Origin of the sequence: Vibrio sp. Vb1980 (assembly GCF_033338615.1) — a bacterium.
GTDB classification, from domain to species: Bacteria; Pseudomonadota; Gammaproteobacteria; order Enterobacterales; family Vibrionaceae; genus Vibrio; species Vibrio alginolyticus.
The window spans coordinates 115,344-163,581 of record NZ_JAWOSZ010000012.1 but is presented as its reverse complement, the minus strand read 5'-3'; the positions used below and the strand labels follow the sequence as shown (position 1 = coordinate 163,581).

The 48,238-nt window shown below is 45.0% G+C and carries 52 protein-coding genes (1 of these 52 running past the window's edge); 21 read left to right on the top strand and 31 right to left on the bottom strand.

The genetic code is table 11. From position 1 onward, the window contains the following. From R7F64_RS17575 to R7F64_RS17560, 4 genes are all read right to left on the bottom strand, one after another. The coding region (locus R7F64_RS17575) for a hypothetical protein (RefSeq protein WP_318071930.1) at positions 1–272 on the bottom strand (272 nt) is incomplete at its 3' end. Continuing rightward, complete coding sequence (locus R7F64_RS17570) at positions 265–1,404, bottom strand: flagellin (protein ID WP_005380443.1); 1,140 nt, start codon at positions 1,402–1,404, stop codon at positions 265–267. The genes R7F64_RS17570 and R7F64_RS17575, both read right to left, overlap by 8 nt. Positions 1,405–1,549: 145 nt before the next feature. Beyond that, entirely contained in the window at positions 1,550–2,452 is a 903-nt protein-coding gene (locus tag R7F64_RS17565) for a Dyp-type peroxidase (protein ID WP_005387715.1), read from the bottom strand. Between the two features lie 46 nt (positions 2,453–2,498). Next, a complete protein-coding gene (locus tag R7F64_RS17560; RefSeq protein ID WP_025768263.1) occupies positions 2,499–2,984 on the bottom strand; it encodes a DUF2919 domain-containing protein in 486 nt (161 codons plus the stop codon). A 144-nt stretch (positions 2,985–3,128) separates the two neighbouring features. On the opposite strand from R7F64_RS17560, the gene R7F64_RS17555 reads away from it, so the two are divergent. Beyond that, positions 3,129–3,482, top strand: coding sequence for a DUF2956 domain-containing protein (locus tag R7F64_RS17555; RefSeq protein WP_318071929.1), 354 nt, complete (start codon positions 3,129–3,131; stop codon positions 3,480–3,482). 3 nt (positions 3,483–3,485) lie between these two features. Continuing rightward, positions 3,486–3,818 (top strand): DUF4156 domain-containing protein, encoded by a 333-nt coding sequence (locus R7F64_RS17550; RefSeq protein ID WP_005380435.1) that lies wholly within the window; start codon positions 3,486–3,488, stop codon positions 3,816–3,818. Positions 3,819–3,852: 34 nt separating this feature from the next. Here R7F64_RS17550 and R7F64_RS17545 read toward each other — a convergent pair whose 3' ends face one another. Continuing rightward, positions 3,853–4,140, bottom strand: coding sequence for a winged helix-turn-helix domain-containing protein (locus R7F64_RS17545; RefSeq protein ID WP_005380433.1), 288 nt, complete (start codon positions 4,138–4,140; stop codon positions 3,853–3,855). A 291-nt stretch (positions 4,141–4,431) separates the two neighbouring features. Here R7F64_RS17545 and R7F64_RS17540 point away from each other — a divergent pair, with 291 nt between their 5' ends. The 4 genes from R7F64_RS17540 to R7F64_RS17525 are packed head-to-tail and all read left to right on the top strand — an operon-like array spanning position 4,432 to position 6,850. Further along, positions 4,432–4,782: an ArsC family reductase gene (locus R7F64_RS17540; protein WP_005380431.1), complete on the top strand. Its 351-nt coding sequence runs from the start codon at positions 4,432–4,434 to the stop codon at positions 4,780–4,782. Positions 4,783–4,800: 18 nt separating this feature from the next. Then, positions 4,801–5,937, top strand: a complete 1,137-nt coding sequence (gene dapE / locus R7F64_RS17535; protein WP_213899292.1) for a succinyl-diaminopimelate desuccinylase — start codon at positions 4,801–4,803, stop codon at positions 5,935–5,937. 14 nt (positions 5,938–5,951) lie between these two features. After that, positions 5,952–6,650 (top strand): M15 family metallopeptidase, encoded by a 699-nt coding sequence (locus R7F64_RS17530; protein WP_213899291.1) that lies wholly within the window; start codon positions 5,952–5,954, stop codon positions 6,648–6,650. Further along, positions 6,647–6,850 carry a DUF2897 family protein gene (locus R7F64_RS17525; protein WP_005380425.1) on the top strand — a complete coding sequence of 68 codons (204 nt, stop codon included), beginning with the start codon at positions 6,647–6,649 and terminating at the stop codon, positions 6,848–6,850. The genes R7F64_RS17530 and R7F64_RS17525 overlap by 4 nt, the downstream gene beginning before the upstream one ends. Before the next feature lie 106 nt (positions 6,851–6,956). Here R7F64_RS17525 and bamC read toward each other — a convergent pair whose 3' ends face one another. Both bamC and dapA read right to left on the bottom strand, forming a co-directional pair. Then, entirely contained in the window at positions 6,957–7,976 is a 1,020-nt protein-coding gene (bamC, locus tag R7F64_RS17520) for an outer membrane protein assembly factor BamC (protein ID WP_017820821.1), read from the bottom strand. Between the two features lie 80 nt (positions 7,977–8,056). Next, a complete protein-coding gene (gene dapA / locus R7F64_RS17515; RefSeq protein WP_005380422.1) occupies positions 8,057–8,935 on the bottom strand; it encodes a 4-hydroxy-tetrahydrodipicolinate synthase in 879 nt (292 codons plus the stop codon). A gap of 476 nt (positions 8,936–9,411) precedes the next feature. Between dapA and R7F64_RS17510 the strand changes: the two genes are divergently transcribed. Further along, positions 9,412–9,954: a glycine cleavage system protein R gene (locus R7F64_RS17510; protein WP_005380420.1), complete on the top strand. Its 543-nt coding sequence runs from the start codon at positions 9,412–9,414 to the stop codon at positions 9,952–9,954. Positions 9,955–9,970: 16 nt separating this feature from the next. Beyond that, on the top strand, positions 9,971–10,441 hold the full coding sequence (gene bcp, locus R7F64_RS17505; protein WP_005380418.1) for a thioredoxin-dependent thiol peroxidase: 471 nt from the start codon (positions 9,971–9,973) through the stop codon (positions 10,439–10,441). 77 nt (positions 10,442–10,518) lie between these two features. Here bcp and R7F64_RS17500 read toward each other — a convergent pair whose 3' ends face one another. Together R7F64_RS17500 and R7F64_RS17495 are read right to left on the bottom strand one after the other, a co-directional pair. After that, on the bottom strand, positions 10,519–11,592 hold the full coding sequence (locus R7F64_RS17500; protein WP_005389843.1) for an AI-2E family transporter: 1,074 nt from the start codon (positions 11,590–11,592) through the stop codon (positions 10,519–10,521). A gap of 1 nt (position 11,593) precedes the next feature. Further along, positions 11,594–11,830, bottom strand: coding sequence for a sulfurtransferase TusA family protein (locus tag R7F64_RS17495; RefSeq protein WP_005380414.1), 237 nt, complete (start codon positions 11,828–11,830; stop codon positions 11,594–11,596). Positions 11,831–12,087: 257 nt separating this feature from the next. Between R7F64_RS17495 and R7F64_RS17490 the strand changes: the two genes are divergently transcribed. The 4 genes from R7F64_RS17490 to R7F64_RS17475 are packed head-to-tail and all read left to right on the top strand — an operon-like array spanning position 12,088 to position 14,939. Next, positions 12,088–13,539: a tetratricopeptide repeat protein gene (locus tag R7F64_RS17490; RefSeq protein WP_005394337.1), complete on the top strand. Its 1,452-nt coding sequence runs from the start codon at positions 12,088–12,090 to the stop codon at positions 13,537–13,539. A gap of 16 nt (positions 13,540–13,555) precedes the next feature. After that, a complete protein-coding gene (gene arsC / locus R7F64_RS17485; RefSeq protein WP_005380410.1) occupies positions 13,556–13,906 on the top strand; it encodes an arsenate reductase (glutaredoxin) in 351 nt (116 codons plus the stop codon). Next, on the top strand, positions 13,907–14,476 hold the full coding sequence (gene wrbA / locus R7F64_RS17480; RefSeq protein WP_005380409.1) for an NAD(P)H:quinone oxidoreductase: 570 nt from the start codon (positions 13,907–13,909) through the stop codon (positions 14,474–14,476). A gap of 22 nt (positions 14,477–14,498) precedes the next feature. Beyond that, on the top strand, positions 14,499–14,939 hold the full coding sequence (locus R7F64_RS17475; RefSeq protein ID WP_005380407.1) for a DUF2069 domain-containing protein: 441 nt from the start codon (positions 14,499–14,501) through the stop codon (positions 14,937–14,939). 140 nt (positions 14,940–15,079) lie between these two features. On the opposite strand, the gene R7F64_RS17470 is transcribed toward R7F64_RS17475, so the two are convergent. Further along, positions 15,080–16,288: a DUF2066 domain-containing protein gene (locus R7F64_RS17470; RefSeq protein WP_054577598.1), complete on the bottom strand. Its 1,209-nt coding sequence runs from the start codon at positions 16,286–16,288 to the stop codon at positions 15,080–15,082. 365 nt (positions 16,289–16,653) lie between these two features. On the opposite strand from R7F64_RS17470, the gene R7F64_RS17465 reads away from it, so the two are divergent. Further along, entirely contained in the window at positions 16,654–17,907 is a 1,254-nt protein-coding gene (locus tag R7F64_RS17465; protein WP_005389855.1) for a uracil-xanthine permease family protein, read from the top strand. A 116-nt stretch (positions 17,908–18,023) separates the two neighbouring features. Here R7F64_RS17465 and upp read toward each other — a convergent pair whose 3' ends face one another. Continuing rightward, positions 18,024–18,650 (bottom strand): uracil phosphoribosyltransferase, encoded by a 627-nt coding sequence (gene upp / locus R7F64_RS17460; protein ID WP_005380401.1) that lies wholly within the window; start codon positions 18,648–18,650, stop codon positions 18,024–18,026. A gap of 179 nt (positions 18,651–18,829) precedes the next feature. Between upp and purM the strand changes: the two genes are divergently transcribed. Together purM and purN are read left to right on the top strand one after the other, a co-directional pair. After that, positions 18,830–19,870 (top strand): phosphoribosylformylglycinamidine cyclo-ligase, encoded by a 1,041-nt coding sequence (purM, locus tag R7F64_RS17455; protein WP_005389861.1) that lies wholly within the window; start codon positions 18,830–18,832, stop codon positions 19,868–19,870. A gap of 151 nt (positions 19,871–20,021) precedes the next feature. Beyond that, a complete protein-coding gene (gene purN / locus R7F64_RS17450) occupies positions 20,022–20,678 on the top strand; it encodes a phosphoribosylglycinamide formyltransferase (protein ID WP_005394347.1) in 657 nt (218 codons plus the stop codon). 389 nt (positions 20,679–21,067) lie between these two features. On the opposite strand, the gene R7F64_RS17445 is transcribed toward purN, so the two are convergent. Both R7F64_RS17445 and lpcA read right to left on the bottom strand, forming a co-directional pair. Then, on the bottom strand, positions 21,068–21,913 hold the full coding sequence (locus R7F64_RS17445) for a class II glutamine amidotransferase (protein ID WP_005385395.1): 846 nt from the start codon (positions 21,911–21,913) through the stop codon (positions 21,068–21,070). Positions 21,914–21,964: 51 nt separating this feature from the next. Further along, complete coding sequence (gene lpcA, locus R7F64_RS17440; protein ID WP_005380392.1) at positions 21,965–22,540, bottom strand: D-sedoheptulose 7-phosphate isomerase; 576 nt, start codon at positions 22,538–22,540, stop codon at positions 21,965–21,967. Positions 22,541–22,916: 376 nt separating this feature from the next. On the opposite strand from lpcA, the gene fadE reads away from it, so the two are divergent. Together fadE and R7F64_RS17430 are read left to right on the top strand one after the other, a co-directional pair. Then, positions 22,917–25,361: an acyl-CoA dehydrogenase FadE gene (gene fadE, locus R7F64_RS17435; RefSeq protein ID WP_053306714.1), complete on the top strand. Its 2,445-nt coding sequence runs from the start codon at positions 22,917–22,919 to the stop codon at positions 25,359–25,361. A gap of 202 nt (positions 25,362–25,563) precedes the next feature. Continuing rightward, positions 25,564–27,339: a SulP family inorganic anion transporter gene (locus tag R7F64_RS17430; protein WP_005380390.1), complete on the top strand. Its 1,776-nt coding sequence runs from the start codon at positions 25,564–25,566 to the stop codon at positions 27,337–27,339. 73 nt (positions 27,340–27,412) lie between these two features. Here R7F64_RS17430 and R7F64_RS17425 read toward each other — a convergent pair whose 3' ends face one another. From R7F64_RS17425 to dnaQ, 5 genes are all read right to left on the bottom strand, one after another. Continuing rightward, positions 27,413–27,823, bottom strand: a complete 411-nt coding sequence (locus R7F64_RS17425; RefSeq protein WP_213874841.1) for a GNAT family N-acetyltransferase — start codon at positions 27,821–27,823, stop codon at positions 27,413–27,415. Positions 27,824–27,907: 84 nt separating this feature from the next. After that, the gene (locus tag R7F64_RS17420) at positions 27,908–28,300 is read right to left on the bottom strand and encodes a DUF1353 domain-containing protein (RefSeq protein WP_137282304.1); all 393 of its coding nucleotides are present in this window, start codon (positions 28,298–28,300) and stop codon (positions 27,908–27,910) included. 191 nt (positions 28,301–28,491) lie between these two features. Further along, positions 28,492–29,022, bottom strand: a complete 531-nt coding sequence (locus R7F64_RS17415) for a hypothetical protein (RefSeq protein WP_031780222.1) — start codon at positions 29,020–29,022, stop codon at positions 28,492–28,494. Positions 29,023–29,246: 224 nt separating this feature from the next. Further along, positions 29,247–30,497, bottom strand: a complete 1,251-nt coding sequence (locus tag R7F64_RS17410) for a TIGR03503 family protein (RefSeq protein ID WP_005385382.1) — start codon at positions 30,495–30,497, stop codon at positions 29,247–29,249. Positions 30,498–30,505: 8 nt separating this feature from the next. After that, positions 30,506–31,228 (bottom strand): DNA polymerase III subunit epsilon, encoded by a 723-nt coding sequence (gene dnaQ, locus R7F64_RS17405; RefSeq protein ID WP_005380385.1) that lies wholly within the window; start codon positions 31,226–31,228, stop codon positions 30,506–30,508. A 59-nt stretch (positions 31,229–31,287) separates the two neighbouring features. Here dnaQ and rnhA point away from each other — a divergent pair, with 59 nt between their 5' ends. Further along, entirely contained in the window at positions 31,288–31,752 is a 465-nt protein-coding gene (rnhA, locus tag R7F64_RS17400) for a ribonuclease HI (RefSeq protein WP_005380384.1), read from the top strand. On the opposite strand, the gene R7F64_RS17395 is transcribed toward rnhA, so the two are convergent. Next, positions 31,749–32,495 carry a class I SAM-dependent methyltransferase gene (locus R7F64_RS17395; protein ID WP_017636046.1) on the bottom strand — a complete coding sequence of 249 codons (747 nt, stop codon included), beginning with the start codon at positions 32,493–32,495 and terminating at the stop codon, positions 31,749–31,751. The two genes, rnhA and R7F64_RS17395, sit on opposite strands and share 4 nt — an antisense overlap. 37 nt (positions 32,496–32,532) lie before the next feature. Between R7F64_RS17395 and gloB the strand changes: the two genes are divergently transcribed. The 3 genes from gloB to R7F64_RS17380 all read left to right on the top strand — a co-directional run bounded on the left by gloB (position 32,533) and on the right by R7F64_RS17380 (position 35,812). Beyond that, positions 32,533–33,291 (top strand): hydroxyacylglutathione hydrolase, encoded by a 759-nt coding sequence (gene gloB, locus R7F64_RS17390; RefSeq protein ID WP_017636045.1) that lies wholly within the window; start codon positions 32,533–32,535, stop codon positions 33,289–33,291. Positions 33,292–33,545: 254 nt separating this feature from the next. Further along, positions 33,546–35,129, top strand: a complete 1,584-nt coding sequence (locus tag R7F64_RS17385) for a LysM peptidoglycan-binding domain-containing protein (protein ID WP_017820746.1) — start codon at positions 33,546–33,548, stop codon at positions 35,127–35,129. Next, positions 35,126–35,812 (top strand): YIP1 family protein, encoded by a 687-nt coding sequence (locus tag R7F64_RS17380; protein ID WP_005380375.1) that lies wholly within the window; start codon positions 35,126–35,128, stop codon positions 35,810–35,812. Before R7F64_RS17385 ends, R7F64_RS17380 begins: the two co-directional genes overlap by 4 nt. A 1-nt stretch (position 35,813) precedes the next feature. On the opposite strand, the gene R7F64_RS17375 is transcribed toward R7F64_RS17380, so the two are convergent. The 12 genes from R7F64_RS17375 to R7F64_RS17320 form a co-directional block, all read right to left on the bottom strand. Beyond that, positions 35,814–36,659 (bottom strand): endonuclease/exonuclease/phosphatase family protein, encoded by an 846-nt coding sequence (locus R7F64_RS17375; protein ID WP_017636044.1) that lies wholly within the window; start codon positions 36,657–36,659, stop codon positions 35,814–35,816. Positions 36,660–36,799: 140 nt separating this feature from the next. Continuing rightward, a complete protein-coding gene (gene glnB / locus R7F64_RS17370; RefSeq protein WP_005380372.1) occupies positions 36,800–37,138 on the bottom strand; it encodes a nitrogen regulatory protein P-II in 339 nt (112 codons plus the stop codon). Between the two features lie 188 nt (positions 37,139–37,326). Next, the gene (locus R7F64_RS17365; RefSeq protein ID WP_033905507.1) at positions 37,327–37,641 is read right to left on the bottom strand and encodes a c-type cytochrome; all 315 of its coding nucleotides are present in this window, start codon (positions 37,639–37,641) and stop codon (positions 37,327–37,329) included. 70 nt (positions 37,642–37,711) lie between these two features. Further along, positions 37,712–39,022 (bottom strand): tRNA lysidine(34) synthetase TilS, encoded by a 1,311-nt coding sequence (gene tilS / locus R7F64_RS17360; protein WP_053349817.1) that lies wholly within the window; start codon positions 39,020–39,022, stop codon positions 37,712–37,714. A 107-nt stretch (positions 39,023–39,129) separates the two neighbouring features. Then, a complete protein-coding gene (accA, locus tag R7F64_RS17355) occupies positions 39,130–40,089 on the bottom strand; it encodes an acetyl-CoA carboxylase carboxyl transferase subunit alpha (protein WP_005380365.1) in 960 nt (319 codons plus the stop codon). A gap of 46 nt (positions 40,090–40,135) precedes the next feature. Then, the gene (dnaE, locus tag R7F64_RS17350; RefSeq protein ID WP_006741668.1) at positions 40,136–43,615 is read right to left on the bottom strand and encodes a DNA polymerase III subunit alpha; all 3,480 of its coding nucleotides are present in this window, start codon (positions 43,613–43,615) and stop codon (positions 40,136–40,138) included. A gap of 81 nt (positions 43,616–43,696) precedes the next feature. Beyond that, positions 43,697–44,332 (bottom strand): ribonuclease HII, encoded by a 636-nt coding sequence (gene rnhB, locus R7F64_RS17345; RefSeq protein WP_318071928.1) that lies wholly within the window; start codon positions 44,330–44,332, stop codon positions 43,697–43,699. 9 nt (positions 44,333–44,341) lie between these two features. Next, positions 44,342–45,481, bottom strand: a complete 1,140-nt coding sequence (gene lpxB, locus R7F64_RS17340; RefSeq protein ID WP_017636041.1) for a lipid-A-disaccharide synthase — start codon at positions 45,479–45,481, stop codon at positions 44,342–44,344. Between the two features lie 119 nt (positions 45,482–45,600). Beyond that, positions 45,601–46,389 (bottom strand): acyl-ACP--UDP-N-acetylglucosamine O-acyltransferase, encoded by a 789-nt coding sequence (gene lpxA / locus R7F64_RS17335; protein WP_005380357.1) that lies wholly within the window; start codon positions 46,387–46,389, stop codon positions 45,601–45,603. A 1-nt stretch (position 46,390) separates the two neighbouring features. Beyond that, a complete protein-coding gene (gene fabZ, locus R7F64_RS17330; RefSeq protein ID WP_005380349.1) occupies positions 46,391–46,843 on the bottom strand; it encodes a 3-hydroxyacyl-ACP dehydratase FabZ in 453 nt (150 codons plus the stop codon). Between the two features lie 232 nt (positions 46,844–47,075). Next, positions 47,076–48,107, bottom strand: a complete 1,032-nt coding sequence (gene lpxD, locus R7F64_RS17325) for a UDP-3-O-(3-hydroxymyristoyl)glucosamine N-acyltransferase (RefSeq protein WP_262607097.1) — start codon at positions 48,105–48,107, stop codon at positions 47,076–47,078. A 6-nt stretch (positions 48,108–48,113) separates the two neighbouring features. Further along, positions 48,114–48,238, bottom strand: the 3' end of a protein-coding gene (locus R7F64_RS17320) for an OmpH family outer membrane protein (protein ID WP_005391804.1). 385 nt of this gene lie beyond the right edge of the window; the window shows 125 of its 510 coding nt (coding positions 386–510); the start codon falls outside the window, past its right edge — the gene reads right to left on this strand; the stop codon is at positions 48,114–48,116.

The following is a 48,238-nucleotide window of genomic DNA, read 5'->3' as shown; positions in this document are numbered from 1 at the left end:
TGGTGATTTCTCCAATTGATTTTCCGGTGTAGCGGTTTCCGACGTCTCGGAAAACCAAGTAGTTCTCTCAAAGTTACTTTTATTAACGGCGCATGCCCTGTTTTCTTTAGAGAAAATTTTAGATTTTTTTGAAAATAATTCGTTTGGATGGGTAATCGTGACAAAGCGGATAAAAAAGCAAAAAAACTTTCATTTTTCGCTAAAGCTTCTTTTCGAATTGTCGATAAAGGCAGGTTTTGCGTTAAATTCGGGCAAGGCCGTTCATCAGCCAAGCAAGGTCAATGCTAGGTTTGGCGCTTGTTTTGCTTGCGCCAGAATAGAAGTACTGACCTGTTGTAAAATCTGCTGCTTCACCATTTGCGTAGTTTCTTTGGCATAGTCAGTGTCTTGGATACGACTGTTGGAAGCGGCTAAGTTTTCGTGGATATTATCTAGATTATTGATCGCATGATTGAAGCGATTTTGATATGCACCTAACTCCGCACGACTGCCATCTACCGTTTTCAAAGCATCATCTAAAATGCCGACCGCCATCTGAGCGCCACCGACCGTGCTAATATCAATACTATCTACCGTTCTATTTACGGTGACATACTTGCCAAGTTCTAACTCATCAGCCAGGCCACCACTGAAGGTTGGTCCAGGGTATTTTATGGCGTCCTTGTGGGACATGAGTAACTGCAGTTGCCCCTCTTCATTAACAGACGCTTTCACTTTATCGGTTTGCCCATTAATGTAAGTCGCGAGTTCTTCTATATCGTCGCCAGCTTTAGCTTCAATACGGATCTCCTGTTCTTCAAAATTGTTATCACGGTAGCTGATAACAATTTCATTATTTCCGTTTTGAACCGTCCAATCTGAACTGACTCTTTGATATGAGCTCATTGAAAAGCTACCTAAAGATTCCGGCTGCATGGTCCGCAGGCCAATTTGTACCGCTTCACCAGCCGTTGCACCGATTTGAAAAGACGATGTACCGAATGTGCCATTCAGCAATTTACGTCCGCCAAAGGAGGTCGTTTCTGCAATACGACTTAACTCATCATTTAAAGCAGAAACTTCTTCTTGCAGTGCAGTGCGCTCCGCTTTGCTGTTTGAACCATTGGCTGACTGTAGCGACAAATCACGCATACGTTGCATGATATTGGTCACCTCATTCATCGCGCCTTCCGCAGTTTGCATGATGGAAATGCCGTCATTCGCGTTACGTACCGCGACATCCAAACCACGCATTTGTGATTGCAAGCGGTTGGATATTTGCAGACCCGCAGCGTCATCCTTTGCGCTATTAATACGCTTCCCTGAAGACAAACGCTCCATGGATTGATTCAGCATATCCGTTGCACTGGTCAAATGACGCTGTGCGACGAGTGCTGCCACATTGGTATTAACGGTGATCGCCACGAGACACAGACTCCAAATAAATTAAGGCTTTGAGTACTTATCGACCAAGTAACAGAAAAGTTTAGTGTTTTTTGAAAAGAGATTGGAATAGAAATAGAAAACAAAAGCCCTCCATTGGAGGGCTTAAGAAATGAAGTCTGAGAACTTACTTGATGGCTAGCTCCGCGAGCATTTCTTGCGAAGGAGCGAAGAAGTACGCACCAGTTACCGCTGTTGTGAAACGAAGCATTTGGTCTGTTTTACCATCTGTCACGCCGTACATACTTTCTAGCATCACTTTAATGTTATGAAGTGTATTGCAGTAAGAAATAAACAGCAGGCCATGAGGCCCTGTCACCGTCCCGTATGGTAAGCTGTGGCGAACAATCTTCAAACCTTTACCTTCTTCTTTGATATCAACGCGACCAACGTGTGATGCAGCAGGAACGTCTTCTAGCTCGATAGAGTCTGGCTTGGTACGACCAATCACTTTTTCTTGCGCTTTGACATTCAATCGATTCCAAGCGGCAAGGTTATGTTCAAAGCGCTGAGCCATAACATAACTGCCTCCAGCAAATGGGCCCTCTTTTACTAGAGCCACATCAGCGCGAGCCTCCCCTTTCGGGTTTTCTGTGCCATCAATGAAGTCTGTCATATCACGAGCATCAAGGTAACGGTACCCATATGTTTCGTCCACAATGGTGACATCTTGTGCCGTCTCTTCTAGGAACTTACGCAACACGTAAAAATGCAAGTCGTGACGAGTCGAGTGACAGTGAATCAGTACATCTACGTCTGTTGCTGGAGCAACGATGTCACCTTCGCCAAGTTGAGTAAAATCAATAAGCTCTTCTGGCGCGTCTACATTAAGGTGTTCCCAAAACGATTTTGTGAATGCGATAGAAAGCGTCAGCGCTGCACCCGGCTGGGTAATGTTTAACTCTTCCACCAACTTTGGCAGTGCTTTCAGTTTTTCTAATACGTTTTCACGGTTTTGGTTCACTTTGAGTTGAGTGTACAGTGCAAATGGCCCGGCTTCTGGCACGATCGCCGTTTGAGCTTGTGACATTGAGGTTTCCTCTATTACTTTGCCCCAGAGTGGGAAGTTATTGTTTTTAATTCTTTGAATGCTGCTGTTCATCGTGCGCTAATTGTGGCACATGAAAACAGTCTTTTACCCATCTTCCATTTAGAAGATAGATCATAAACCAAGCTAATAAGGTAATGGTAAGGGCGTTTGCCCAATTAAACACTCCATGTTCTAGGTACACATGATACATGGTCTGAGCAAGTTGAATACCGCACAAGATCAAAGTGATCTCGCGACCATAGCGAGTAATTCTGTTTACCCATCCTCTGTCGGGATGACGAAGCCCCATTAACCACATAAGAAGCAAACTTGGAATGCCCATCGCCAAACCTAAATACAACGTACTTGAATCTGGGTAAACAATAGCGAGTAGCTTACTGCCACTATCACGACTTACACCAGCCATGGCAAACACCACCCATGAACGCACAAGAAACATCCATCCCACCCATAAAATGATCGGCGCCTTTAAAAATCCATGGGCGTCATATTGGTCAAACGAATAGCGCACAACATCTTCTTCTTTATGTGATAAAAACGTCACTTTAACCTATCGTTTCAGAGTTGCAAGCCAACAAAGATGAGAACTGAAGTTCATTTCAGCACCTTACACAGGTAAACTAAACAAAGATTTACAGCGACGTTGATGAGAAACATGAAAAAAAGAACTCCTGCCACCCCTGTGCCTTCTCAAGAAACTCAAGCCGAAGCGATGAGAATTGCCAAATCCACGCAGAAACCGGGGCAAACCAAAGAGCAAACCAAACTCATCGCTCAAGGTATCGAAAAAGGCATCGCGCAATATAAGAAACAACAAAAAGAGCGCAACCGCCAAGCCGATAAAGCGAAGAAAAAACAGCAACGTGAAAAACAACGTCAGCATGAAGAGATTATCGAACAAGACAATATCACCGACGATGCGCCAAACCATTCATCAAGCAAACGGCCTTGGACACTACTTGTTCTGAGCTGGATTGGCTTTGCTGCTTACATAGTATTGGGGAAATAGCTAATGAAACGCCTGTTACTTGGACTTTTTGTCGTGCTTCTAACGGGTTGCACGATGCCTTCTCACCTTACTCATGCTCAAAGTCAAGATGTTCATATTCGCATTGACGCGCAATTCGACCCTGAGCGATGCGAATACAAAGGCGAAGTCACCGGAAGTGAAGGCCATTGGTATAACTACATTTTCATGACTAATGACGCGATGATGCAAGGCGCGATGAACGATTTAAAAAACAATGCAGCGGCTATCGATGCGGACACCGTTTTTATGGTCTCCCCACAAGATTTTATCACTTCATTTAGCGTGCTGGGTTCCGCCTACCGCTGCAATGGATGAGGCCTGAATATGAAAAAAGCCAGCAATTGCTGGCTTATGCACGAAATCCAAGACTGCTAGCGATATCTCTCTCCCGCTCTAGAACCCATTGGCTATCAAAAGGCCCCCAATCTGAAAGTTGATAATAGCCGTCATTATGACGTCGGCCATCTTGAACGAATATGAGTTCAATGCCGATCCCAGGTAACGCCTTGAGTACATCTTGAATAGTACGACGAGGCCACCCCGTTTTTTCGATCAACTTTGGCACATTCGGCCTTTCTAGGTTTTCCACCAACAAGGCCAAATATAGCCGCCTTGCAAAAACAGGACTCAATTCCATTGACACCTCCTAAAATTGTGCTGATTCATTATTTCGTTTTTGCTCAGCGAGGTGTTGCGTTTGATCAATAACTCGACTTTTCCATTTGATTTAGACGAATTTTTATTCGATTTATAGCGCATTCATCGTAAATAAGTTATGTGACATTAGTTATCTCAATCTATCTGAAAATATTTTCCACCGCATTTTGTCAGTTTGATTGCTTCTTGATAGGATGCTTTAACAGCCCAAATCACTTAAGTGCGTCTTAACCGCGCCAGTGAAAAATAGAACAAAGAAAAAGGAAAGACTATGTCGATTACCATGTTTGGTATTCCCAACTGCGATACGATCAAAAAAGCCAAGAAATGGTTAGAAGCCGAGGATATTGCTTACGACTTCCATGACTACCGTAAGCAAGGCATTGATGCAGAAATGGTAAGTGAATTTTGTCGCGCTTTAGGTTGGGAACAGGTGCTCAATAAACGTGGCACAACCTACCGCCAATTAGCGCAAGAGCAGAAAGACACACTTAACGAGGAAAACGCCATCGCTCTTTTGGTAGAAAACCCTGCGATGATTAAACGCCCAATTTTAAAAGTGAATGATCAACTTCATATCGGTTTTAAAGCTGATCAATACGCTAGCATTTTCAACTCTTAAATAAAGGAATACTCAAGGATGACAGACAGTCCAGTATTGGCACTTGCTAAAGATCTGATCAGTAGACAGTCCGTAACGCCGGAAGACGCAGGTTGTCAGGATTTGATGATCGAGCGCTTAAAAGCACTCGGGTTTGAAATTGAAGTGATGGTATTTGAAGACACCACGAACTTCTGGGCTCGACGTGGTTCAGAAGTGCCGCTATTTGCGTTTGCTGGCCACACCGATGTGGTACCAGCTGGCAAATTGGAACACTGGAATACACATCCGTTTGAACCGACCATTATTGATGGTTACTTGCATGGCCGCGGCGCAGCTGACATGAAAGGGTCGCTAGCTGCTATGGTCGTTGCTGTCGAACGCTTCATTGAAGAAAACCCAGACCACAAAGGCTCAATTGGCTTTTTGATTACGTCAGATGAAGAAGGGCCATTTATCAACGGTACCGTTCGCGTTGTAGAAACGTTGATGGAACGTGGTGAGAACATCGATATGTGTATTGTTGGTGAACCATCCAGCACCGAAGTGGTTGGTGATGTAGTGAAAAATGGACGCCGTGGATCCATCACTGGTGATTTAACGGTAAAAGGAACACAAGGCCACGTGGCCTACCCTCACCTAGCCAGCAATCCAGTGCACGAGTCTCTACTCGCGATTCATGAACTCGCGACGACAGAATGGGACAAAGGGAATGATTACTTCCCACCGACTAGTTTCCAGATCCCGAATGTATCGGCTGGCACTGGTGCGTCTAACGTTATTCCTGGCGAGTTCCATGTTCAGTTCAACCTACGTTTTAGTACTGAGCTTAACAATGACGCAATTGTTCAGCGTGTTACCGAAACATTGGACAAGCATGGGCTGGACTACGACCTAAAATGGACATTCAACGGTGACCCATTCCTGACCGATACGGGCGCACTGCTAGACGCAGTTGTAGCTGCTGTGGCCGAAGTCAATGATACGAAGCCAGCGCTACTTACAACTGGCGGTACTTCTGATGGTCGTTTTATTGCTCGAATGGGAGGTCAAGTCGTAGAGTTAGGCCCTGTTAACGCTACGATTCATAAAGTGAACGAGTGTGTGAAAGTCGACGATCTTGAAAAGTTGACGGACATGTACGAAAACACGTTGAAACACCTATTGGCGAAGTAATCAGCGAGAACACAATGACACCAGAGCAACTCACCGGAATCACTGATTCTCATCTTCAATCCACACTAGTGGGGCAAAAAGCGTTTCTACTCCACCCTGAAGTGGCTGACGATCTGCTAAAGATGATTGAAGCGGCAACAGAAGCAGGTTTCAAAATGGAAATCGCCAGTGGTTTTCGTGACTTTAATCGCCAAAAAGCCATCTGGAACGGGAAGTTTTCTGGTGAGTTGCCAATTCTCGATATCAACTCCCGCCCTTTGAATAAAGCAGAGTTAAATGACGAAGAGAAATTGATGGCCATTTTGCGCTGGTCGGCATTGCCCGGAGGAAGTCGTCATCATTGGGGTTGTGATTTTGATGTCTATGCGCGCAATTTATTGCCTGCTGACACAAAACTCAAGTTGGAACCTTGGGAGTATATTGAAGGCCACCAGCAGGCGTTCTACCAATGGTTAAAAGCCAACCTTGGTCGGTTCGGTTTCTTCTTTCCTTATCAGCATGATTTAGGTGGCGTTTCGATTGAGCCTTGGCACATTAGTCACCGCGCTGTCGGGCAGCAATGCCTCGAGCAGTTGACGCTTGATGTACTCAGAAGCCAGTTGATTAAACAAAATCAGACCGACAACATTGCAGGGATTGACGTGATACTGAATAATTTGGATAACGTCGTTGCCAAATTTATTCACAATATCACGCCGCCGGAGGCTCTATGATAGAAATACTAACCAATCCTTGGGTCATTATTATTGTAGTGTTGAGCGTGGTCATTGGTAATATTGCCGCACTCAAATATACCGCAAAAATGAAGTTTGGTCAGATGGATAAAAGCCGTAAGAACGATTTAGATAAGCTGAACACATTGGATAAACAGCGCTACGCTGAAGAAGATAAAAACAAAAACGAGCCTCGTTAGTTACTCACCAGCTTCATCTCGACACATTTAATCTAAACATCAAAAAAGGGACCACTAGGTCCCTTTTCTATCATTAAGTAAACACGCCGCGTTAAGCTCGCTTTGTTTACTGCTTCACTGTTGCAGCCAATACAGGCGCTAGTGATTTCAAAAACTCTTCTTCTACTGGCTTGCCAGAGGAGTCGGTGATATTGATAGACGTACGGTTGCCTAAATCACCAAGTAAGAATGTGTACTTACCAGCGGCTAACTCCACTGGTTTAACGCCGATATCGTTCCAGAATTCATCATCCGGAGACGCATATTTCGCAGTGATTGTGCCCTGAGACTGGCTACGCTCTTCAATCTTAAAGCCCATCTTAGGTAGAATATTAGGCAGACGTTGCCAAAGCATGTTGTATTGCGCACGCGCGATAATCACAGGAAGTCCGCTGCGGTCTTTACCCATTGTGATTGGGATCTGTTTAACCAATTCTTGCGCTTTACGCTGTGCTTCTTCACGCACTTCTTGATCGTAGCGAGCGGTGACCAAGTTCGTCATGAACACATTGTAGCGCTCACGGTTGGTCGCCGTTACTTCTTTCACTTGATTGCCTTCACGCCAGTCAATAAGGCTCACCTTAAAGCCGTGTCGACCATTTGCTTCAGCGCGTACGATTTCATATCGGCTGCCAATTTCTAGCTCTTCATCTGGCGAATCCCAAGTCACCCATCCTGTCTCGATGCGAGAGTCTGTTTGACTTTCAACTGGAATCTCGTTGGCCGCGACCATGTTTTGCACCGTTTGCCAAACTTTATCTAGTTCATCTTTACGAAGCAGCCAAAGTGTCACTTCACCATCACTACTGCGGTCCAAACGTGCACCGGGAATAAGCTCTAGGACTTGTTGAGGTGGACGAATGTCGACATCTTTACCGACACCACCAGCGTAGTTACCCTGAGGGATCTCGTAGTTAGGGTAAAACTGAGGCTGTGCACCCTTTGGGACATTCCACTCACCCAAATTTGGGGAGTTCAAATACTCGAAGTCATCTTTTGCTTGACGACGTTGATTGGCACCACCTGAACAGGCAGTCAATACGAATACAGCTAATGAACTTAACACTAACTGGCTTGAAAGCTTCATCTATACTCCTAAAACACCGAGGGCGCTTTGGCCCCCAGTATGAACTTCAATCCTAGTAACTCAATCTTAATAGCTCAATCTTAATAAATATGGGCGTCTGTTAGCGCCTGCTCGACGATCGGCTGCGATTTTTCAGAAAGCGTAGTTAAAGGAAGACGCAAACCACCTTCTTCAATCAAACCAAGCTTTTGCGCTGCCCATTTTACTGGGATAGGGCTTGCTTCGATGAAAAGGTTTTTGTGTAGAGTCATCAAGCGTTGGTTAATCGCTTCTGCTTCTTCGTACTTACCTTCACTTGCCAAATGGAACATGTCTGCCATGTCTTTAGCTGCAATATTGTTCGTTACCGAGATAACACCATTGCCGCCAAGTTTCACAAAATCCAGCCCTGTCGCATCATCGCCACTTAGTAAGATAAAATCTTCGCCACAAAGTTCACGATGAATTGCAATTCGTTCCAAATCGCCCGTTGCATCTTTTAGAGCCACGATATTATCAAGCTTTGACAAGCGTGCCACTGTTTCTGGCTGCATATCAACAGCAGTACGGCCTGGTACGTTGTACAAAATTAGAGGCACGTCACTCGCTTCGGCAATTGCCTTGTAATGTAAAAACAAACCCTCTTGAGTTGGTTTGTTGTAATACGGTGTCACACTCAGGAAGCCAGCAATACCAGAATCAGCCAGTAATTTGCTAAATGTTACTGCCTCATGGGTTGCATTTGCACCCGTGCCAGCAATCACAGGGATGCGACCGTCGGCAAACTCAACAGTTTTATTAACGACCTTCACATGCTCTTCAATGGTCAGTGTCGCTGACTCACCTGTTGTGCCTACTGCCACAATACCGTCTGTACCCGCTTCAACGTGGTACTCTACTAGCTTTTGCAGACCGTCAAAGTCTACTTCGCCATCTGCTTTGAATGGCGTAATCAGCGCTACGATACTTCCTGAAAACATGTTTATCTCCCTCATTTAACTCTTTCTGCATGGTACTGTAATGCGATTGAAAAACACAAGAGCGTAAACTCGCTTACAAAGTACAAATGAATGAATAATTATCAGTTGTTAGAGGTCTAGCAACTTAATTGCTCTATTTGGTTTGATTAACGGCAATATTGATAATCGTGTTGGGCTTTCGAGTGACTTTAGAATCTATCAGTGATTTGGAAAATACTGAAGAGCACAAGCAAGGAAAATATACTCTTTGGTCTTGTTAGCCAAGTCAGATCTAAGTGAATAAAACGGCCAGACAATAGGCAAGCACATCATGCAAACGTTTTGTTTATCCTATAGCCTGCATTTACTGTTTATTTCCCACCACTCCCCTCAAGCTCCGACTGCTTTTTTATGGACTAAAAAAGAACTGGCTCGATATTTCTTCGCAATATCTGTGCTAACATCTCTCTATTGAAGAAAGGACAAGAAGCTCATTTATGAAGCAACATCTGGTACTTACAGCAGTTGGAACGGACCGTCCAGGCATTTGTAACCAAGTCGTACAGCTCGTTACTCAAGCTGGTTGTAACATAGTCGATAGCCGTATCGCTATCTTTGGCAGCGAATTTACGCTGATCATGCTCCTGACTGGGAACGCCAGCAGCGTGACTCGAGTTGAAACACAATTGCCCCTGCTTGGCCAAGAACATGACCTTATTACGATCATGAAACGCACAGCGGCGCACGAACTGCTCGATAACAGCTACACCATGGAAGTGTTTATTGAGTCTGAAGACCGCCCTGGGTTAACTGAAAAATTTACTAAGTTCTTCGCTGATCAGCAGATTGGTTTAGACTCTCTTAGCGCGCAAACCATCAGCAAGTCGAAAATTCAACTCGATTCTGACCAGTTTCACATTGCGATTACTGCATCTGTAAGCGCGGATTTTAATTTGATGCAGTTACAAGAAGACTTCGATGAACTTTGTAAGTCGCTCAACGTACAAGGTTCTCTGAATTTCATTAAAAACACACTATAAAGTAAAGGAAATCAAAATGAATACGCTGACAGCAGGCTCGCCAGCGCCAGCCTTCTCTTTGCTCGACCAAGACGGAAATACCGTTTCTCTTGAAGACTTTAAAGGCAAGAAAGTACTTTTCTACTTTTACCCTAAGGCGATGACGCCGGGTTGTACTACACAAGCAAAAGGCCTTCGTGACATCAAAGCTGAACTCGATGCACATAACGTGGTGGTACTCGGCGTAAGCATCGACCCTGTAAAGCGTCTAGGCAAGTTCATCGAGCGCGATGATTTAAACTTCACTCTGCTTTCTGATGAAGACCATGCCGTTGCTGACCAGTTCGGCGTTTGGGGCGAAAAGAAATTCATGGGCAAAGTATACGACGGTCTTCACCGCATTAGCTTTCTGATCAATGAAGAAGGCGTGATCGAACATGTGTTCAACAAGTTCAAAACCAAAGATCACCACGAAGTCGTATTAAACTACTTAAACGAAAACGCTTAAACGCTATTGTTTTTCTACAAACAAAAAGCCCAGCAAACTGCTGGGCTTTCTTGTAACCATCGTACCTTTGGTAACAACTACTCTTGTTCGACAGGTTCGTTTTCTTCCGTGCTTGGTAATGCATGCCATACGGCTTTGACTAATGTCGCTAAAGGAATGGCGAAGAACACCCCCCAAAAACCCCACAGCCCACCAAAGACTAATACAGCCACAATGATAGCAACTGGGTGTAAGTTTACTGCCTCGGAAAACAGAACAGGAACCAACACATTACCATCCAGCGCCTGGATAATACCGTAAGCAAGCAACAACCAATAAAACGGAGGCGTTAAACCCCATTGGAACAAACCAACGATAGCAACAGGTACAGTAACAGCCGCCGCACCGATATAAGGAATCAAAACCGACAGACCAACAGCTACGGCAAGCAACGCCGAGTAACGAAGATCTAAAAGGGCAAAAGTCACGTAGCTCACACCGCCCACGATTAAAATCTCTAACACTTTACCGCGAATGTAATTTGATATCTGCTCGTTCATTTCATGCCAAACTTTATTCGCCAATTTACGGTTTTTCGGCAGAATACCACTTGCGATTCGCAGCATTTCTTCTTTGTCTTTAAGCAAAAAGAAGATAAGGAGTGGCACTAAGATCAAATATACCGCTAGCGTTGCAATGCTAACTAATGAAGCAAGCGACCCTTTGACGACACTTTCACCCAGCCCCAGTGCTTGGTTTTTGGCGTTCGTCACCACGGTTTCTACTATTTCTAAATTGGCTAGTTCAGGATGGCGCTCTGGCAATGTGACAATAAACTTTTGTAGCCCGTTGTACATGTTCGGAATATCGTTAATTAGATTACCGACCTGAGTCCAAATCGTCGGAACCAAGCCAAACAACGCAATTAACATTAACCCGACAAAGACCAAGATCACGATAATAACCGACAAAGTGCGCGGCACGCCCATACGACACATTTTGACAACTGGCCATTCAAGTAGATAAGCCAAAACGATCGCGACAAGTAATGGCGCAATCAAGTGTCCAAAGAAGTAAATGGTGATAAAGCCAAACAGCAAGATCGCGACGAGACTTACTGCGTGAGGGTCAGAGAAACGTCGTTTATACCAACGACTAACCATTTCAAACATCTTATGCGGATTCCTTATTGAAGACAGTCAATGTGTAGTGCTCTGATGTAGATTGGCAATCAACCGAGTACCCTTGGGCACTAAGATAGTTCACAATGTCTCGTTTAGAGCTGTTGTCCACCACTTGAATGACAAGTTGATGATACTGCTTTGCTTCTCCTTGAAAGACCTCAGCAGCATGACGCTTTGCAAGTAACAGTGCCATAGGACAACGTTGCTCACGCAAATCAAGTAACATGGATTCCATTGTATTGCTCTGCACTTATGATAGGGTTGTATTGTAACGGCTTTTTGAGCTGGTGCTAGCACTTCTGACATGATTTAACCACATGCTGAAATAGCTCGGATATAAAATAATTTACGAAACCAATTCATTTATTTCCGGTCTTACTGTTAGCTTATATCCTCACGGATAACCAAAACGTATGTGGCGCTGTTAATAGGCTCTCGACCTGTAACCACATGCTTATGTATTTTGGAGAACCTTGTAAACGTATGTTAAAACGCACTCGCTCGCTAGTTTGCTTATGTCTTGCTGCTGCCATCAGTTCGCCGACAACTTATGCCAATAGCATTGACTTGCCAGACATTGGCACAGCTGCTGGTGGCACGCTTTCAATAGACCAAGAGTTGATTTATGGCGACGCCTATATGCGTATGCTCAGAGCCAGTAAACCTATCGTTAATGACCCTGTCATCAATGAATATATTGACTCTCTTGGGCACAAATTAGTGGCCAATGCGAATGATGTAAAAACGCCGTTCCACTTCTTTATGATTCGCGACCGTAATATCAACGCATTCGCGTTTTTTGGTGGCTATGTAGCGCTGCATTCTGGGTTGTTTCTTCATGCTCGTTCAGAAAGTGAGCTGGCCTCTGTTGTCGCTCACGAGATAGCGCACGTCACACAACGTCACCTTGCTCGGAGTATGGAAGAACAAGCGCGTCGCTCTCCGGCCACATTAGCCGCACTTGCGGGGGCACTACTACTTTCAATTGCCTCACCCGAAGCGGGGATGGCTGCAATTACAGCAGCAACCGCGGGCAACATGCAAAGTCAAATCAACTACACTCGTGCAAACGAAAAAGAAGCGGATCGCTTTGGTATTTCGACACTAGCAAAAGCCGGCTTTGATGTTCAAGCAATGCCAAGGTTTTTTGGCCGTCTTGCTGATGAGTATCGTTATGCGAGTAAACCGCCACCAATGCTCCTGACTCACCCTTTGCCTGAAGATCGAATTACCGATAGCCGTGCGCGAGCAAGAACCTATCCTCCAATGCGTGTTGTGCCTTCAATAGACTATCATCTAGCTCGCGCGCGCATTGTGGCTCGTTACGCTGGCATTGATGGACAAGCCGCCCTGAGCTGGTTTGAGAGAACCCAAAAGAAAGCCTCTGCGGACATTACACCTGCTTTTGATTATGGTCGAGCACTCGTGCATTTAGACAATAAACGCTTATCTCAAGCGGAACCAATTTTGAAAAAGTTACTGGAACAAGACCCAAGTAACCCGTTTTACTTGGACGCTATGACGGATTTATACATCGAGAAGAAGCAGCCAGAAAAAGCAACCGAGATGCTCCGCAAAGCGTTATCTCGTAACCCTCAAAATAAAGTATTGACCATTAACTACGCCAATGCGCTACTTGAGGACAATAAAAACGATCAAGCCACGCGAGTTCTTCAAAGATACACTCATGACTATCCTGAAGATACAAATGGCTGGCACCTAATATCGAAGAGCTACCACGCGCTGGGGCGTAGCGATGAAGAGTTGGCTGCTCGAGCAGAAATTTTGGCATTGCGAGCAAATTGGAATAAAGCGATTCAATATTATAGTGAAGCAAGTAAAATGGCCAAGTTGGGCAGCTTAGAGCAAGCGCGATACGATGCCCGTATCGACCAACTCATGATCCAAAGAGATCGATTCATGGCATTACAATAACGAAATGGAGAAAACCATGTCAGTCGTGATTTATCACAACCCTCGTTGCTCAAAGAGCCGTCAAACACTTGAACTGCTTGAGCAAAATGGTGTTACACCGGAAGTCGTCAAATACCTAGACACACCACTTAACGTGGATGAACTAAAAGCGCTGTACGCCCAGCTTGGCTTTTCATCTGTACGTGAAATGATGCGCACTAAAGAAAGTGAATATAAAGAGCTTGGCTTAGGCGAAGACTCCGTCAGCGATGAGCAATTATTCGAAGCAATGGCGAAAAATCCAAAGTTGTTTGAGCGTCCGGTTGTCGTTGCTAACGGCAAAGCAAAAATTGGTCGCCCACCAGAGCAAGTGTTGGATATTTTATAAATGGATTGCCAGATCCTTATTTTGTATTTCAGCCGTCATGGCTCGACAAAACAACTGGCAAGACAAATAGCAAGAGGAGTCGAATCGACTCCTCAATGCCAAGCAATTTTGCGTACAGTTGAAGAATTGTCACCTCACTCACACTCCCCTTCTGATCCAATTGTTACTCTAGAGGAACTAAAAACGTGCGACGGTCTAGCGTTTGGCAGTCCCGTCTGGTTTGGCAACATGGCTGCGCCTTTAAAGCACTTCTGGGATCAGACTACATCTTTATGGGTCAGTGGTGACTTAATCGATAAGCCTGCTTGTGTCTTTACCTCTTCGTCCTCGATGCATGGTGGTCAAGAAACAACGTTACAAAGCATGATGACCCCTTTATTGCATCACGGGATGATGGTTTTGGGCATTCCTTATTCCGAGCCAGAGTTACACACTACGCAGTCCGGAGGCACTCCGTATGGCGCCAGCAGTGTAGGCCATGAGGCAACCCTAAGCAGTGAAGAGATTCGCCTGGCACAACAATTAGGCAAAAGGCTGGCAACTGCAGCGTTAAAACTAAAAGTCTGTTAGTAAAATCAAGGATAGTTAATCGATGTCTGACTCTTTAGACCAAACACCACTCGGTACACAGGCTAAAACCTATCGTTACCTGGCTTTATTTGGCAACTTAGCCTTATTAGCCTGGGTCGCTATTTGGCAGCTTGCGTTATCCCCTCACCCTCACCTCAGCAGCACAACACTTGCTATTGCTTGGTGTATTCCGCTACTACTTCCGTTGCCTGGTATTTTAGCTGGTAAGCCTTACACTCATGCTTGGGCTAACTTTGTTCTTATGCTGTATTTCTTGCATGCGCTGACCATCCTCTATGTGGATGGGGGTGAACGCTGGCTTGCGGCAGTGGAACTGATACTGACTTCACTCGGTTTCGCTGGCAATATTTTGTTTGCTAGAGCGAGAGGCAAAGAGCTAGGCCTTAAGTTGAAACGCCTCTCTCAAGTAGAAAAAGAAGAAAAAGCGAAATTCAATAAATAACGCCAATCGCAGTCAATCACTGATCATTGGTTCGAATACGAATTTAGAAAACAAAAAGAGTCGCTATTGCGACTCTTTTTTATGCTTACCACATTGGTGTTTGATCCTTGCGTTTCACGCCTGGAACGCTACCAAGGAGATTACGATGCTGAGCGCCACTCGTAGATCAAGTCATACTGTTCTCGGACAGGCTCCACAATCATCGGCTGAGTTGGTTGTGTTTCGTCACTTGCTTCTGCCACAACATTTACTGGTACTTCAGGCTGCGCTTCTTTTGGCGTCGCGGCGTCTTTTGCTTCATTACTCTGAACCAATGGCTCTTCTTCTTGAGTTGAAGCTGGGGCATCAACTTCACCTAAAGGATCTTCAAAAACCATTAATTGAGAAATAGAAGAAGCTTCTTTCTCAAAAGCTTGTTGTGATGCCAAAAGGTGGATGTTGAGCGTTAACTCGTCCCCTTGAACACGCTTAATCTCTGTACCCGCAACCGAATTAAGTTGTTTTAGCGCATTCTCTAAACGGAAGAAGTCCGTGGCAGAGGTTACATTAAGGACTTTCACTGCTAGCGCTTTTGAAGACTTTCCTGAAACCACAACTGCACTCTTACTTGCATAGTAGTCTGCGATGCCATCCACCATTTCTGCAATAGCATTAGCACCTGATGCAGACTCGCTACGCGGAGAACGTTGCGCTTCTACAATTCTCGTTGGCGACTGGTCGTAGAGTGTCCAACGAATTTGTTCACCTTGAGCCCGTACAACCAAAACGGCGTCAGCTGGGTAGCGCTGGCTGGCTTGACCAATTGGCTCAATAAAGCCGCCCCAAAGATCAGAGACATTAACACCGGTTACATCATCAAAATCCCCAACCGGGATAGTGATTGGTAGGCCTCTTAATTTCGCTGCGCTACGAAGTGCTGCAACATTTGAAGATTCAGAATGTTCCCACGCAATGTTACGATCGTAACCCTGTTCTTCAACCATCCAAACTAAAATATTGGCACGATTTGGCGACCAAGATGGCAATTGTGCTTGTGTTAAAAGAGAGCTGATTTGGTCGTTGTTAAACAACATTTTTAAGCTCGCTTTTCCATCAACCTGCCCATAGCTTAGTTGAGAAATGTAACGCGCACTTGAGCTAAGTGCCTTTTTAATCACTGGATTGCTTAAAGAGGATTGAGAACCGGTCGCTCGAACAATCACATCCTGCATACCTTGTTGACGAGCCAAAGACTCACCGTCGTTCTGCTCACTGTCGATAACCACTTCGGCACGATAGATATCCACCTGAGTTAATGCATATACTGGTAGGGACAACCAACCTATCAGTAAGAGAGCTAAATAGCGCATAGTTTTTATAATCCTCTGAACAAGAACCCGAATAATAAGCAACTATCAAATCTTGAGCAAGGTAAGTACTGAGTAAATTGTCTGTATTATGACCAGCTTTGTTAACTCGGGCCTCAACCAGCACTTCAGTGCTATTTTTTATAATAAACTCATTGCTTATTAAACTATCTCAACAAGTTAGGCTGTCCATTTTTCATCTTCACGCAAGACACGTAAAAGAGGACAATTTGCAAGCAAGCAACTCTCAAAAGTGCTATTTATGGGAAAAATTCAATCGAAAGTTTGATCTATGCAACATTGCAAACGATTGCAGGATGATAGTATTCGCCGGATTTGTCTGCGTATCTTGAAAATAGGGAATTATTATGAAAAACGCGTTACAAGGCGCTCAAATGCTCTTTGTCGCTTTTGGTGCTTTGGTGCTTGTGCCGCTCCTAACTGGCCTTGATCCAAACGTAGCCCTCTTTGGTGCCGGTGTCGGTACCCTCCTCTTCCAATTAATGACTAAACGTTCTGTTCCCATCTTCCTTGCCTCTTCTTTTGCGTTTATTGCTCCTATTATGTTCGGTATCCAAACTTGGGGTATCGGTGCAACGATGGGCGGCTTGATGGCAGCTGGCTTAGTTTATGTGGCTCTAGGGGCGATGATCAAAGTGCGTGGTGTGGGATTTATCCATAAAATTCTCCCGCCCGTTGTCGTTGGCCCTGTGATCATGGTTATCGGCCTTGGCCTTGCCCCAACAGCAGTGAACATGGCGGTAGGTAAAACTGGTGATGGAGCTGCACAGCTAGTTAATGGTGATGCTGCGATCATTATCTCGGCGGTCTCACTGCTCACAACCATTGTACTCAGCGTTTTTGCAAAAGGCTTTTTGAAGCTCGTTCCTATTGTTGGTGGTATTCTTGCTGGTTACTCTGTTTCTCTATTCTACGGGGTGGTTGATTTCACTCCCGTAGAACAAGCGGCTTGGCTAGCCATGCCAAACTTCACCGCGCCAGAGTTCAATATCAACGCAATTTTGTTCATGATTCCTGTCGCTATCGCACCTGCGGTTGAGCACGTAGGTGACATGCTTGCCATCTCAAACGTTACAGGTAAAAACTACCTGAAAAAACCAGGCCTTCATCGCACAATCGCAGGTGACGGGGTGGCAACTATCGCAGCTTCGATGGTGGGTGCTCCACCAAACACCACTTACAGTGAAGTAACAGGAGCGGTAATGCTAACCAAAGCATTTAACCCTGTGATCATGACTTGGGCAGCAATCACCGCAATCGTACTTGCATTGGTAGGTAAGCTAGGTGCGGTTCTTCAAACGATTCCAGTACCTGTCATGGGCGGTATCATGATTCTGCTGTTCGGCTCTATCGCAACGGTAGGCCTCAACACACTGATCAAGAATAACGTTGATTTACATAAGTCTCGTAATCTAGTGATTGTTGCCGTAACCCTTGTGTTTGGCATTGGTGGTATGGCCTTCGGTATTGGTGAGTTCAGTCTACAAGGTGTGAGTCTATGCGGTATCGTGGCAATTATTCTTAACCTTGTGCTACCAAACGATTTAGGTGAAAACCACGTTGTAGATAACGCACAAATGGAAGAAGAAAGCGCGAAATAGTTCGTTTGCGCCGCTTTATTAGTTGGCGTGTCTTACTCTTCTCCTCTTGTAGATACAAAAAAGGCTTGGTTTTCACCAAGCCTTTTTCTGTTCAGTCATAGTAATACATCAAAGAATTACTTAGTACCGAAGATCTTATCACCTGCATCGCCTAGACCCGGAACGATGTAGCCTTTGTCATTAAGCTTCTCATCGATTGCCGCAGTGTATAGCTCAACATCTGGGTGTGCTTTTTCTAGCGCTTCAATACCTTCTGGTGCAGCAACAAGTACCAGCACTTTGATTTGGTTACAACCTTTCTCTTTTAGGAGATCGATCGTAGCAATCATAGAACCACCTGTTGCAAGCATTGGGTCAACAACAAGCGCAATACGCTCCTCGATGTTTGAAGCAAGCTTGTTGAAGTAAGGAACTGGCTCAAGCGTTTCTTCATCACGGTAAATACCCACAACACTGATACGTGCGCTTGGCATGTGCTCAAGAACTCCATCCATCATGCCTAGACCTGCACGTAGGATTGGCACTACGGTTACTTTTTTACCTTTAATCTGGTCTACTTCTACCGGACCGTTCCAACCATCAATGGTCACTTTTTCTGTTTCAAAGTCTGACGTTGCTTCGTAAGTAAGTAGGCTACCGACCTCAGTCGCTAACTCACGAAAACGTTTTGTGCTGATGTCACCTTCTCTCATTAGACCAATTTTATGTTTTACTAGAGGGTGCTTTACTTCAACAACTTTCATGTCCATCTCCGGCTATAGTTGGCAATATTTAAACAAACCTTCAGATTATACATGATTTTCACAGGGATATCAGGATAAATCACTAAAGAAAAAAACAGACGCAAACGTTTGCTATCTATGTTTAAGCACTGTTAGAATAGCGCCGTTTTCATATCCAACTTAATACCGAGGACTTCCCTGTGAGTGGTAACAACTCTTCTCTTAGCTATAAAGACGCTGGTGTAGATATTGATGCAGGCAACGCGCTTGTGGATCGTATTAAGGGTGCGGTAAAACGTACTCGTCGCCCTGAAGTTATGGGTGGTATCGGTGGTTTTGGCGCGCTATGCGAATTGCCAACTAAATACAAACAACCTGTACTGGTTTCTGGTACTGATGGCGTTGGCACAAAACTTCGCCTAGCACTGGATATGAACAAGCACGACACGATTGGCATCGACCTAGTGGCAATGTGTGTAAATGATCTTATCGTGCAAGGCGCAGAGCCACTGTTTTTCCTAGATTACTACGCAACAGGCAAACTAGACGTTGATACCGCAGCGGATGTTGTTTCAGGTATCGCAGAAGGGTGTGTTCAAGCAGGTTGTGCCCTAATTGGTGGCGAAACTGCGGAGATGCCTGGCATGTATGAAGGCGAAGACTACGACGTAGCTGGTTTCTGTGTTGGCGTAGTAGAAAAAGAAGACGTGATTGACGGCACGAAAGTCGCTGCTGGTGATGCACTTATCGCTGTTGGTTCAAGCGGCCCACACTCAAACGGTTACTCCCTTATCCGTAAGATCCTAGAAGTATCTGGTGCAGATAAGAGCGAAGAGCTAGCAGGCCGCACTATTGGTGAGCACCTACTAGAACCAACAAAAATTTACATCAAGTCAGCACTTAAGATGATTGAGAAACACGACATCCATGCGATTTCTCATATCACTGGTGGTGGTTTCTGGGAAAACATCCCACGCGTACTGCCTGAAGGCACGAAAGCAGTTATCGATGGTAACAGTTGGGAATGGCCAGTTATCTTCAAGTGGCTACAAGAGAAAGGCAACGTCGACACACACGAAATGTACCGCACATTCAACTGTGGTGTAGGTCTAATCGTCGCACTACCGAAAGACCAGGCAGATGCAGCAGTTGCTCTTCTTAAAGAAGAAGGCGAAAACGCGTGGGTGATTGGTCAAATCGCACAAGCAGACGCGAACGAAGAGCAAGTTGAAATCCAATAATTTGCAAATCGAGCTCAAAAGATAAGAAGAATGAGGACACTAGATGACTAGGTCCTCATTTTGCTATCTAGAACACTAAAAACCATTCTATTAGTAGGTAGTTTAGAAGCTACATAACTCCAACCTACAATACCAAGGCGCTCTCGACATCATGAAAAACCATACCCTAAAAAACATTGTGGTCCTCATCTCGGGTAACGGAAGTAACCTGCAAGCTATCTTGGAAGCTTGCGAAGACAGCATGCCAAACGCACGAGTGGCAGCCGTGTTCTCTAACAAAGCAGATGCTTTTGGTTTAGAACGTGCAAAAAAGTTTGATGTGGACGGTCACTTTGTCGACCCTAAAGCATTCAGCTCGCGTGAAAGCTTTGATGCAGAGCTAATGAGTCAAATAGATGAATACCAACCAGACGTGATTATTCTTGCTGGTTACATGCGCATTCTGAGCAGCGCATTTGTTTCTCATTACATGGGTAAGATGATCAATATCCACCCTTCTCTTCTACCAAAATATCCTGGGCTACACACACACCAGAGAGCAATTGATGCTGGCGATAAAGAACATGGTACGAGTGTGCACTTTGTAACGGAAGAGCTTGATGGTGGCCCTGTCATACTGCAAGCAAAAGTTCCTGTGTTCGAAGACGATGATGCTAGTGTACTTGCGGCACGTGTTCAGGCGCAGGAGCACCGAATCTACCCTATGGTGGCTAAGTGGCTGGTAGACGAGCGGTTGATCATGAAGGATGGTAAAGCCTATTTAGATGGCGCAGAGCTTGGCGTACATGGGTACGCCTCAGATGAGTAGCCCTGAATAATAAACTCCAAGCACAAAAGAGCAGCCTGAGGGCTGCTCTTGGTTGTTTTAATACTTATAAACTTGATTCAAGAAAACCATGGTGAGACTAGAAACCTAAAACCCAGCATTCTAAAAAATCCCATAACCACTTGAGTAACATAACACTCGGAAAGTAGATTCTGCATCTGGTTCGTTCTTCACCGTTCAGACTGACGAGGTGTTTTATGAGAAATTTCTATCAGTTACGTCTTTACAGCAAGCCTTAGCGAGACTAGGACTCTACTACCAGCACTCTAGAAAGTAAGAATGCTCATCCGTATCCGCCCTCGGTTTAAAACGCATAAAAATAAAGCTCGCGATTAAGCGAGCTTTATTTTTATATTCAGAGTAAGAGACCATCACTCTAACGGTTCGGTTGGCGCTTGATTGCCCGGCTTAGCCGCCGCAAACGGCACATTTACCAGTTCAGAGGCATTATTTTTGACTAGTTCACCTAGGTGAAACAAGCCGTATTCGCCAGGTTTCATACGCTGCCAAGCTTCGTTGCCCGTCAAAGGTTGAGTTGCGATCACAGAAACGATGTCATGTGGCGTTGTTTCTTCTTGGAAGTTAATTTCCACATCTTCATCAAGCAACGCGGCTTTTCCAAACGGTGCGCGTCTTGTGATCCAATACAAATGATTGGTGCAATACGTCATTACATACTCACCATCACTCAGAAGCATGTTAAATACACCCTTCTCTTTTAGCTCATCACAACATTTAGCAACATATAAGAATACCGACTCCATATCCTTTGGTGGCTCAGGATATCGATCTTCCATTTGCTTCAATAACCAGCAAAATGCCAGTTCACTATCTGTCTCACCGACAGGTCTATGTCGACCTGTATGCAAGTCTTGGTAGCCAGAGAGCTGACCGTTATGCGCAAACGTCCAATACCTACCCCACAGCTCACGTGTAAAGGGATGAGTATTTTCTAAATTAACACCACCACGATTCGCCTGTCGGATATGACTAACGACCGCACGACTTTTGATGGGATAATTTTGTACCAACTCTGCTATTTTAGACTCACAACTTGGCTTGGGATCTTTGAAGGTTCGAAAGCCCTTCCCTTCGTAGAAGGTGATCCCCCATCCGTCACGGTGTGGGCCGGTTCGACCTCCACGCTGCATGAGCCCAGTAAAACTGAAACAAATATCCGTTGGAACATTAGCGCTCATACCGAGCAATTCACACATGGTTTAAAAAACTCCCTAACAACACAGCTCGAAACGGTGGCCGTAAAACGATTATTCCATCTCTTTTTCGATCAACTGAATGATGATATGAATAATCTTAATATGAATTTCCTGAATGCGGTCTGCATAACCAAAGTGTGGCACGCGAATTTCAATATCTGCAAGGCCTGCCATTTTGCCGCCATCTTTACCTGTTAGCGCAATCGTCTTCATGCCTTTAGCTTGTGCTGCTTCAATCGCTTTCAGGATGTTACCTGAGTTACCTGACGTCGACAGACCAAACAGTACGTCACCTTTTCGACCAACCGCTTCTACATAGCGTGAAAACACGAAGTCATAACCAAAGTCATTACTCACACAAGAAAGGTGGCTTGGATCTGAAATAGCAATACCAGCATAGCCAGGACGATTTTCTCGATAACGGCCTGTTAGCTCTTCGGCAAAGTGCATTGAATCACAGTGAGAACCACCGTTACCACACGACAATACTTTACCATCTTGCTTGAATGAGTCAGCAATCATTTTCGCCGCTGCTTCGATTTGCGCAATGTTATGGTCATCGCTTAAAAATTTGTTGAGCACTTCAGCAGCTTCGTTTAATTCACTTCTAATCAGATCATGGTACATAAGACGTTCTCTTTATTATTTCGGCTTCAGTCAGCTCTAGACTCACTGAGCAAATTGTTCTGATACCAATTTGGTATCGGACATTTCATAAACCTGAACTCGGGTTTGATTACTCTGAGTTTACCCACAAACGAGAATTAGTGTCGATAGTGAACCAACAGATTTAGATTAGTGATGGTAATAAACTTGTCAACTTGCTCATGAAACCATCACTCAAATCTCAACTTTAGAATTTTAACTCTACTTAGATCACTTTTTATCCAATCTTATGTTTTACATTTCCTTAATATTTTGATTACACTTAAACCAACTGGTTAGACCTCTTACCTAACATGCAGACGTACAAAACTTATAAAGTCTGAAAAGGAAAATACATATGGACATCTTGCTCTCAATCATCACGATGGCGATCGTGCTAGGCATTACGCTCTACCACCGCATGTCTCTCGTGAAATCTATTAGCTTACTCACCGCAGCCATGCTGGCTCTTACAGTAGCTGGTACTGTCGGCGTTATTGGTTGGGCTATTTACGTTCTCGCCGCAGCTGTGCTCGCGGTTCCTAGCGTACGTCAGTCTTTAATTAGCCGCAAAGCGTTAGTGCTTTTCAAGAAAGTGCTGCCAGCTATGTCTCAAACCGAAAAAGAAGCGTTAGACGCAGGTACCGTCTGGTGGGAAGCCGAACTATTTAAAGGCAAACCAGAGTGGCAAAAGCTACACGCGATTCAAGCACCTAAGTTAAGTGCGGAAGAACAAGCCTTTTTAGACGGCCCTGTGAATGAAGTGTGCGCCATGGTGAGTGATTTCCAAGTGACCCATGAACTCGCGGACTTACCGCCAGAAGTTTGGCAATACCTGAAAGATCATAAGTTCTTCGCCATGATCATTAAGAAAAAGTACGGTGGTCTAGAATTCTCAGCATACGCGCAATCTTTGGTACTACAAAAATTAACGGGTGTTTCTGGCGTTCTATCGTCTACCGTTGGTGTTCCTAACTCTTTAGGCCCTGGTGAGTTACTGCAACACTACGGTACTGAAGATCAGAAAAATCATTACTTACCGCGCCTAGCTGAAGGTAAGGAAATCCCTTGTTTCGCCCTAACAAGTCCAGAAGCGGGTTCTGACGCTGGATCTATTCCAGATTACGGTGTGGTCTGTAAAGGCGAATGGGAAGGAAAAGAAGTACTGGGTATGCGCCTAACTTGGAACAAGCGCTACATCACCCTAGCGCCAGTCGCAACGGTACTAGGCTTAGCATTTAAACTTCGCGACCCTGAAGGTTTGCTAGGCGACAAAGAAGATCTTGGCATCACTTGTGCGCTTATCCCAACTGATGTCAAAGGTGTTGAGATTGGTAACCGACACTTCCCACTCAATGTGCCATTCCAAAATGGTCCAACGCGCGGTAAAGACATCTTTGTTCCTATCGATTTCATTATCGGTGGCGAAAAAATGGCGGGCCAAGGTTGGCGTATGCTGGTTGAGTGTCTGTCGGTTGGACGTGGTATCACGCTACCTTCAAACTCAACAGGTGGCATCAAAACTGCGGCAATGGCAACCGGTGCTTACTCACGTATTCGCCGTCAGTTCAAACAGCCGATCGGCCATATGGAAGGAGTTGAAGAACCATTAGCACGCTTGGGTGGTAATGCTTACGTGATGGATGCAGCAAGCAACTTAACCGTTGCGGGTATCGACTTAGGTGAAAAGCCATCAGTAATCTCAGCTATCGTGAAGTATCACTGTACGCACCGCGGCCAGCAAAGCATCATCGATGCAATGGACATCGTAGGCGGTAAAGGTATCTGTATGGGACCTTCTAACTTCCTAGCTCGTGGTTACCAAGGTGCGCCAATCGCGGTAACGGTTGAGGGTGCTAACATTCTAACACGCTCAATGATCATCTTTGGCCAAGGCGCAATCCGTTGCCATCCGTACGTTCTTGAAGAAATGAACGCGGCGTATTCTGAAGCAAGTAATGCTGTCGAGAAATTTGATAAAGCGCTTGCTGGTCACGTGAGCTTTACAATGAGTAACCTAGTGCGCAGTATCTGGTTTGGTTTGAGCGACGGTCTGGGCTCTTCATCACCAACCAAAGATGCAACCAAGCGTTACTACCAACAATTGAACCGTTACAGTGCAAACCTTGCTCTGCTATCGGATATCTCAATGGCAGTGCTAGGTGGCTCTTTGAAGCGTAAAGAGCGTCTATCAGCACGTCTTGGTGACATTCTAAGCCAGCTATATTTGAGCTCTGCGACGTTGAAACGTTTTGAGCAAGATGGCCGTCCAGTCGAAGATTTACCATTAGTACACTGGGGTCTACAAGACAGTTTGAAACAAGCGGAAGTGGCAGTAGATGAATTCTTAGCAAACTTCCCGAACAAAGTAATTGGCCGTGCGCTACGCGTATTAATCATGCCATTTGGTCGCGTACGCAAAGCACCAAGCGATAAACTAGACAGTAAAGTGGCGCGCATTCTACAAACGCCAAGTGCAACGCGCTCACGCATTGGTCGCGGTCAATACCTTGAACCAACCGAGCACAACGCAGCAGGTAAGATTGAACTTGCACTATCAGTCATTCTTCAAGCTGAGCCTGTGTTTGACAAAGTATGTAAAGCGCAGGGTAAGCGTCGCCCATTCTTACGTTTGGATATGATTGCTCAGGAAGGGCTAGAGCAAGGCTTTATCACGCAAGAAGAAGCCGATCTACTCAGAGAAGCGGAACAGCATCGTCTAGATACAATCAACGTTGACGATTTTGAGCCGGAACTGCTTGCCGCAAAGCCGCTATACCCTCAGATGGATAGTGTCGCGTAACTCTAGAATCTGAGATCACAAACGGGAGTATCAGCTCCCGTTTTTTATTGCTTCCAGAATCGGATTCATAACACCTCACACTACAAAGCCCCCCTGCGCAATAAAATCCTCGCACTCCAATCTTTTCCCCGATTTCCAGTGATAACTAACTCACAGACGTTCCAACTAAGCGGTGTATACTTTAAGTAACTCACTCACATATATGGTAAATCCGTTGGCTAAAATATTACTCGCACAGTGGTTCCCAGGGCTTGTTCAGCTTAAGCATTATCAAAAAGAATGGTTTGTTAACGACTTTAGAGCCGCCTTTTCTGTTGTCGCGGTTGCACTGCCAGTTGCCATAGCTTACGCACAATTAACTGGTGTATCCGCAATTGTCGGTCTGTATTCGTGTGTACTGCCAATGTTGGTTTACGCCATGATGGGCACATCTCGACAACTCATTGTCGGACCCGATGCAGCAACCTGTGCAGTGATTGCTGCTGTTGTGACACCACTTGCCGCAGGTGACCCCACAAAACATTGGCAGTTGGTTATGACCATGACAGCGATGACGGGGATTTGGTGTGTACTGGCAAGTCGTTTCAAGCTAGGGGTATTTGCAGATTTCCTTTCTCGTCCGATTCTTTTGGGTCTACTCAACGGTGTTGCTCTCACAATTATCGTTGGTCAGTTTGCGAAAGTAGTCGGTTTGAAATACGAGCAACGTTATTTACTAGAACGTTTATGGGAAGCTCCACAACGATTAACCGATCTTCATTGGCCTACTGTAACTCTGAGTATCGTGACAGTTGTCGTTTATTTGCTCACCAAACGCTACCGACCAACTTGGCCTGCTGCCATGCTGGCGATCCTCGTAACTACTGCGTCAGTTTGGTTTTTCCATTTACAAGAGATGGGCGTATCGGTTGTCGGACTCACTCAAGGTGGCTTCCCTCAGTTTCAAACACCGGAGTTTGAGCTAGGTGAAGTCCGTGAACTAGTGGTCCCGGCGCTCAACCTTGCGATTGTCAGTTTTGTTAGCATGATGCTCACCGCCCGCAGTTTCGCTGCTAAAAACGGTTATGATATTGATGCTAATAAAGAGTTTCAGGCGTTGGGTTTTGCCAACATTGCCTCAGCGTTTTCGCAAGGTTTCGCGATAAGCGGCGCTGACTCACGCACAGCCGTCAATGATGCAAATGGCGGTAAATCTCAATTAGTTTCGATTGTCGCCGCAATCACCATTGCCATTATTGCGGTATTTATTTACGAGCCTTTACAGTTCATCCCTATCGCTTCACTTGGGGTTGTATTGATCATTGCGTCCCTATCGCTGCTCGATCTTAAAGCAATTTGGAAATTAAAATCTCGTGACAAAGATGCATTTTATCTGGCCATCATTACTTTTATTTCTGTGTTGATCGTGGGTGTAATACCGGGGATCACTTTGGCGGTACTGTTAGGGCTGTTTCAATTTTTACGGATTGTCATGCGACCGAGTGATCAGCTACTTGGCTTGGATGAAAAAGGTACCATTCGGACCATCGACGACTCAGGAAAAGCTTCGCCTATTCCTGGAATGGTGATTTACCGCTTTAACTCACCGCTAACTTACTTCAATGCTCCTTACTTTAAACGTAGAGTGTTAGAGCAGGCAGAGCATCACAAAGACGCAAGTTGCGTTGTCATCGACGCCGTATCGAGCTTTACTCACTTGGATCTCAGTGTGATGGCAACACTGGCAGATATTCACAATACTTTGAAAAAGAGAGGTGTACGCTTAATCCTCGCAGGAAGGAAACGACGTCTTCGTCAATGGTGTGAGCTTACTGGTATCAGCACCAGTGAAGGAGGCATCTTACTGCGAGCTGATATGTACCTTGCCATTAAACTTAGTGGCTGTTACATCAGTGCTGTGGGTGAGGGACAAATTCCTACTGTTCAAAAAGAGCCTGATTTAGAGCAGCCACCCAAACCAATTCCAGAAGTGGCTTAAATACAAATTTAATATAGAAAACAGGAAATTAAACTCCTGTTTTCTAGTGCTTATCTTCACAGCTGAATACGTGTTACGCCTTTGGCTTAAACTTTTTTGTCATCCCTTGGCTTTTAGGAGCCACCAGCCTATAACCAAGCTTTTCGTAAAAGACCGGTTCATCAGCAATCATAGAAACGTAAGAGCCTTCAAGTGCAACAGAAGAAAGATAACCGTCGATGTATTCCATGACTTTTCTACCTAAACCGTTGCCTTGATAATCAGAATCAACGGCAACGTCGACAATTTCGAAGTTACACGCCCCGTCACCAACAACCCGACCCATTGCAATGAGCTTTCCTTCATCCCGAACAGATACGCCATATAACGAATTGGGTAGACCAATTTCAGCAGCTTTCAACGATTTGGGTGATAGCCCGGCGTTGATACGCATATCACAGTATTCTTTCGGGCTTGGCACATGCTCTTCATATCTTATTGTCATTATGTACTACTCCTTTGTATCACCTTGGAGCTTACATAACCAAACTGTATAAATAAACAGTTAAACGTTGGAAAGATGTTCCCATTAAGCACACAAAGTATCGGGTCTAGAAAAGAACCCGCCGACAACTCTGACGCCATAATAGATATAAGTTGCTCTGAAGCTAGACATTCCTTTTTCTAAACATGTTTCTCTCAACAACGTATCCGCATGCTTTCGAGCACTTTGAGGCAACACCTCTTCCCTCATGAGTTGGTAAAGAGCATCATGCACTAAAGAAGCTTTCATAATGTTTTTTGTGTCTAACGCTGGCCCACTCGCTCCATCCCATGCATAGCCCTTTTTAATCGTTAACACGCCTTGTTTGGACAAACTAAGAAAAGGGCTGTCATACGCCTGACTCACTGAAATGTGCGTCTCAATCTTTTCTTCAGAATGGAGAGTGTATTTATACTTCTGACGCTTTTTGTATTTCATCAGAGACCTCGCGTTTACTTATTCTTATTTATCACGCACAGCTGAATATTTATCCAGAAACCCTACAAGATCGGCTCTTGTTATTATGACGTACTACCTATTACAAAGCCCAAATCAATATAAATAGAACTCCATGCAATCAATAAAGCCAGAACCCCTGACTTTATTGATCAAAATTTAACCAAGAATCCTTATTCTGAAGGAAGTCTACTCAATTTTTTATGGATATCTTCTACAAAATTGGCTTGTTCACTTGGAGAAACCTCTAGAACATAATGAAAAAACGGACTTGTATGCTCAGTAATTTTATACTCTTCACTTAACAGCTTAATTACTTGTTCATGATTAAATCGTGCGGAGACTAAGCCACTCTCGGTTTCTTGAGTTATAACTATATAGTGAGCGGTTGGAAAAACCGTAAACCTTCCTTCGACAGGAAACCAGGGAGCAAAAGAAATAATCTCGTCATCAATTATGTATGCTTGAGGTTTACTGACATAAGTGTAAGGGTACTTTTCATCTAAATAGGGTCTTGCTGTATCAAACAAGCCATCATAATAAGTTGGTATTTCTACTTTTTGGATTTTACTTAAGGGATCAAAAGTGAAGGTATCAAGTGATTTTAAATTATTACTTCCCGCATCTGGATTATTAATACCATTATCAATAGAAGAGCAACCTACAATTATCACTGCACAAAAAAAAGCTAAAATTTTATTCATTATTTCTTTATCTTTAATTGATTATTTTGAAAGTTAGTCACATAAAAAATGCAACCAATTTAGAAAGTAAAAATGATATATTATTTATATAAAATCCAAAACATATATTTGAGTACAGTAAACTTAAATATTCATAATTTATCCATTTTTCTTCTTCCAATTTGGTAACTTGAAAAAAAACGGAGCCGATTGGCTCCGTTTCTCGCTTTATGTGTGTGTTACTACTATTTCTTTGGTACTTCTAATTGCATCTCTGGCATGGCATCGCGCTTCGCTTTAATTTTGCGCCAAACTATCCATGCAATGATCACAATCAGCAGCATTATCAAGTTACCTACCGCGATAATAATCATGCTGCGCTTACGCTCAGCCTCCCGCTCAGCGATAATTTGCTTTTCCATTTCAATACGGCGCTGCTCGGCTAATTCAGCTTCTTTTGCAATTCGAGCAGCTTCTAGATCAACTTCATCAACAACACTGAAAGTTTGCTCTGGAATAGGAAACACCAACGGACGCTGGGTTGCAAAATCAGTGGCAAAGATCTCGCCGCGCCATGCGTACTTACCAAGCTCAGCATCGTTATTGAGGTCCAACGTAACTCTCATTCCATCTTTAGAGACCTGTCCTTGGCTGTAACTAATGAAGCCATCGGGAGCGTCCTTTTTCACTGTGACTGCAATGGAGCCTGGTGCAATCATACCTTGCTCGCCACTCACCACTAATTGGTGTGGCTTATCGGGATTACGAGCCTGAATAAAAGTACGAGAAATTGGGTTCGGATAAACCAAGATGACTTGTTCTTGCGCTCGTAAGAATACGCCATTGCCAGACGTGATGCGCGCGCGGTACTTACCAGGCTCAACGTCTATTGGGAGCTGAACCGTAAACACACCATCCCCTGCTTTTTCATCCAAGCCGCGGCCGTCATCAGAAAACTCACCCACAACCATCGGCACTGGACGAGCTTCTTTGATCAGCTCATCTTCATTTTCGACAAACTTGGTAAATGTCACGCGCAGATTCACGCGATCAAGGAAGTCGCGCAATACAAGAGGTTTGCCGTCGGAGGTCAGGCGAGCTGTAAACTTAAGCGCTTCCCCATTATATAATCGGTTTGGGAACAGATCCGTACTGAGCTTTAGGTGAGAAATTAAGCGGATGTTATTTTTAGGCGTAACTTTCCCCACAGCCTGCCATGGACCTGGCATAGGGTTATCAACGGAAATAATATCGAGAGAGGCTTCTTGATACCAACGTACATTGTCGTAAGAGCCCCAAGCATAGTATTTTTTACCGTCAGGACGGACTAAAACAACTGGCTGAGAACTTTGCTCACGATAAACCAAAAACGTGATCTGCTCGATGGTTGGATCAACTCGAAAGCGATTGTCTAACAAAGACATTGTAGATTCACTCGCAGCACTCGAGAGACTACTCCATATCGCTAAAAACGCGACCAACAAAGCCCTCAACATAGCTTCTCCTATTGATGCCAAATACAGTCGTTCACCAACTCTAATCTTTTTTGGTGAGCTTCTAGTTCATCGGCACTTGCGCGCAAAACCTTTAGCGCTTTTCTTCCTTCAATACGACGAATGGTTTCTACTCCACCCTCTTGTTTATTCGCGTTAAATTCTAGACTCGTTTGACCACCCGTCATAAAGAGGTAAACGTCGGCTAGAATCTCCGCATCGAGCAAAGCTCCGTGGAGAGTACGGTGCGAGTTATCAATACCGTAACGTTCACATAAGATATCAAGGTTGTTTCGCTTACCAGGGAAGATTTTCTTCGCCATAGCAAGGGTGTCGGTCACCTTGCAGTAGTCGTCCGTTTTGCCGATGTTAGGATCGAGCATGCCAAACTCGTAATCCATAAAGCCGGTATCGAAGGGCGCGTTGTGGGCAACAAGTTCTGCGCCTTTAATAAACTCAAGAAACTCTTGGTGCACGCTCGCGTATTCCGGTTTATCAACCAAGAATTCATCCGTAATACCGTGAACTTCAACCGCTTCTGGTTGGATTTCACGATCGGGTTTTAAATAAACGTGGAAGTGACGACCAGTCAGCTTACGGTTGATGATCTCCACGGCACCGATTTCAATAATGCGGTGTCCCATGTAGTGAGGACCACCCTCGCGGTTCATACCTGTGGTTTCGGTATCGAGAACGACAATGCGGTTATATTCAGAATTGCTGCTGGTATTCATAAGGTTATGTATGTCAGACTATGCTTTATTAAATGTTTCGGCTAATAGTACCAAAAAATATGACCAAACACGTTGAGATTTTCACTGACGGTTCTTGTTTAGGTAACCCAGGACCAGGTGGTTACGGCATAGTATTGCGTTACAAAGACGTAGAAAAGACACTTTCCAAAGGCTATACGTTAACTACCAACAACCGCATGGAAATGTTGGCGGCTGTCGTCGCGCTACAGACGTTAAAACAACCTTGTAAAGTCACTTTAACGACTGACAGCCAATATGTGCGCCAAGGTATTACTCAGTGGATCCATAACTGGAAGAAGCGTGGTTGGAAAACAGCGGATAAAAAACCCGTGAAAAATGCCGATTTATGGCAAGCTCTAGACAAAGAAACCGCACGCCATCAAGTTGAATGGCATTGGGTAAAAGGCCACGCGGGCCATCGTGAGAACGAAATGTGTGATGAGCTAGCCCGGACTGCTGCAGAAAACCCAACTGAGGAAGATACAGGTTACCAACCCTCTTAGCGAGATTCTTTCCTCATAGTGTTACCCTCTCGATTCATCACCCCAAGTGGTGTGAGCTTTTTCTTCAAGCGCCAATGCGGTTTGATAGGCTTGAGAGGGTATGTCCGTTTCCGCGCGACTATGTAATACAAACTCCCAGCGGGTGATGCCCAATCACCAAGACTATTTTCCAACCATGTCCACATCGTACGGTAACGTTTCATCGGAAACAGCGCATAACGATCACAATGAATCACTTGATAATTAAGTAACCCTAACCAATCTTTGATGCGGTTCGACGTAAACATTCGTCCACTCCAAGGCAAATTATGTTTACGCCATGGAAGCAAACTCGCTAATCCAGTCAAGCTTAATGGGTTGAATCCAGTAATAATTACATAGCCATCATCCATCATCACTCTATCGACTTCACGCAACAAACGGTGTGGATCGCTTGCATAGTCGAGCTGATGAGCGAGTATCACAACATCAAAGCTTTTTTCCAAAAAGGGTAATTCGTAACCATCTGCAATCACATTATGCAACGGGTTCTGGATATCTACGTTGACTTGGTGTTGAATGTTACAATTACAGCTGGTTAGCTCACAGCTCAACCCGCCCAGTTTGAGCATATGGTAGCCGAAGAGTTTCGGGCACCATTCATCAAGTCGGGTCTGGATTGACTCAAGCACCCACGGACCGTTGTTCATTGCTGACCAAGTCGACGGGTGTGGTATAGTTTTGTTGCTGAGTGCTGGTTTCATTAACCACCTGACTAAAATGGGTGACGGAGAACGAATCGTGTTAGAGATCAAAAGCATACCCGCATTTAATGATAATTACATCTGGCTGATACAAAATAGCGATAAGCGCTGCGCAGTCGTTGATCCGGGCGATGCGAAGCCAGTATTAGAATTTCTGCAGGCTAACGAATTAACTTTAGAAGCGATTTTAATTACGCACCACCACAACGATCACATTGGTGGCGTTCCAGACTTAGTGCGTGCATTTCCTGACGTCGCCGTTGTGGGCCCAAAATCAGAGCCAATTCCAACCCTAACGACACCAATGGAAGAAGGCGACAAGCTGGAGTTGTTTGGTGAGATTTTCTTAGTACTTGGGTTACCCGGCCATACTTTGGGCCATATCGGTTACGTTGGGGACGGAAAACTGTTTTGCGGTGATGTGCTCTTTTCTGCTGGCTGCGGTCGTATTTTTGAAGGTACGCCTGAGCAAATGTTTGAATCACTGAGCAAACTAACGTCTCTACCAGAAGAAACTCAAGTCTTCTGCGCGCATGAATACACGGCGAGTAACGTGGCGTTTGCTCTAGCGGTTGAACCTGACAATGAGCAACTTCGCCAATATCGCGACGATGTAAACCGACTGCGAGCACTCAACATTCCGACACTTCCAACAACAATACGCAAAGAAAAGTGGATTAATCCGTTCTTGCGAACCTCTAACCCTGACGTGGTTCAATCTGTTGCTAGTCGCATTAAAAATAGCGATCCATGCTCGGTTTTTACTGCTTTACGCGAGTGGAAGAACGAATTTTAACCATTTTCTGCTTGTAAGTTTGCAAGACCCCAGTATTATCAGGGACTGATTTTTCGAGAAGCGCCACTGGCGCTTCTCTTACGTTTGGGGTTGATATAAATCTATTTGAATTTCTCCCCATTGCATAATTAGAAGCTCTTTGCCTCTATAAATTAGTTAGTGTTTAAAAGATGTCTATTATCTTGCGACTGCCACGCACATTACGTTGCGCGACAGGCAGGTGAAGATAAACAGGCCCTAAATAGGCTGAATCCATGCGTTTGAAGTATACTTGGGCGTTGGCGTTGTTATTATCTGGCTGTCAATTGACTCAGTCAGATTCAACGTCTTCTACACCAGAAACCAATAAATCTGAGCAGACTGCAAAGCAAAATGCAGTAAAAGCTCAACCGGGCAATAAATCGTCACTAGCAAAAAAATCCGCTAACGACGCGCCTAAAGTTCTCTCCCCCCAAGAACAAGAAGATGTGTGGCAACGTATCGCCATGCAGCTGGACATGGATATCCCAAACCACAAGAAAGTGGACTACTACCGTACGTGGTATTTAAAGCACCCAAATCACCTTTACACGGTATCTAAGCGTGCGACTCCTTTTCTATACATGATCACAAAACGTATCGAAGAGCGCGGACTCCCAATGGAGCTTGCATTACTTCCTGTAGTGGAAAGTTCATTCGATGCCTTTGCCTACTCACATGGTAGCGCGGCTGGGTTGTGGCAATTTGTCCCAGGCACCGGAAAAATGATGGGATTAGAGCAAAACTACTGGTATGACGGTCGCAGAGATGTGGCAGCAGCAACGGATGCAGCGCTGGACTACCTAGTACAACTAAACGAGCGTTTTGATGGTAACTGGGAACATGCAATCGCCGCTTATAACAGCGGTGGAGGCCGAGTTTCTAGCGCAATTCGTAAGAATAAAAAGCTCGGTAAACCTATCGATTTCTTCTCATTAGACTTACCAAAAGAGACCAGCAGTTACGTTCCTAAGCTATTGGCCTTGGCTGACGTTATCGCAAACCAAGACAAGTACGGACTTAATATTCCTGCAATTCCAAACAAGCCTGTTCTAACGCTTGTTGATCCAGAAGAGCAGTTAGATCTGGCTATTGCCGCAGATTATGCCGGCATTAGCGTAAAAGAGTTGCAGAGTTACAACCCAGCATACAACCAGTGGTCGACAGCGCCTGAGGGGCCGCACCAACTTTTGATTCCCGTAGAGAAAAAAGAGACTTTTCTCACCAAGGTGGAGAAAAATCGCGGTAAAGGGATGAAGGTCGCTCGCTACAAGGTGAAATCTGGTGACTCTTTAAGCGTGCTAGCTAATAAATACGGCACAACCACGAAAGTCATTCGACGTGCCAACGGCCTATCGAATAACAACATTCGTATTGGTCAATACCTATTGATTCCGACATCAACAAAAGACGATGCAAAATATGCATTAACGGCACAAAACCGATTAAACAAGACTCAATCTCGTGCTCGTGGTCAACTCAAGCTCACCCATGTCGTTCAGTCTGGAGAAAGTTTGTGGTCAATCGCACGTAACAATAAAGTGTCGTATAAATCGTTAGCTAAATGGAATGGTATGGGCCCTAAAGATCCATTGCGTGTGGGTCAAAAGCTAGTGATTTGGAAAGACTCAGACAAAGGTTCTGTGATCCGTACCGTTTTCTACAACGTTCGCTCTGGCGACACCATTAGCGGCATTGCAAGCAAGTTCAAAGTAAAAACGAACGACATCGTGAAATGGAACTCGCTACACAAGAAAAAATACTTACAACCAGGTCAAAAGCTTAAGTTGTACGTTGACGTAACGAAGGTAAGTGTATGAACCCATCAAGCAATCCACTTGTGATGCTGTTGGACATTTTTCGTTCTCCAACATCTTGTTTTCTTGCGCTTTATCAACGCGGTGGATGGGGATGGCAACCGTTCATCTTCCTGATGCTTAGTCCGTTTTTATTCTGGGGTGCTTACTTTTCGAATGTCGATTTCACGTGGCTCAGTGACCAACTTGCTGCGCAATTTCAGCAAATCGACCCGAAGCAGATTGAGCTATTAGAACCAAACACGCTAATGGCAAGCGCGATCATCAATGATGTATTCAACCGCTTTGCCACCTTACTATTGCTCGCGCTTTGGTTCTTTCTTGCAACAAAGGCAAGCAAACAACAATACGGTTACTGGAAATGGTTTGCCGCATCGTGTGCTATCTTATTCCCAGCAGTATTGGGCGATGTAGCAAGCTACGCGAGCTTGCTACTCAAGCATGGTCAGGTAATGACTTACGCTGCCGATTTAAATAGCCTCAATGGTCTATTAAAGCTGCCTCTTACTAACGAATGGTCTCATTTCGCTAGCTCGTTACCTTTGCTTCTGCCTTGGTACATTGTGCTCGGCTACGGCGTTGTACTGACGTGGACGGAGTTTGAACGTGGCCAAGCTTTGGTGATAGCAAGCCTGCCATGGGTATTCTTCTACGTTATTTGGGCACTTTATATTGTGGTAACCTAAGCTAGTTATTTAACGTAAATGACAATAACAATGGGTTATGATCGGAAGCGTCGCTCTGCGGCGCTTTTGCGTACTTAAGCGTCAGACCTCGGTAAAACACATGGTCCAGTGGTAACCCTGTTATAAATTGGACTCGATGATCCGGCAAGAACGTCACCTCTTGTAAGTCCGCAGCCTTTAAGGCCTGCCTCATCGCATTAACGCGAGATTCACTCCAGCTATTGAAGTCTCCAGCAAATAGAATTGGCCCCACATGATGCTTTAAAAGCATTTCAACCGCCGTTAACTGAGATACATACTCTTTTGTACCCACGGTGAAGTTAATTGCATGTACATTCACCACTGCGAGTTTCTCGCCATTACTCAAGTGATACTGGCTATATAATGCAGACTTAGGTAAGCGAAGCCACGGCTCTTTAGAGGTGTAAGCGCAGGCTTTTTCTGGTTGCCCTTGAGCAATACTAATTACACCGGCACCGCTACCCAGCGCCTTAAAAGCACTCACTTGATTACTAACCCAGCGACCATCCACCAACCACTGTTTAAATGATGGTGTCATGCTGGCTTCTTGCAATAACAGTAACTGCTTATCAGCAGAAAACTCATCGAGTGCACGTTGCCAATTAGCCCGGTTCTGTTTGTAGATATTCCAGACAAGCACATTGATTTTGCCGTCATGATCGAGAGCTTTTGAATCGCTAAATTCGATGCACCTGATATCTTGTGTCAGCTCGGTACCTGTTTGAGTAATAATTTGCGGCTGATCTGGTACGGTGAAAATAACCTGGAAGCCAACCAATACCGCCATTACGAGAAAAGCTAACGCCAGAAAAAAACGCTTAAACATACGACAAACCTGAATGTAGGCACCCGAAATCTAGAACAACAAATCTCGGGTTAAATGATTTCACTAATAAGCAAACAACAAAAAAGGAGCCACTTGGCTCCCTTTTAGCATAATAAATACGAAACAGGTGACAAGAAACCTTAGATCGCGTCTTCGTCTTCTTCACCAGTACGAATACGAACCACACGCTCAATATCAGTGACGAATATTTTACCATCACCAATCTTACCAGTTTGCGCGGTTTCAATGATTGTCTCTACGCATTTATCAGCCACATCTTCCGTTACAACGATTTCGAGCTTCACTTTAGGTAGAAAGTCCACCATGTACTCTGCACCACGGTAAAGCTCGGTGTGACCTTTTTGGCGACCAAAGCCTTTCACTTCAGAGACGGTCATCCCTGTAATGCCAACTTCAGCTAGCGCTTCTCGAACATCATCCAGTTTAAATGGCTTGATAATCGCTTCAATTTTTTTCATGTTCATCCCTTAAGCTTCAATCGATTGCGCTTATTATCGTTTAGCGTTTCGCAACATTCAATGTTTGTCTCTGATCCACCAGCGAAAATCCAGGCTGAGCAAATTAACATAGCGAATATCGTGAGTTGATAAAACCCAATGAGGACTGCTCAATGCCCAATCGTCCAAGCTTTACTTCAGACTCGCGTTTACTTCAAACTTGCGTAGTAAGCCGCTAGGTTAGCGATGTCTTCATCAGACAACAATGAAGCTTGAGCTTGCATCACAGCAGCAAGCCCACCTGTTCGCTCTTTATTTTTATAAGCTTTAATTGAACTGATAATATATTGCTCATTTTGCCCTTTCAGATTTGGGTAACCCGGAATGACAGCAATACCATCAGCGCCATGACACGCCGCGCATACTCCCGACTTTGCTTGACCTGCTGCGACATCTCCCGCAGCTAGAGCTTGCCCACTGAACATGGTTAACGCCACCATTGCACCCATGATTGTTTTCTTCATTGCTTCACCTAATCAATTATTATTTAAGGATTTTTATATTTTATAATCGACATTGTGGCATGAATTTTCATTACCTGCGCCAAATAAGTTCACAATCTTGACCATTAAATGCCTGATCAACGAACAGATCTGCCACAGCAACGACTCGGTCTTGATACATCAAAATCGGAATTTGACGACGCAGCCAGCTTGGCACATTGTATTCTTGGAACAACTTCTTCAGTTTTCGACTGTGATTACGCGTGGTTGGATGCGCTGATAAGCCTTCCGGATTAAAGGTCACGCGAAGCAATTCTGGCTGACTCGGAAGCGCAATCGTTGCGTTGCTAGAACTCGTCGTTAAGGTCAGCTCCCCTAGCCGCTCTGGCAGCGACAAAGTCGCATCAACTTGAATCGTACTTTGCCACTCAGTGACGTCAGCCGTTTCCGTTACCCAATAGAGACAATTTCGAAAACGGCGCACTTCACCTTGTTTAAGTTGTAGTTTGGGGTTGGCATCTTGCTGAGCTAATGCGACTTCATTCCAGATGAGATTGAGTTGTACCTGAGTCGGCATACTAGTATTAAGCTTAGACAGCCACATACGAATCAAGCGCGCACGCGCTAATCCACTGTGCTTAGCCAGTTCTTCAATACTCAAACTTAGATCCGTTTGTAAAGCGCGTTCAAACACCGCGCTCAATAGTTCATCCAATAGCGCTTCTTGTTGAGCACATAAACTTGCACTGCGCTGAACCGCTTGATGGATACTCGGCCAGCGACCAGACAATTCAGGAATAACACAATGACGAAGAAAGTTACGATCATAACGGGTATCTTGATTGCTTTCGTCTTCCACCCACTCCAAGCCTAATTTAGTAGCGGCTTCTTCGATGGTCTTCCGCTTGATAGTAAGCAATGGTCGAACTAGAGATCCGCAAGAAAACGGCATACTCTCCGCCATCGAAGATAACCCTTTAGGCCCGCTGCCGCGCTTAAGCGCAAGGAGAAAAGTCTCTATTTGATCGTCGGCATGTTGACCAGTCAACAGTATATCACCTTCTTGAATGTACTTAGTTAAGGCTTGGTAGCGAGCTTCACGAGCAAGAAGTTCAATACTTTCACCATTGCTGATGTCTAAGCTCACTCGCTCGATCGAGCACGATATCCCCACTTGTTGTGCCCAAAGTAAGCATTTATCGGCCCAATTATCGGCATTCGAGCTTAAACCATGGTGCACATACACAGCGTGACACTCTACAGAGTGCGCTTGTTGGTAGCGACTGAGTAATTCGAGTAAAAGACGTGAATCCACTCCTCCGCTAAACGCCAAGACAACCTTAGTGCCTAATTGATAGTAGCGGCCGAGAACTTGAGCAAAATGCGGGTAAAGCGATTCCATAAGCGATCCGATAGGTACAAAAAAAGGGCTGGACTCTCATCCAACCCTTTCTATTTTAACTGTTATCACTTGAGATATCAGCTAACGCTTAATAGCAATCACCGAAATTAACAGTAACCGTAGCTCATTAGACGCTGGTAACGACGCTCACGTAGCGTCTCTTCATCCAATTGTTCTAGATCTTCTAGCTGACGAAGTAGTGTCGCTTTCATATTCGCTGCCATTTGAACATGATCGCGATGAGCGCCGCCTAGTGGCTCTTCAATGATTTCGTCGATCAGTTCAAGCTCTTTAAGACGCGGAGCAGTTAGGCCCATTGCCTCTGCCGCTTGTGGCGCTTTGTCTGAATCACGCCATAAGATTGAAGCACAACCCTCAGGAGAAATTACTGAGTACGTAGAGTACTGAAGCATGTTCACGTAGTCGCCTACACCGATTGCTAATGCACCACCAGAACCGCCTTCACCGACAACGTTACAGATTACTGGTACTTTAAGACCAGACATCACTTTTAGGTTTTTCGCGATAGCTTCAGATTGACCACGTTCTTCTGCGCCCACACCTGGGTATGCGCCAGCCGTGTCAATAAATGTGATGATCGGCATGTTGAAACGCTCTGCCATTTCCATCAAGCGTAGAGCCTTACGGTAGCCTTCTGGTTTCGGCATACCAAAGTTACGTTTCACCTTTTCTTTGGTCTCACGACCTTTTTGGTGACCAATGATCATCACAGGGCGGCCTTCAAGGCGAGCCATGCCACCCACAATCGCTTTGTCGTCTGCAAACGCGCGGTCACCCGCTAATTCATCAAACTCCTCAAAAGCGTGTTGGATGTAATCCAGCGTGTAAGGACGTAGTGGGTGACGAGCCAGTTGAGCTGTTTCCCATGCACCTAGGTCACTGAAGGTTTTTTTCTTCAGCTCTAAGCTTTTCTTCTCAAGCTGTTCGATTTCTTTATCCAGGTCAATCGCAGAATCACCACCGTGACGAGAGACATCACGTAGTGCTTCAATTTTCGCTTCTAGTTCTGCAATTGGCTTTTCAAATTCAAGAAAGTTTAGGCTCATCTATGAATCCTTGTTTACTCAGCGTCTAACATATTGCGCTGAATTTTTAGTTAAATTCGAGTTCTACCTGGCTTTTGCCAAGTAACTGTTTTAAATCGTCGAGTAATGTATCACTTGGCGTTACTCGCCACTCGGTGCCCAATGTTAACCGCGCTCTGGCGTCGGCACGCTGGTAGTATACATTGACGGGTACGGTTCCGGCTTTGTGCGGTTCTAAAATACGGCTGAACTGCTCAAAAAACTGATCGTTGATCTGAGTTGCATCTATCGATACCGACAAACCACGAGCGTATTTCTCGCGCGCACTGCCGAGATCCATAACTTCACGCGCCGACATTTTAAGGCCACCGTTGAAGTCATCAAAGCTGACCTGTCCAGAAACGACCAAAATTCTGTCTTTTTCGAGAAGTTCAGCGTATCGATCCAGCGCATCTGAGAACAACATCACTTCCATGCGACCACTTCGGTCATCCAGTGTCATAATACCAATTCGTGTACCACGCTTGGTCGTCATTACACGAGCGGCAATAACCAGGCCGGCTACCGTGACAGATTGGTCGCGGCGAGTGGGCGTTGCGTCTTTTAGTCGACAACTGGTGTATTTGTTTAGTTCCTTTACGTAGGCGTTAATTGGGTGCCCTGTCAAATATAGGCCTAGGGTATCACGCTCGCCCTCTAACCACACTTTTTCTGGCCAAGGCGGAACCTGCGTATACTTATGCTCTACTTCTTCAGGCGCATCCGTTAGCACACCAAACATATCCGTTTGACCAAACGCTTCAGCTTGGTGATGTTGACTTGCTGCTTTTACCGCATCATTGAGTGACGCCATCATCGCCGCGCGGTGTGGGCCTAGTCGATCCAACGCACCCGCGTAAATCAGCTTCTCTATCACTCGTTTATTGACGCGTTTTAGATCAACTCGAGCACAGAAATCAAACAGGTCTTTAAAGTGACCACCTTTATTTCTCGCCTCAAGAATCGCATCGATAGGACCTTCACCTACCCCTTTTATCGCACCAATACCGTAAACAATTGCGCCATTTTCATCAACATTAAAGCGATATAGGCCAGAGTTGATGTCTGGTGGCAGCACGGTGAGCTTCATACGGAAACACTCATCGACCAAGCCAACGACTTTTTCCGTGTTATCCATATCGGCTGTCATTACCGCAGCCATAAATTCGGCAGGATAATGTGTTTTCAGCCAAAGAGTTTGATAAGAAACCAATGCATAAGCAGCAGAGTGCGATTTGTTAAAACCATAACCGGCGAACTTCTCTACCAAGTCGAAGATTTTCATCGCCAACTCGCCATCGATACCGTTCTTTATCGCACCTTCTTCAAAGATAGCACGTTGTTTTGCCATCTCTTCTGGCTTTTTCTTACCCATTGCACGACGGAGCATGTCCGCACCACCTAGCGTGTAACCCGCTAAGATCTGCGCAATCTGCATTACCTGCTCTTGGTACAGGATGATGCCGTAGGTTGGATCAAGCGTCTCTTTTAGAGACTCGTGTTGCCACTTTTCATCTGGATAAGAGATCGCCTCTCGGCCATGTTTACGGTCGATAAAGTTATCTACCATGCCCGATTGCAAAGGACCCGGACGGAAGAGTGCTACCAATGCGATAATGTCTTCGAAACAGTCTGGCTGAAGTCGTTTGATCAGCTCTTTCATGCCTCGAGATTCAAGCTGGAATACTGCTGTCGTTTCAGAGTTTTGCAACAAACGGAAAGAGGCAGGGTCTTCTAACGGTATGGATTCAATTTGAACCGGTTCTTTCCCTTCTCGCTCTAGGCGTGGGTTAATCAGTCCTAACGCCCAGTCAATAATGGTTAAGGTACGTAAACCCAAGAAGTCAAACTTAACTAGGCCAGCGGTCTCAACATCGTTTTTATCAAATTGAGTAACCGGAAAGTGACCTTCAGCGTCTGCATAAATTGGCGCAAAATCGGTAATTGTTGTAGGTGAAATTACAACACCACCAGCGTGTTTACCGGCGTTTCGCGTACAGCCTTCCAAAATATGACACATGTCGATGAGTTCTTTAACTTCCTCATCGGCCTCATACAATTCAGGTAGTGCAGGTTCAGCTTTAAACGCTTTATCTAGCGTCATACCTGGATCGGGCGGGATCAGCTTTGAAATACGATCAACAAAACCAAATGGGTGGCCCAATACGCGGCCAACGTCACGGATTACCGCTTTTGCCGCCATGGTACCAAACGTGATGATCTGAGACACCGCGTCACGACCGTACATTTCCGCAACGTGGTCAATAACCTGGTCACGTTTATCCATACAGAAATCGACGTCGAAATCGGGCATCGAAACACGTTCTGGGTTCAAGAAACGTTCGAACAGCAAGTCGTATTCTAGTGGATCCAGATCGGTGATTTTTAGTGCGTAAGCCACCAAAGAACCAGCACCGGAACCACGTCCAGGACCGACAGGAATTCCATTATCTTTTGACCACTGGATGAACTCCATTACGATCAAGAAGTAACCAGGAAATCCCATTTGGTTGATAACATCTAGCTCTATCTGAAGACGTTCATCATATTCAGGGCGGCGACGTTTTCTCTCTTCCTCATCTGGAAATAGGAACTCTAAACGCTCTTCCAACCCCTCTCGGGATTTCATGACTAGGAACTCAGTCTCTTTCATCCCTTCGGTTGGGAAAGCTGGTAGGAAGTACTCCCCTAAGCGCACAGTCACGTTACAACGCTTCGCTATCTCGACACTGTTTTCTAACGCTTCAGGAATATCAGCAAACAGCTCGCACATTTCTTCTTCTGTACGAAGATATTGCTGCGGACTGTAGTTTTTTGGCCTACGCGGATCTTCTAATGTGTAACCATCGTGAATCGCTACGCGTATTTCATGAGCATCAAATAGGTCTGGACTCAGGAATACAACTTCATTGGTCGCCACTACTGGCAAGTCTTGCTGCTCTGCCAATTCAACCGCAAAGTGAAGATAAGTTTCTTCATCTGGACGACCGGTACGAAGTAGCTCAAGATAAAAGCGATCTGGAAAATGCTGTTTATAGAAATCAACACACCCTTGCACTATTTGACGGTTGCCTTTCAAAAGGCCGCGACCAATTTCTCCGCTTTTACCGCCGGATAATACAATCAAGCCTTCAGACATTTCAGCCAACCAGGCTTTATCAATCACTGGGTGGTGTTGAACATGTCCACGTAAGTACGCTTTTGATATCAATAACGTCAGGTTCTTATAACCTACATTATCCGCCGCAAGCAAAGTCACTTGTGTCAGCTCTTCACCAAACTCGTCCGACTGCATTTTAAAGTCAGCACCAATGATCGGTTTAACACCACTGCCATGCGCCGTACCGTAAAACTTCACCAAACCACATAGGTTGGTAAAGTCGGTCAACGCCATTGCGGGCATACCGAGCTCAGCAACTTTCTTTACGATTGGCGGAACTTTGTTGAGGCCATCCACCATCGAGAAGTCACTATGAACACGCAGGTGGATGAATTTGGGATCTGACATTAACAGGTACCGTGTAACTCTATTTTGTTGGGGATTCTAACCTAAAGAGGTTGGGTTTATAACACCAATTAGATCGTTTGATTATTCTATGCTTAACGCTTTTTTTACTGGCTTGAAACTCTTGCGGTGTTCACTGATCACTCCGTGTTGCTCAATCGCTTCAAAGTGCGCTTTAGTTGGGTAACCTTTGTGCTTCGCGAAGCCAAATTGTGGATGAAGTTTATCCAACTCTTCCATCTCTTGGTCACGCACGACTTTGGCAATAATTGAAGCCGCACTGATTTCGGCAACACGTAGATCGCCTTTTACTACAGCTTGAGCATCCATTGGCAGCTCCGGACAACGGTTACCATCAATCAACACCAAATCAGGTTGAACCTGTAACCCCGCCACTGCACGCTGCATCGCAACCATAGTCGCCTGCAAAATATTCAGTTGATCGATTTCTTCAGGAGAACAACGCCCGACCGCCCACACCAATGCTTTTTCTTTGATTTCAGGAAGCAACGCCATGCGTTTCTTTTCGGTCAATTTTTTCGAATCGTTCAACCCTTCAATAGGATTGTTAGGATCAAGGATAACCGCAGCGGTGACGACGTCTCCCACCAAAGGGCCACGTCCGACCTCGTCGACTCCGGCCACAAGCTGATAACCTTGCGGATATTCAAACGGAGGGAGTTCAACTTTGGTTTTGGTCGCTTTTGGTTTAACAGCCATGATAAATCTCTATTTTTCAATCAGTTTTAGAACCGCGTTTGCGGCTTGTTGATCCGCATCTTTACGGATCCAATGATGCATTTCCGTAAACTTATCTAACATCGGTTTATTGTCGCTTTCCAATAAGCGAGAAACCTCAGTAAACAAATTGTCTGGTGTGCACTCATCTTGTAGATATTCTTTGACGAGCTCATCATCCGCCAAGATATTCGGCAATGACACATACTTCGTTTTCAATAGACGTTTAGCTAAGAAAGCAGTAAATGCATTCACACGATAACCCACCACCATTGGACGCTTGAGAAGCATACACTCCAACGCTACGGTACCGGAGGCCAACATCACAGCATCGGATGCGGTGATGACGTTGCGTGCGGTGTCATCAACTAACTTGAAGTCCAACTCTGGCGCTAGCTCTTTCCATGCTTGTTCAAACTGCTCACGGCGTTTTTGATTAACAAGCGCGACAACAAACCCCAGTTCTGGAAATTTTTTATGGAGTAACTTGCAGGTTTCAATAAACGGCTCTGAGAGCATTTTTAACTCGCTACCACGACTGCCTGGCAGGACAGCAAGCCACTTTTTATCTTGTTCTAAACCAAGCAACTCACGTGCAGGCGCTTGTTCTGATTCTAGTGGGATGGCATCAGCCAAGGTATGACCAATGAACTCGCAAGGTACATTAAATTTGTCGTAGAACGCTTTCTCAAACGGAAGAAATGCTAGCACCAAGTTCGTTGCCGCTTCTATTTTAAAGATGCGCTTCTGACGCCAAGCCCAAACAGACGGACTCACGTAATGAACGGTTTTAATGCCCGCTTGCTTGAGGTCAAGCTCCAGGCGTAAGTTGAAGTCAGGAGCATCGATCCCGATGAAAACATCAGGCGGATTCTGAGTAAAATACTGAACGAGCTCAGCTTTCACTTTAAGAAGTCTCGGTAAGCGGCCTAAAACCTCGACTAATCCCATCACCGCAAGCTCTTCCATATCAAACAGAGACTCGCAACCTTGGGCTATCATTTTCGGACCACCAATGCCTACGAACTCTGCGTCTGGATATTGTTGCTTTACTGCTTTGATAAAGCCTTCACCTAGCGTATCGCCAGACAATTCTCCGGCAATGATGCCAATACGTAATGGTCTTTCCATATCTACTTCGCTATTTTTCCTGTGCGCTATGGATAACGGTTTGCCTTATCCATAAAACACAAAAAGATCGTAACCTCAAATTCGGTCACGATCTTTTTATTTATTGGTTCATTCGCCAATTAACGAATAATGCCACGTTCCGTCGTTTCCAGAATATCTGAGAAACGCTTCACTGCTGGCCACTCTTGAGCCATTTCAGCTAGAATAGGCTTCACTTCTTCTAGCGTCTTACCTGAACGGTAGATTTCTTTATACGCTTTTTGTAGCGCACGAATCTCTGGTTTCTCAAAGCCATTACGCTTCAAGCCAACAAGGTTCAAGCCGAAAGGTGTGGCGTGGTTACCTTGCGCGAGTACGTAAGCTGGGACATCTTGCACCACTGCTGAGCAGCCGCCAATGTATGCGTAAGCGCCCACTGTACAAAACGGGTGAATCGCAGACAGTGCCATCACACCAGCATAATCATCAACAGTAACGTGACCACCAAGAATCGAGTTATTACCGATATGAGTGTGGTTACCAATAACAACATCATGCGCAACGTGTGCATTCACACACAATAAGTTGTCATCACCAATGATCGTGGTTGCTTTGTCCTGCACTGTGCCGCGGTGAACTTGGACCGCTTCACGAATGACGTTACGGTCACCGATAACCACAGTTGTGTCTTCACCACCGTATTTTTTGTCTTGGTTTTCTTCGCCGATGACAGCATGTGGGAAAATACGGTTATCTTTGCCAATAGTCGTGTGACCTTTGATCACAACGTGAGACATCACTTCTGTGCCTTCACCAATTTCAACCGTAGAGGTGATGTACGTAAAAGGACCTACTGTTACGTTAGCACCAATTTTGGCGCCCTCTTCTACCACCGCTGCCGGGTGGATTTTAGCGGTTTCATGAATCATATTAAAACTCTCGACGAGCACACTTCAGTTCTGCAGAACATACCACTTCGCCGTCAACTTTTGCTACACCGCTAAATGCAGCAATGCCGCGACGTTCTTTCAGAAATTCTACCTCAATAACCAATTGGTCGCCCGGAACCACTGGTTTACGGAATTTCGCGCCGTCTACGCTTGCAAAGTAGTACAGTTCATTTTCTGTTGGTGCACCAAATGATTTAAATGCAAGTAAGCCTGTTGCCTGAGCCATTGCTTCTAAAATCAAAACACCTGGGAATACTGGTAGTTGAGGAAAGTGACCTGTGAACTGAGGTTCGTTAACCGACACGTTTTTAATCGCGTGAAGGTACTTCTCTTCTTGGAAGTCTATCACTCGGTCGATCAATAAGAATGGGTAGCGATGAGGTAGTAGCTCTTGAATTTCAGAGATGTTCATCGTTTTCTTTTCAGTAGTCAAAGTCGTCTTCCTATATCAATTTTTTGCCGCCAAGATGGCAAACGTGGCAACAGGTCGTAAAGCCGAATCGCTTTGCAATATACTAGCAAAATACGCACCATCTTGGAGTTAAATCTACTTAGAGCGCGTCATTATAGAAGAAAAAGACCCGCATTTCGCGAGTCTTCGTACAGAATATGGAACTAGAGCCTGTTAGCTTTCACGTTAAATACAGAGCGAAAGATAACTTGTTCTAAATTTCTTCTTTCTGTTCCAGCTGTTTTTCAACCGCTTTTAGGCGCTTATTCATCTCATCAATACGGTGAACTCGAGTTGCAGTTTTACGCCACTCTCTGTTCGTTTGTAGTGGAATACCTGATGAGTAAAGGCCTTTTTCTTCGATACTGCGCATTACCATGCCCATACCTGTAATCGCCACACCATCTGCGATAGTGATATGGCCATTCAGAACAGACGCGCCGCCAATCTGGCAGTACTTACCAATTTTTGTACTGCCTGCGACAATAGTACCACCAGGCATCACGGTACCATATCCGATCTGCACGTTGTGCGCGATTTGAAGTTGGTTATCCAGAATGACATTGTCTTCAATGATAGTATCTTCGAGTGCACCGCGGTCAATCGTAGTACAAGCACCAATCTCAACGCGGTTACCGATACGCACTGAACCAAGCTGAGGAATTTTGATCCACTCGCCTTTGTCATTCGCATAACCGAAGCCATCAGAGCCAATGACGGTACCCGATTGAACGAGACAGTCATCACCCAATGACACTTCATGATAGATAGTGACATTAGCCCAAAGCTTAGTGTTATTCCCTAGCTTGGCGTTCTTACCGATAAAACAACCAGCGCCAACGCTTACGTTATCGCCGAGTTCTACGCCCGTTTCAATCACAGCGTTAGCGCCGATTGTAACGTTCTCACCCATCTTAACGTCGCCGGCAATCACAGCACTTGTTGCAATATCGTCTGCCGGTGTTGGTGTGGTATCCATCGCTTGGACCACACGAGCAAATGCGACATAAGGGTCTGAAACCACTAGCGCACTTCCAACGCATTGATCTTTATGCTCAGCCTTTACCATAACAACGGTAGCTTGGCACTCAGAAAGGTGTTTTGCGTATTTTGGGTTAGACAAGAAGGTTACGTCACCTTCTTGTGCTTTATCCATTGGGGCAACACGGCTTACAACGAGAGACTCGTCACCAAACAGCTCACCCCCGGTAATTGTCGCCAATTCGGCTAATGTTAATGTCTTCATAACTTCTTATTTTAGAGCTTTAATTACGTCTTCAGAGATATTGTATTCTGGCTTGCCGTACTGCAAAGCAGAGATATCAATCACAAGATCGTAACCATTTTTGTCTGCGACTTTCTTAACTGCATCTTGAA

Bases quoted from the DNA above. Each gene is read 5' to 3' on its own strand.
- R7F64_RS17465 (WP_005389855.1), top strand. From the start codon at position 16,654: ATGAAAAACGCGTTACAAGGCGCTCAAATGCTCTTTGTCGCTTTTGGT.
- R7F64_RS17550 (WP_005380435.1), top strand. From the start codon at position 3,486: ATGAAACGCCTGTTACTTGGACTTTTTGTCGTGCTTCTAACGGGTTGC.
- upp (WP_005380401.1), bottom strand. From the start codon at position 18,650: ATGAAAGTTGTTGAAGTAAAGCACCCTCTAGTAAAACATAAAATTGGT.
- R7F64_RS17445 (WP_005385395.1), bottom strand. From the start codon at position 21,913: ATGTGTGAATTGCTCGGTATGAGCGCTAATGTTCCAACGGATATTTGT.
- R7F64_RS17430 (WP_005380390.1), top strand. From the start codon at position 25,564: ATGGTAAATCCGTTGGCTAAAATATTACTCGCACAGTGGTTCCCAGGG.
- dapA (WP_005380422.1), bottom strand. From the start codon at position 8,935: ATGTTTTCAGGAAGTATCGTAGCGCTGATTACGCCATTCAAAGCAGAT.
- arsC (WP_005380410.1), top strand. From the start codon at position 13,556: ATGTCAGTCGTGATTTATCACAACCCTCGTTGCTCAAAGAGCCGTCAA.
- R7F64_RS17470 (WP_054577598.1), bottom strand. From the start codon at position 16,288: ATGCGCTATTTAGCTCTCTTACTGATAGGTTGGTTGTCCCTACCAGTA.
- fadE (WP_053306714.1), top strand. From the start codon at position 22,917: ATGGACATCTTGCTCTCAATCATCACGATGGCGATCGTGCTAGGCATT.
- R7F64_RS17525 (WP_005380425.1), top strand. From the start codon at position 6,647: ATGATAGAAATACTAACCAATCCTTGGGTCATTATTATTGTAGTGTTG.
- R7F64_RS17530 (WP_213899291.1), top strand. From the start codon at position 5,952: ATGACACCAGAGCAACTCACCGGAATCACTGATTCTCATCTTCAATCC.
- lpxB (WP_017636041.1), bottom strand. From the start codon at position 45,481: ATGGAAAGACCATTACGTATTGGCATCATTGCCGGAGAATTGTCTGGC.
- lpxD (WP_262607097.1), bottom strand. From the start codon at position 48,107: ATGAAGACATTAACATTAGCCGAATTGGCGACAATTACCGGGGGTGAG.
- R7F64_RS17565 (WP_005387715.1), bottom strand. From the start codon at position 2,452: ATGTCACAAGCTCAAACGGCGATCGTGCCAGAAGCCGGGCCATTTGCA.
- R7F64_RS17375 (WP_017636044.1), bottom strand. From the start codon at position 36,659: ATGTTTAAGCGTTTTTTTCTGGCGTTAGCTTTTCTCGTAATGGCGGTA.
- R7F64_RS17380 (WP_005380375.1), top strand. From the start codon at position 35,126: ATGAACCCATCAAGCAATCCACTTGTGATGCTGTTGGACATTTTTCGT.
- R7F64_RS17510 (WP_005380420.1), top strand. From the start codon at position 9,412: ATGAAGCAACATCTGGTACTTACAGCAGTTGGAACGGACCGTCCAGGC.
- R7F64_RS17495 (WP_005380414.1), bottom strand. From the start codon at position 11,830: ATGTTACTTGATTTGCGTGAGCAACGTTGTCCTATGGCACTGTTACTT.
- R7F64_RS17475 (WP_005380407.1), top strand. From the start codon at position 14,499: ATGTCTGACTCTTTAGACCAAACACCACTCGGTACACAGGCTAAAACC.
- rnhB (WP_318071928.1), bottom strand. From the start codon at position 44,332: ATGGCTGTTAAACCAAAAGCGACCAAAACCAAAGTTGAACTCCCTCCG.
- R7F64_RS17410 (WP_005385382.1), bottom strand. From the start codon at position 30,497: ATGTTGAGGGCTTTGTTGGTCGCGTTTTTAGCGATATGGAGTAGTCTC.
- lpxA (WP_005380357.1), bottom strand. From the start codon at position 46,389: ATGATTCATGAAACCGCTAAAATCCACCCGGCAGCGGTGGTAGAAGAG.
- wrbA (WP_005380409.1), top strand. From the start codon at position 13,907: ATGGATTGCCAGATCCTTATTTTGTATTTCAGCCGTCATGGCTCGACA.
- rnhA (WP_005380384.1), top strand. From the start codon at position 31,288: ATGACCAAACACGTTGAGATTTTCACTGACGGTTCTTGTTTAGGTAAC.
- dnaE (WP_006741668.1), bottom strand. From the start codon at position 43,615: ATGTCAGATCCCAAATTCATCCACCTGCGTGTTCATAGTGACTTCTCG.
- accA (WP_005380365.1), bottom strand. From the start codon at position 40,089: ATGAGCCTAAACTTTCTTGAATTTGAAAAGCCAATTGCAGAACTAGAA.
- dnaQ (WP_005380385.1), bottom strand. From the start codon at position 31,228: ATGAATACCAGCAGCAATTCTGAATATAACCGCATTGTCGTTCTCGAT.
- R7F64_RS17385 (WP_017820746.1), top strand. From the start codon at position 33,546: ATGCGTTTGAAGTATACTTGGGCGTTGGCGTTGTTATTATCTGGCTGT.
- dapE (WP_213899292.1), top strand. From the start codon at position 4,801: ATGACAGACAGTCCAGTATTGGCACTTGCTAAAGATCTGATCAGTAGA.
- lpcA (WP_005380392.1), bottom strand. From the start codon at position 22,540: ATGTACCATGATCTGATTAGAAGTGAATTAAACGAAGCTGCTGAAGTG.
- R7F64_RS17365 (WP_033905507.1), bottom strand. From the start codon at position 37,641: ATGAAGAAAACAATCATGGGTGCAATGGTGGCGTTAACCATGTTCAGT.
- tilS (WP_053349817.1), bottom strand. From the start codon at position 39,022: ATGGAATCGCTTTACCCGCATTTTGCTCAAGTTCTCGGCCGCTACTAT.
- R7F64_RS17415 (WP_031780222.1), bottom strand. From the start codon at position 29,022: ATGAATAAAATTTTAGCTTTTTTTTGTGCAGTGATAATTGTAGGTTGC.
- R7F64_RS17395 (WP_017636046.1), bottom strand. From the start codon at position 32,495: ATGAAACCAGCACTCAGCAACAAAACTATACCACACCCGTCGACTTGG.
- purN (WP_005394347.1), top strand. From the start codon at position 20,022: ATGAAAAACCATACCCTAAAAAACATTGTGGTCCTCATCTCGGGTAAC.
- R7F64_RS17490 (WP_005394337.1), top strand. From the start codon at position 12,088: ATGTTAAAACGCACTCGCTCGCTAGTTTGCTTATGTCTTGCTGCTGCC.
- bamC (WP_017820821.1), bottom strand. From the start codon at position 7,976: ATGAAGCTTTCAAGCCAGTTAGTGTTAAGTTCATTAGCTGTATTCGTA.
- R7F64_RS17555 (WP_318071929.1), top strand. From the start codon at position 3,129: ATGAAAAAAAGAACTCCTGCCACCCCTGTGCCTTCTCAAGAAACTCAA.
- R7F64_RS17425 (WP_213874841.1), bottom strand. From the start codon at position 27,823: ATGACAATAAGATATGAAGAGCATGTGCCAAGCCCGAAAGAATACTGT.
- bcp (WP_005380418.1), top strand. From the start codon at position 9,971: ATGAATACGCTGACAGCAGGCTCGCCAGCGCCAGCCTTCTCTTTGCTC.
- R7F64_RS17420 (WP_137282304.1), bottom strand. From the start codon at position 28,300: ATGAAATACAAAAAGCGTCAGAAGTATAAATACACTCTCCATTCTGAA.
- glnB (WP_005380372.1), bottom strand. From the start codon at position 37,138: ATGAAAAAAATTGAAGCGATTATCAAGCCATTTAAACTGGATGATGTT.
- R7F64_RS17500 (WP_005389843.1), bottom strand. From the start codon at position 11,592: ATGTTTGAAATGGTTAGTCGTTGGTATAAACGACGTTTCTCTGACCCT.
- R7F64_RS17540 (WP_005380431.1), top strand. From the start codon at position 4,432: ATGTCGATTACCATGTTTGGTATTCCCAACTGCGATACGATCAAAAAA.
- R7F64_RS17545 (WP_005380433.1), bottom strand. From the start codon at position 4,140: ATGGAATTGAGTCCTGTTTTTGCAAGGCGGCTATATTTGGCCTTGTTG.